General features: G+C 35.4%; 52 protein-coding genes, 2 tRNA genes and 1 pseudogene (1 of these 55 running past the window's edge). 27 read left to right on the top strand and 28 right to left on the bottom strand.

Features of this window, described 5'->3' with window-relative positions; genetic code table 11:
* The 8 genes from B6A10_RS13175 to nirK all read right to left on the bottom strand — a co-directional run.
* Positions 1–1,014, bottom strand: partial view of an MFS transporter gene (locus B6A10_RS13175; protein WP_188221236.1) — the 5' portion only. It extends 36 nt beyond the left edge of the window; 1,014 of the gene's 1,050 nt are visible here — the first part of the coding sequence; it begins with the start codon at positions 1,012–1,014; the stop codon falls past the left edge of the window.
* Between the two features lie 270 nt (positions 1,015–1,284).
* Positions 1,285–2,946 (bottom strand): MFS transporter, encoded by a 1,662-nt coding sequence (locus B6A10_RS13170; RefSeq protein ID WP_238929403.1) that lies wholly within the window; start codon positions 2,944–2,946, stop codon positions 1,285–1,287.
* 26 nt (positions 2,947–2,972) lie between these two features.
* Entirely contained in the window at positions 2,973–4,448 is a 1,476-nt protein-coding gene (locus tag B6A10_RS13165; protein ID WP_188221235.1) for an MFS transporter, read from the bottom strand.
* 193 nt (positions 4,449–4,641) lie between these two features.
* The gene (locus tag B6A10_RS13160; RefSeq protein ID WP_188221234.1) at positions 4,642–5,904 is read right to left on the bottom strand and encodes an alginate export family protein; all 1,263 of its coding nucleotides are present in this window, start codon (positions 5,902–5,904) and stop codon (positions 4,642–4,644) included.
* 2 nt (positions 5,905–5,906) lie between these two features.
* Positions 5,907–6,461 carry an SCO family protein gene (locus B6A10_RS13155; RefSeq protein ID WP_188221249.1) on the bottom strand — a complete coding sequence of 185 codons (555 nt, stop codon included), beginning with the start codon at positions 6,459–6,461 and terminating at the stop codon, positions 5,907–5,909.
* 77 nt (positions 6,462–6,538) lie between these two features.
* Positions 6,539–7,354, bottom strand: a complete 816-nt coding sequence (locus B6A10_RS13150; RefSeq protein WP_188221233.1) for a formylglycine-generating enzyme family protein — start codon at positions 7,352–7,354, stop codon at positions 6,539–6,541.
* Positions 7,355–7,371: 17 nt separating this feature from the next.
* Positions 7,372–7,749, bottom strand: coding sequence for a c-type cytochrome (locus B6A10_RS13145; RefSeq protein ID WP_055094014.1), 378 nt, complete (start codon positions 7,747–7,749; stop codon positions 7,372–7,374).
* 54 nt (positions 7,750–7,803) lie between these two features.
* Entirely contained in the window at positions 7,804–9,270 is a 1,467-nt protein-coding gene (gene nirK / locus B6A10_RS13140) for a copper-containing nitrite reductase (protein WP_394354336.1), read from the bottom strand.
* A 300-nt stretch (positions 9,271–9,570) separates the two neighbouring features.
* Here nirK and ric point away from each other — a divergent pair, with 300 nt between their 5' ends.
* From ric to B6A10_RS13095, 9 genes are all read left to right on the top strand, one after another.
* A complete protein-coding gene (gene ric, locus B6A10_RS13135; RefSeq protein ID WP_188221231.1) occupies positions 9,571–10,299 on the top strand; it encodes an iron-sulfur cluster repair di-iron protein in 729 nt (242 codons plus the stop codon).
* Between the two features lie 22 nt (positions 10,300–10,321).
* The gene (locus tag B6A10_RS13130) at positions 10,322–12,433 is read left to right on the top strand and encodes a ribonucleoside triphosphate reductase (protein ID WP_188221230.1); all 2,112 of its coding nucleotides are present in this window, start codon (positions 10,322–10,324) and stop codon (positions 12,431–12,433) included.
* Between the two features lie 26 nt (positions 12,434–12,459).
* Complete coding sequence (gene nrdD / locus B6A10_RS16405; RefSeq protein ID WP_188221229.1) at positions 12,460–12,624, top strand: anaerobic ribonucleoside-triphosphate reductase; 165 nt, start codon at positions 12,460–12,462, stop codon at positions 12,622–12,624.
* Positions 12,608–13,297 carry an anaerobic ribonucleoside-triphosphate reductase activating protein gene (locus B6A10_RS13120; protein ID WP_188221228.1) on the top strand — a complete coding sequence of 230 codons (690 nt, stop codon included), beginning with the start codon at positions 12,608–12,610 and terminating at the stop codon, positions 13,295–13,297. Before nrdD ends, B6A10_RS13120 begins: the two co-directional genes overlap by 17 nt.
* Positions 13,298–13,353: 56 nt before the next feature.
* Positions 13,354–14,523 (top strand): hypothetical protein, encoded by a 1,170-nt coding sequence (locus B6A10_RS13115; protein WP_238929402.1) that lies wholly within the window; start codon positions 13,354–13,356, stop codon positions 14,521–14,523.
* Positions 14,524–14,566: 43 nt separating this feature from the next.
* On the top strand, positions 14,567–15,001 hold the full coding sequence (locus tag B6A10_RS13110) for an RrF2 family transcriptional regulator (protein WP_026713261.1): 435 nt from the start codon (positions 14,567–14,569) through the stop codon (positions 14,999–15,001).
* Positions 15,002–15,075: 74 nt separating this feature from the next.
* The gene (gene nadA, locus B6A10_RS13105; RefSeq protein WP_188221226.1) at positions 15,076–16,020 is read left to right on the top strand and encodes a quinolinate synthase NadA; all 945 of its coding nucleotides are present in this window, start codon (positions 15,076–15,078) and stop codon (positions 16,018–16,020) included.
* Complete coding sequence (gene nadB, locus B6A10_RS13100) at positions 16,020–17,558, top strand: L-aspartate oxidase (RefSeq protein ID WP_188221225.1); 1,539 nt, start codon at positions 16,020–16,022, stop codon at positions 17,556–17,558. Before nadA ends, nadB begins: the two co-directional genes overlap by 1 nt.
* A 134-nt stretch (positions 17,559–17,692) precedes the next feature.
* A complete protein-coding gene (locus B6A10_RS13095; RefSeq protein ID WP_188221224.1) occupies positions 17,693–18,163 on the top strand; it encodes a Spy/CpxP family protein refolding chaperone in 471 nt (156 codons plus the stop codon).
* A gap of 45 nt (positions 18,164–18,208) precedes the next feature.
* Here the strand turns inward: B6A10_RS13095 and hemL are convergent, their stop codons facing one another.
* The 4 genes from hemL to B6A10_RS13075 form a co-directional block, all read right to left on the bottom strand.
* Entirely contained in the window at positions 18,209–19,495 is a 1,287-nt protein-coding gene (gene hemL / locus B6A10_RS13090; protein ID WP_188221223.1) for a glutamate-1-semialdehyde 2,1-aminomutase, read from the bottom strand.
* Between the two features lie 20 nt (positions 19,496–19,515).
* Entirely contained in the window at positions 19,516–20,349 is an 834-nt protein-coding gene (locus B6A10_RS13085; RefSeq protein ID WP_188221222.1) for a glucosaminidase domain-containing protein, read from the bottom strand.
* A complete protein-coding gene (locus B6A10_RS13080) occupies positions 20,342–21,238 on the bottom strand; it encodes a 1-aminocyclopropane-1-carboxylate deaminase/D-cysteine desulfhydrase (RefSeq protein WP_188221221.1) in 897 nt (298 codons plus the stop codon). The genes B6A10_RS13085 and B6A10_RS13080 overlap by 8 nt, the downstream gene beginning before the upstream one ends.
* Positions 21,239–21,365: 127 nt before the next feature.
* A complete protein-coding gene (locus B6A10_RS13075; RefSeq protein WP_188221220.1) occupies positions 21,366–21,707 on the bottom strand; it encodes a hypothetical protein in 342 nt (113 codons plus the stop codon).
* Positions 21,708–21,748: 41 nt separating this feature from the next.
* Here B6A10_RS13075 and B6A10_RS13070 point away from each other — a divergent pair, with 41 nt between their 5' ends.
* The 4 genes from B6A10_RS13070 (at position 21,749) to B6A10_RS13055 (ending at position 24,414) form a co-directional block, all read left to right on the top strand.
* Positions 21,749–21,925 (top strand): DUF5522 domain-containing protein, encoded by a 177-nt coding sequence (locus tag B6A10_RS13070; protein ID WP_188221219.1) that lies wholly within the window; start codon positions 21,749–21,751, stop codon positions 21,923–21,925.
* A gap of 83 nt (positions 21,926–22,008) precedes the next feature.
* Complete coding sequence (locus B6A10_RS13065) at positions 22,009–22,548, top strand: DUF4136 domain-containing protein (protein ID WP_188221218.1); 540 nt, start codon at positions 22,009–22,011, stop codon at positions 22,546–22,548.
* A 189-nt stretch (positions 22,549–22,737) separates the two neighbouring features.
* Positions 22,738–23,982 carry a threonine ammonia-lyase IlvA gene (gene ilvA, locus B6A10_RS13060; protein WP_188221217.1) on the top strand — a complete coding sequence of 415 codons (1,245 nt, stop codon included), beginning with the start codon at positions 22,738–22,740 and terminating at the stop codon, positions 23,980–23,982.
* A 33-nt stretch (positions 23,983–24,015) separates the two neighbouring features.
* Positions 24,016–24,414 carry a group III truncated hemoglobin gene (locus B6A10_RS13055; protein WP_188221216.1) on the top strand — a complete coding sequence of 133 codons (399 nt, stop codon included), beginning with the start codon at positions 24,016–24,018 and terminating at the stop codon, positions 24,412–24,414.
* A 4-nt stretch (positions 24,415–24,418) separates the two neighbouring features.
* On the opposite strand, the gene B6A10_RS13050 is transcribed toward B6A10_RS13055, so the two are convergent.
* Genes B6A10_RS13050 through B6A10_RS13040 form a run of 3 tightly spaced genes read right to left on the bottom strand, consistent with a single transcriptional unit; the run spans position 24,419 to position 26,795 of the window.
* Entirely contained in the window at positions 24,419–25,039 is a 621-nt protein-coding gene (locus B6A10_RS13050; RefSeq protein ID WP_188221215.1) for a DUF4230 domain-containing protein, read from the bottom strand.
* Entirely contained in the window at positions 25,036–25,992 is a 957-nt protein-coding gene (locus B6A10_RS13045) for a GSCFA domain-containing protein (RefSeq protein WP_188221214.1), read from the bottom strand. Before B6A10_RS13045 ends, B6A10_RS13050 begins: the two co-directional genes overlap by 4 nt.
* Before the next feature lie 32 nt (positions 25,993–26,024).
* Positions 26,025–26,795: a hypothetical protein gene (locus tag B6A10_RS13040; RefSeq protein ID WP_188221213.1), complete on the bottom strand. Its 771-nt coding sequence runs from the start codon at positions 26,793–26,795 to the stop codon at positions 26,025–26,027.
* Between the two features lie 415 nt (positions 26,796–27,210).
* Between B6A10_RS13040 and B6A10_RS13035 the strand changes: the two genes are divergently transcribed.
* On the top strand, positions 27,211–27,600 hold the full coding sequence (locus B6A10_RS13035) for a hypothetical protein (protein WP_188221212.1): 390 nt from the start codon (positions 27,211–27,213) through the stop codon (positions 27,598–27,600).
* A gap of 149 nt (positions 27,601–27,749) precedes the next feature.
* Here the strand turns inward: B6A10_RS13035 and alaS are convergent, their stop codons facing one another.
* The gene (gene alaS / locus B6A10_RS13030; RefSeq protein ID WP_055093977.1) at positions 27,750–30,386 is read right to left on the bottom strand and encodes an alanine--tRNA ligase; all 2,637 of its coding nucleotides are present in this window, start codon (positions 30,384–30,386) and stop codon (positions 27,750–27,752) included.
* Between the two features lie 267 nt (positions 30,387–30,653).
* Between alaS and B6A10_RS13025 the strand changes: the two genes are divergently transcribed.
* From B6A10_RS13025 to B6A10_RS13005, 5 genes are all read left to right on the top strand, one after another.
* Positions 30,654–31,631 (top strand): M23 family metallopeptidase, encoded by a 978-nt coding sequence (locus tag B6A10_RS13025; RefSeq protein ID WP_188221211.1) that lies wholly within the window; start codon positions 30,654–30,656, stop codon positions 31,629–31,631.
* Positions 31,632–31,710: 79 nt separating this feature from the next.
* Positions 31,711–32,043, top strand: a complete 333-nt coding sequence (locus tag B6A10_RS13020; protein ID WP_026713247.1) for a MerR family transcriptional regulator — start codon at positions 31,711–31,713, stop codon at positions 32,041–32,043.
* Positions 32,044–32,112: 69 nt separating this feature from the next.
* Entirely contained in the window at positions 32,113–32,706 is a 594-nt protein-coding gene (locus B6A10_RS13015) for a LemA family protein (RefSeq protein WP_188221210.1), read from the top strand.
* A gap of 122 nt (positions 32,707–32,828) precedes the next feature.
* Positions 32,829–33,266: a TPM domain-containing protein gene (locus tag B6A10_RS13010; RefSeq protein ID WP_026713245.1), complete on the top strand. Its 438-nt coding sequence runs from the start codon at positions 32,829–32,831 to the stop codon at positions 33,264–33,266.
* Positions 33,267–33,270: 4 nt separating this feature from the next.
* Positions 33,271–34,125, top strand: coding sequence for a TPM domain-containing protein (locus B6A10_RS13005; protein ID WP_394354334.1), 855 nt, complete (start codon positions 33,271–33,273; stop codon positions 34,123–34,125).
* Positions 34,126–34,192: 67 nt separating this feature from the next.
* Here the strand turns inward: B6A10_RS13005 and B6A10_RS13000 are convergent, their stop codons facing one another.
* Positions 34,193–36,973, bottom strand: coding sequence for an outer membrane beta-barrel protein (locus tag B6A10_RS13000; RefSeq protein WP_188221209.1), 2,781 nt, complete (start codon positions 36,971–36,973; stop codon positions 34,193–34,195).
* Between the two features lie 260 nt (positions 36,974–37,233).
* On the opposite strand from B6A10_RS13000, the gene B6A10_RS12995 reads away from it, so the two are divergent.
* From B6A10_RS12995 to B6A10_RS12985, 3 genes are all read left to right on the top strand, one after another.
* On the top strand, positions 37,234–37,647 hold the full coding sequence (locus tag B6A10_RS12995) for an RrF2 family transcriptional regulator (protein WP_188221208.1): 414 nt from the start codon (positions 37,234–37,236) through the stop codon (positions 37,645–37,647).
* A 236-nt stretch (positions 37,648–37,883) separates the two neighbouring features.
* Positions 37,884–40,427 (top strand): TonB-dependent receptor, encoded by a 2,544-nt coding sequence (locus B6A10_RS12990; protein WP_188221207.1) that lies wholly within the window; start codon positions 37,884–37,886, stop codon positions 40,425–40,427.
* An 87-nt stretch (positions 40,428–40,514) separates the two neighbouring features.
* Positions 40,515–40,754, top strand: a complete 240-nt coding sequence (locus tag B6A10_RS12985) for a hypothetical protein (RefSeq protein ID WP_188221206.1) — start codon at positions 40,515–40,517, stop codon at positions 40,752–40,754.
* An 81-nt stretch (positions 40,755–40,835) separates the two neighbouring features.
* Here the strand turns inward: B6A10_RS12985 and B6A10_RS12980 are convergent, their stop codons facing one another.
* The 5 genes from B6A10_RS12980 to era all read right to left on the bottom strand — a co-directional run bounded on the left by B6A10_RS12980 (position 40,836) and on the right by era (position 45,839).
* Positions 40,836–41,042, bottom strand: coding sequence for a hypothetical protein (locus B6A10_RS12980; protein ID WP_188221205.1), 207 nt, complete (start codon positions 41,040–41,042; stop codon positions 40,836–40,838).
* A 279-nt stretch (positions 41,043–41,321) separates the two neighbouring features.
* Positions 41,322–42,041 carry an LEM-3-like GIY-YIG domain-containing protein gene (locus tag B6A10_RS12975; RefSeq protein ID WP_188221204.1) on the bottom strand — a complete coding sequence of 240 codons (720 nt, stop codon included), beginning with the start codon at positions 42,039–42,041 and terminating at the stop codon, positions 41,322–41,324.
* A 94-nt stretch (positions 42,042–42,135) separates the two neighbouring features.
* On the bottom strand, positions 42,136–43,059 hold the full coding sequence (locus tag B6A10_RS12970; RefSeq protein WP_188221203.1) for a hypothetical protein: 924 nt from the start codon (positions 43,057–43,059) through the stop codon (positions 42,136–42,138).
* Positions 43,060–43,337: 278 nt separating this feature from the next.
* Entirely contained in the window at positions 43,338–44,648 is a 1,311-nt protein-coding gene (der, locus tag B6A10_RS12965) for a ribosome biogenesis GTPase Der (protein WP_188221202.1), read from the bottom strand.
* Positions 44,649–44,954: 306 nt separating this feature from the next.
* A complete protein-coding gene (gene era / locus B6A10_RS12960) occupies positions 44,955–45,839 on the bottom strand; it encodes a GTPase Era (protein ID WP_188221201.1) in 885 nt (294 codons plus the stop codon).
* A 119-nt stretch (positions 45,840–45,958) separates the two neighbouring features.
* Here era and B6A10_RS12955 point away from each other — a divergent pair.
* Positions 45,959–46,031, top strand: a tRNA-Met gene (locus B6A10_RS12955).
* Between the two features lie 35 nt (positions 46,032–46,066).
* Positions 46,067–46,139 (top strand) — tRNA-Met (locus B6A10_RS12950).
* A gap of 204 nt (positions 46,140–46,343) precedes the next feature.
* Here the strand turns inward: B6A10_RS12950 and B6A10_RS12945 are convergent.
* The 4 genes from B6A10_RS12945 to B6A10_RS12930 form a co-directional block, all read right to left on the bottom strand.
* Positions 46,344–48,248, bottom strand: a complete 1,905-nt coding sequence (locus B6A10_RS12945; protein WP_188221200.1) for a RagB/SusD family nutrient uptake outer membrane protein — start codon at positions 48,246–48,248, stop codon at positions 46,344–46,346.
* Positions 48,249–48,258: 10 nt separating this feature from the next.
* Positions 48,259–51,618, bottom strand: a complete 3,360-nt coding sequence (locus tag B6A10_RS12940; RefSeq protein WP_188221199.1) for a SusC/RagA family TonB-linked outer membrane protein — start codon at positions 51,616–51,618, stop codon at positions 48,259–48,261.
* Between the two features lie 151 nt (positions 51,619–51,769).
* On the bottom strand, positions 51,770–52,921 hold the full coding sequence (locus B6A10_RS12935) for a FecR family protein (RefSeq protein WP_188221198.1): 1,152 nt from the start codon (positions 52,919–52,921) through the stop codon (positions 51,770–51,772).
* 103 nt (positions 52,922–53,024) lie between these two features.
* Positions 53,025–53,609 (bottom strand): RNA polymerase sigma factor, encoded by a 585-nt coding sequence (locus B6A10_RS12930; protein WP_188221197.1) that lies wholly within the window; start codon positions 53,607–53,609, stop codon positions 53,025–53,027.
* A gap of 265 nt (positions 53,610–53,874) precedes the next feature.
* On the opposite strand from B6A10_RS12930, the gene mgrA reads away from it, so the two are divergent.
* Entirely contained in the window at positions 53,875–54,864 is a 990-nt protein-coding gene (gene mgrA / locus B6A10_RS12925; RefSeq protein ID WP_188221196.1) for an L-glyceraldehyde 3-phosphate reductase, read from the top strand.
* A gap of 57 nt (positions 54,865–54,921) precedes the next feature.
* On the opposite strand, the gene B6A10_RS12920 is transcribed toward mgrA, so the two are convergent.
* Positions 54,922–55,167, bottom strand: a complete 246-nt coding sequence (locus B6A10_RS12920) for a hypothetical protein (RefSeq protein WP_188221195.1) — start codon at positions 55,165–55,167, stop codon at positions 54,922–54,924.
* 453 nt (positions 55,168–55,620) lie between these two features.
* Between B6A10_RS12920 and B6A10_RS12915 the strand changes: the two genes are divergently transcribed.
* Entirely contained in the window at positions 55,621–56,613 is a 993-nt protein-coding gene (locus B6A10_RS12915; RefSeq protein ID WP_202986220.1) for a tyrosine-type recombinase/integrase, read from the top strand.
* 234 nt (positions 56,614–56,847) lie between these two features.
* Entirely contained in the window at positions 56,848–57,348 is a 501-nt protein-coding gene (locus B6A10_RS12910) for a hypothetical protein (RefSeq protein ID WP_188221194.1), read from the top strand.
* Positions 57,349–57,436: 88 nt separating this feature from the next.
* On the opposite strand, the pseudogene B6A10_RS12905 reads toward B6A10_RS12910, so the two are convergent.
* A pseudogene (locus tag B6A10_RS12905) lies at positions 57,437–57,671 on the bottom strand (group II intron reverse transcriptase/maturase); the annotation flags it as partial.

Here is a 57,671-nt window from a genome sequence, read left to right as displayed (position 1 = left end):
TAAATGAGCCTGCGCCAATCGGGATCTTTTTCCTTCCGGGCTTAAATCTAAATGTGAAGTTCCGTCTTCTCTGTCAAAGTCAAAACCTAATTTTTTAGTAAGTTTTTTCAAATCTTTAATATGCAAATTTGTTGTAAATTCTTCTCCTGTATGCTCACAAACAGCCATTCCCTGTTGCTTTCCAACTTTATGATAAATATGAGCGGCAATTTGCGCCGGACGCTGGATAATATGAAAAAACTTCCCAAACGGAATCCAAATCAGAAATAAAATAACGGTTACAGCGTGCAAAACGGCCAAAAAGTCGAAAGCCAAACCTTTCATAAATTCATAGGAATACGTTAATCCTAATCCTGTAACCGAAATTGCAATTAATAGAATCAATGGCAATAAATCGCTTTCGAAAGTTTGAGTTGCAATCAAACCCGGATTAGTCAAACGTCTTCTTAAATAATATCCCGCACCAAAAATCACCATGTAAGAAGACCAGTTTAGCGCATGAAAAGTCAGGAATGCCATGATGGAATCCAAATCAAAATCCATGACTTTAAACCCAAAAAAATGCGCTTCATAAACCGAAATCGAATTAGGAGCCATTGTAAAATGTACCCAGCCAAAAGTTAATGGAATCGTGATTAAAAATGCCGATGTACAGCCTACCGCAATCATAAAATGCGCCAGCCAACGGTATTTCCCTCTGGGATATATAAACTTTTGAAAAGCAATATTTTCAACGGATTCTTTGACAGCAAAACAAAAATGAGAAAAGATTTTACCGGTAAATAAAAATCCTACTCCCCGTTTAAAATAAATCCACGTGGGCGGTCTTTGCAACCAAACGGTATAACGATACACAATCCCAAAAAAAGCAAATACCGTCCCAAACAAATACGTCACTAAGGCTGCGTCAAAATTTTGCAATTCTCTCGAACCGTAAAACACTAAAACAACCATTAAAACGGAAAGCAGCGTAGCAATAAGCATCGCTTTTATATTATAGCTTCTGTTTTTCATTTTATTTCCCAATATTACACTTGTGCTTAAAAACTACTTTTTATTTTTCGAAAGTAAAAATAAGTAAAAAATACGTTAAAATACTTAAGTATTGACTCGAAATACAAAAACGACTAAATATGTTATAAAACACGTACAAATCTAATTTACAACAATAAACATCATCGCTTATTATCAAACCCTTATTTTTCACTATTAACCATGAAAACATACTACTTTACAAACCAACAACTTAGATTGTTTTTTTTCTCAAATTAAGTATTTCTTTAACTAACTAGGTCTTTCGCAACCTTTTCTGTTATAAAACCACCAATTAATAACTGTAGCTATTGTCGTAAATACAATAAGACCTGTAAAGAATTGTATCACTGACCCATTTGCTGAAATATTATTCCCAATCAATTTTGAAAAAATGAAAGGACCAAAAGCTGCAATAGCTGCTGTCCAACCAATAACACCTGCCGCCTGTCTTTGATTTTCTGAAAAGATAATTGGAAACTGTCTAAAAGTACCCGCATTTCCAATACCTGTAAAAAAGAACATCGCTAAAATTACTCCAACAAATAACGGAAACTGATCCATACTGCTAGGAGATACTAATCCCTGAGTGATTAAAATAACAGCTCCTGCTAAAATCCCAATACCTGTAATAGTTGTTAATATGGCTCCTCCTACTTTATCTGCAATAAATCCAAAAGCTATTCTGCTGGCAGAACCAATAAGCGGACCATAAAAAGCATACACTAACGGATCCGGAGCATTTGGAAAATCACCATATAAAAATTTTATCATCAAAGGAAAAGCTGCCGATAATCCTGCAAACGTTCCAAAAGTCATTAAATAAGTAATTGTACAATACCAGGTATGTTTGTTTTTAAAAATATCCATCTGCTCTTTTACCGAAGCCTTCATAGGGATACTTTTTAAAAAAAACCAACTCATAAATGCCAAAACCAAGAGAAAACCAATGTACCAAAATGCAGCAGATTGAATATAGATACTCCTTTTATTTACCGCCTCATTTTGAGGGCTTATTTTGTTTAATATTTTTTCAGCTAATTTAGGATTGGCATTAGCTATGGCTTTAGATTTTACTTCCAAAGGCAAAGCTGTAAAAACTACTGTATTATCTGCTGATTTTACGGCAGTTGTTACTGAATCTAAAACTGGTTTCTTTACAGTAGCCAAAATTTTATTTTGCGTTTTGACATCCAAAGCGGCAAAAACTTCTTTTTGCTTTTCAATTGTTGAGTCTGTTAAAACATTTTGTGTTTCTTTGGCATCGATGCTTGTAAATACCGAAGTGGCTCCGTAAATACTAACACTCAAAATAATCGGAGTAATAAACTGAGCTAAAGAAACCCCAAAATTCCCAATACCGGCCTGAATTCCTAAAGCCGTTCCTTTTAATCTTTTTGGAAAAAACAGACTTGTGCTAGGCATAAAGGATGAAAAATCTCCACCACCAAAACCAGTGGTAATAGCCAAAAGAACAAATACCCAAAATGGAGTACTGGTATCCATCACTGCAAACCCGATTCCAATTGCTGGAATTAATTTGAGTAAAGTTGCCACAGTCACTACATGCCTTGTACCGAAAACAGGCAGAATAAACGTATGTATAATTCGTAAAAAACCGGCCGCTAAGCCTGGAATAGCCACTAACCAAAAAAGCTGATCTTTAGAAAATGTAAAACCAAGTCCGGGAAGTTTCACTGCAATAACACTCATCATAAACCAGGAAGCAAATGACAAGATTAAAGAAAGAGTGGTTACTGTTAATGTTTTCCATGCAATTTTACTACCTGTTGCTGCCCAAAATGTTTCATCCTCAGGCTCCCATTTAGTTAACCAAGTATTGGTTTGCTCTTGTTGTGTTTCGTTAGATACATTTTCAGGCTCTGATCCTAATTTTTCTAAGTAAGTATCCATAATGTTATTTTTTAAATTATTATATTTTATTGGTTTCGCTCAATTCCTTTGGTAAATTGAGGCATTTTTTCTCTCATAATGTTAATAATGGTTCGGTGCATCCATAATAAACAACCTACAGAAATCAGGAAAATAAATATCCAGGAACTGGTCCACAAACCGGTTGCATTCAATAAGTAACCAAATAATATTGGCCCTATAAATCCGCCTAAACCACCTATTAATCCTACCATTCCGCCAACAACTCCTACTTCGTTAGGGAAGTATTCCGGAATATGTTTAAAAACAGCTGCCTTCCCAATTCCCCAGGAAATCCCAATCAAAACCACTAATACAAGATAGACCCACATGTTGGCATTAAATTTTATCTGAGTAATTCCTTCAGCCAAAAGTTCTTTCTTTTTGACTTCCTGATTTTGTTTGACTACAATTTCCTGCCATGAATTTCGAACAGGTAAAAAATCGGAATCAGAGGAACTAATTGCTGTTTTCGCATCAACATTATAGGTTCTTTCTCCTACCTTAATTTCAGAAGCGGATATTTGGGTAACCACTCCATTATTAGCCGCTAAAACTCCCGGACCAGATGTGAAAATTTCCATTTTAGGAAACATCAACAAAAAACTAATAACAATTGAAGACCCCAAAACCCAATACATTACTGCTCTGGCACCAAATTTATCCGACAAATAACCTCCAAAAGCCCTGATAATTCCTGATGGCAAACTAAACATCGTGGCAAACATTCCTCCCATAACAAGAGTCGTGTGATACACATTCATAAAATTGGGCAACAACCATTGTGAGTAAGCCACAAAACAGCCAAAGACTAAGAAATAATAAGCTCCAAATCGCCAAACACGTACATTTTTTAAAGGTGCCAATAACTCCGAAGTTGATCGGGCTACTGTTGCTGCTTTTTTATTTTTAGCAAAAAACACAAACAACAACCCAATTGCTACCAACACAATTCCATAAATCACCGGAAGCATTTTCCAGCCATTTTCAGCATCTGTTTCTGATAAAATATTTAATACGGTTGGTGCAAAAAACGTAGTTACAGCAGCACCAGCATTTCCCATTCCGAAAATCCCTAAGGCTCTTCCCTGCCATTCTTTAGGATACCAAACCGAAGTATAGCCTACTCCAACCGCAAAACTGGTTCCTATTAATCCAAAGAAAAAACTCAATACTGCAAATTCCCAAAAAGAACTGGCAAAAGGCAACATAAAAAGCGGAACAGAACAAAGTAATAATAGTGTAGCAAACACTTTTTTTCCACCATATTTATCGGTTAAAATTCCTATTGGTAAACGAAAAATAGCTCCCGATAAAATAGGAAGTCCTAACAACCATCCTACTTCAACAACAGACCAGTTAAAGATTCCCTTATCTACCAAATAAGTAACCAAAACTCCGTTCAAAGTCCAACAGGCAAAACCGATGGTAAATGCCAAAGTATTCAAAAATAAAATGCGATGTGATTGTGATAAATTACTCATACCCCTTGAATTAATAACGATGTAAAGATAAAATAGTCCTTTATCTATAAATATGATAAATGTCAGCCGGCATATAAGATTTATTACATCTCAAACAAACAGAAAAACAAATAGAACTGAAAAGAAAAAACCTCTATTTAAAAACTAAAATCGTTTCTAAACAGAGGCTTTTTAAAGCAGAATTAATACCCTTTTATTTGGATGAGAATATTTTTGGTTGAAACGAAAGCATGATCCAAACCCAATTATTAGTTTCAGAGGGATTGTTTGCATTTTTAATTCTTTCGAGCGTTTGAGTCGCAAACATCTGAGAATATCCGGCCGAAATCGCGATGTCTTTTTGAAGAGTATAATTCAAACTAAAATCAATTTCTGTTCCCAGATAAGCGTCCTTTTCTTCATTAGAAGCATCCAAAACCGTATTGGGAGCGCTAAAAAAATGAGGCGTTACTGTAAATTGCCATTTCTCGAATGCATAATTTAATTTCAAAAAAGCATCCTGCAATCCCACACTATTTTGATGATTTCCCACATAAAAATAATCCATAAAACCATTAAAACCATGATTGGTACCAAAAAGCGGACTAAAAGATTTAACTGTTATACTATTTTCCGTTTGATCTTTTCCGGAAAGAAATTCGTAACCTAAAGTTGCTTTAAATCGATCCGTAAAAGCATAACCCAAATTCGCTCCGGCATACCAGCCGCTCACTTTGGCATTCGCACTTTTTCCGGTTTGCCCGTACAAACCCAGATTGGCGTCCCATTTTTTATTTTTAAAACTCCAATAAGTCCCAAAAGTTTGCTTGTAATCGGCCTCTAAATTTCCAACCGATTTCTCGAATTCATAACCCGTATTCAACAATAAAAAACTGCTGCTTATTTTACCAAATTGCGTATGATACCAGGCATATTGCATCGATTTATAATTAGTGGTATAAGGCGTTTGGGGAGCAACTAAATTTTCGGCATTAGAATTTAAGGCAAATCCTAAATCCAACTGATGCTTATTAGGATGGAAAGAAAATACGGCTGCATCATGACTTTGTCCTTGTTGCGCCCAATCGATTTCTCCTAAAATACGCTGGTTATCATAGGAAATCACCTGACGTCCCAAACGGACTGACCAATCGGAATTGAACTCATATTGTGCCCAGGCTTCAAAAACCGCCACTCCGTTTTTATCAGCTGTGGCAGTGGTAGCAACATCTCCCCAGATTCGGATATTTTGTAAAGCCAATTTCAATTTTAATTTGTCCTGACGAAAATTCAAATTTAAACGGGAACGCTGAGAGACAAACGAAGTTGCTTCTTCTCCCTCTGACAAAGGACTTTTAAAACCATTTCGGTATTCGTAACGTGGCCTTATTTGCAAATTAGCCTCTACTTCCTGTGCGTAAGTTTTCAGACTCAACATTCCCAAAAGAACAAAGCCTGATATTTTTAATATTTTCATTTTTAGTTTATTTTTTGAATTTCTTCAGTGATTTTGGCAATAGTCGGATCGGAATTCACGCCCAAACCTTCCTGCTGATAAACCAATTCTCCATTGGCATTAAAGACGCTTATAATATTTGAATGCGAAAAATCCATTGGGGAAACTTTTTTATAATTAACCGATAAAACGGCTGCAAATTCTCTGGTATTTTCTTCTGTTGAACGCAGAAAAACCCATGGTTCGCTATCCATTTTATTTTCTTTGGCAAATGCTTTAAGTCGCTCCGGAGTGTCCACTTCAGGATCTATACTTACCAAAACCATTTTTACTTTGTCCTTACCTTTTTCAGGTAAACGCTGTTCGATATTTCTCATATCAGCAACCAAACGCGGACAGGCGGCTTTACAGGAAGTATAAATCATTACCATTACCAAGACCTTGCCTTTTAGATCTTTCATTTCGATATTTTGTCCGTTTTGATTCGTCCATTGGGAAGGCAAATTATAAATGGACAAATCTGAAACAACCGTATCTTTTTCACTCGCTTTAGCTTTTTGATTACAGGATTGCATCATTAAAATGCCGCTGAAAACCGCTAAAAAAAACAGTAGTCTTTTTGCAATTTTCACATTACTATTTTTAAATTTTGAGTTCATTTTTTACTTTTTTGAATGGATTTCGCAGGAGTTGCAATATCTCTGGCGCAACGAAATCCAAGGTTAATTGTAGTGTACCTTGCTTTCAAACTTCCTCTGAAAGCATAGCGCATAAAAGCGGCATAATTCATTAAATCGCTGGCGTTAATAGAACCGCTTCCGCAAAATAAATTCTTATCGGTATCCTTATCTTTTCGCGATTCTCCCGAAAGAAAAATACTGTTGAAGTCAGACGTCCATTCCCAAACCAATCCGTGCATATCATAAACGCCCCAGTAATTCCGAAAGGTTTGTCCTATCGGATTGGCATAAGCTTTAGGTTTTTCATACCAGGACAAAATGTATTTGGTATAGTTTTCCTGACTTCGGGCATCAGTTCTTTTTTCATCAGCCATGGCTACATATTCCCATTCGTCCATAGTAGGCAACCTTTTCCCCTGACATTCACAATATTTTTTGGCTGCAAACCAGGAAACATTGGTAACCGGAGCATTCCCTAAATTATTTTTGCCATAATTAAAATCACTTTCCCATTGGGACAAATAACTTTTATCAGCAAAAATTCCTTTTATTTTAGAACGAGCGTAAGCCGGATATTTTTTTAGAAAAACTACAAATTGCGCATTCGTTACCGGATAAACATCCATTTCAAAAGCGGCAACTTTCAGCGGTTTTTTATCAATGGAACCATAAAGAGGGACAAACTTTCCCTTCTTTATGGTAACCATTGGAGTTTGTTGAGCACCAACAGACGTTACTATTCCTAACAGTAAGATGAATACGGTTATTTTTCTCTGTAACAGGGTTCTCATTCTTAATTTTTTAAACTTTATTTTCTTTGTGCTTTAACCATTGCGGGGGTAACTACTGTTTTGTTATTTCCCCAACTGCTGTACACATAAGTAAAAGCGTCAGCCAGTTGTTGATCAGTCAGGGGTTGTGCCGGCATTGCTGAAGTATATTTTTTACCATTTACAACAATTGGTCCGCTCAGTCCTTTTACCACTCCTCTAATGGCACGATTTACATCTTTATTTAAATAATCCGATTTTGCCAACGGAGGAAAAGCTCCGGGGATTCCCAGTCCTGTAGCCTGATGACAGGTGATACAAACTTTATCATACACTCCTTTTCCTTTGACAGCATTTTGACTAAAACCATATAATCCAAATCCCATCATTGCAATTGCAAATACATATTTTTTCATTTTGATTATCTTTTAATTTTTTTAAACTTTTCTCAATTCCGTTTTTCAGAAATCTTAATGTGTTGCTGCTGCTTTTGGAGCTGGTTTTGCTCTAACCGCTTTCACTCTTGCCGGCGTAATTACCGTTTTATTATTACCCCAACTGTTATAAACATAGGTTAATACATCAGCTACTTCTTCATCCGTTAAATTCTGACTGGTCATGACATTGTTGAATTTTTTTCCATTAACTGTAATTTCACCGCTTAATCCATGTAAGACCGCATTAATTGCCCGATCCGGATTAGCATTTAAGAAATCAGATTTTGCCAAAGGAGGAAAGGCATTTGGAATTCCTTGGCCGCTTGGCTGATGACAGGCAAAACAGGTTCTTCCGTACAATTCTCTACCAGACTCAATTTGTTCCGGAAGCGTTTTAGCCGCCACTTTTTTAGCCACACCGTTTTCTCTTGGCATGTTTTGAATGGTTCCGCCTTCCGGCAAATAAATTCCTTCCTGAGTTGTTCCGGAATACACTTTTTTATTCTCATCACCTTCTACTTTTAGCATTCCCAAAGCTCCTTTGTTGAAAGCTCTAAAAATTGAATGATCCACCAAAATGAAAGTTCCCGGAACATCTACCTTAAACTCAACGATAGCAGAACCTCCGGCAGGAATTAAAGTAGTTTGTACATTTTTATTAATTTTATCGCCTCCTTCTATGTGAACTTTATCGAAAATTTCGCCAATAACATGGAAAGAAGAAACCAGATTTGGCCCGCCATTTCCCATGAAAATACGAACCGTTTCACCTACTTTTGCTGTAATAGATTTATCTCCTGTCAACGCGCCAACTTTTCCATTAAACACTACATAATCAGGATCTTCTTTAATAGCTTTATTCATGTCAAAAGGTTGTTTCCCTGATTCTCCGTAACTTCCTTTGGTATAAAAATCGCCCTGCATTACATAATATTCCTTATCAACTGGTGGTAAACCTCCTTCCGGTTCTACCAAAATCAAACCGTACATTCCGTTAGCAATGTGCATCCCAACCGGTGCCGTGGCACAATGGTAAACATACAATCCTGGATTTATGGTTTTAAAATTAAACACCTTCTCGTGTCCCGGTGCTACTAAGGAAGAAGTTGCTCCTCCTCCGGGTCCCGTAACCGCATGCAAATCAATATTATGTGGCATTTTGTTATCCGGATGGTTTTTTAAGTGAAATTCAACCTCATCTCCCACTCGAGTTCTGATGAAACTTCCCGGAACCGAACCTCCAAAAGTCCAATAGGTATATTTTACACCATCAACCATTTCTCCTTCCTGCTCCTTAATTTCCATGTTAACCACTAATTTGGTAGCTGCACGGTCGCCTACCGGTTTTGGCACTAAAGGGGGCGCAGTAAGCTCGGCTTCTTTTTGCCCTTCAATTGCAATGCTCTTATAATATTCAGCATCTTTTTCTTCTTTTTTTGCACAAGAAAACAAGTTTAACAACACTGCTCCCACTACTGCAATTCGCATACTTTGTTTCATTAAAGTTAGTTTGGGTTTCATAATTATTTATTATTAAAATGTATCGTTTTCAATAAATAAAGGATAAATTTATCTTTTATTGTTTTATGACAAAATACGCTCTTAAAAAAAACTTAAAATATGATAAAAATCATGGAATCGATTTTATTTTTTTTCTAAAATCAAGAAGTAAAAAACAAAACATATCACCATGAATTACAAAATATTACAATTAAAATTACAATAAAAGACAAATTTATCTTTTATTTAAAATTAATCATTACATTTGTAGCAGAGATTTAAAAATTAAAAACAATTATTATGGAAATTTTAGAACAAAAAACAATAGGTCAATATGTTGCCGATGACTTTAGAACAGCAGCTGTTTTTTCAAAATACGGTATCGATTTTTGCTGCAAAGGAAACCGAACAATCGAAGAAGCCTGTGAAAAAAAAGGACAGGATTCAGAAACCATTTTAAACGAAATTAATACAGTTTTAAACACCAAAAACGACAACACTATCGATTTTAAATCCTGGCCGTTGGACTTATTAGCCGATTATATCGAAAAAACACATCATCGTTATGTTCAGGACAAAACGCAAATTTTGCTTCCGTTCTTAGACAAACTCTGTAAAGTTCACGGCGCAGCTCATCCGGAACTTTTTGAAATCAACGAACTTTTTAAAGGCTGCGCCGGCGAACTGGCGCAACACATGAAAAAAGAAGAACTGATTTTATTCCCTTTTGTCAAAAAAATGGTCAAAGCAACACTACAGGATGAATTAGTAGAACAACCACATTTTGGAACTGTTGAAAACCCCATTGCTATGATGATGCACGAACACGATGCAGAAGGTGAACGCTTTAGAAAAATTGCTTCTTTAACCCATAATTATACGCCGCCGGCAGATGCCTGCAATACTTACAAAGTAACTTTTGCGATGCTACAGGAATTTGAAGAAGATTTACACAAACACATTCATCTGGAAAACAATATTTTATTTCCAAAAGCAGTCGAATTAGAACAAAAATTCACAGAACTCTAAATACTTCAAATCATCAAATGCTATGGAAAAATATGTTATCAAAAGAAACGGCCAATACAAACCTTTTGAATCTTTCAAAATAAAAGATGCTATCGAAAAAAGCTTTCAGAGTGTTTCCATAGCAATTGATGAAAGTATTTTTGAAAAAGTCATTGAGCAGTTAGAACCTAAAGAAACCTGGTCAGTTGAAGAAATTCAGGACATTATAGAAAAACAGCTTTTTGAAAAAAAGTATTTTAACGTCATGCGTTCGTTTATGCTTTACCGTCATAGCCGTAAATTGCAACGCGAGCATATTAATGGTTTAAACGAGGATACCACTTATGTGGACAGCACGCAAACCATTGAAGAATACATTAAACAAACCGACTGGCGCATTAATGCCAATGCCAATACTTCTTATTCCAATGCCGGTTTGGTCAACAATGTAGCGGGAAAAATTATTGCCAATTATTGGCTGGACAAAGTGTATTCAAAAGAAGAAGGTTACGCGCACCGCAACGGCGATATTCATATCCATGATTTGGATTGCCTGACCGGCTACTGTGCCGGCTGGAGTTTGCGCGTTTTATTGAACGAAGGTTTTAACGGTGTTCGCGGTCGTGTAGAAAGCAAAGCACCGTCACACTTTAGGGAAGCGCTGGGACAAATGGCTAATTTTCTGGGGATTTTGCAAAGCGAATGGGCAGGTGCTCAGGCTTTCAGTTCTTTCGATACTTATTTGGCGCCTTATGTTTTCAAAGACAATCTCTCTTTTGATGATGTACTAAAAGCGGTTCGCAGTTTTGTTTACAATCTGAATGTTCCGGCGCGTTGGGGACAATCGCCTTTTACCAACATTACTTTGGATTGGGTGGTTCCTGAAGATTTGAAAACACAAATTCCGACGAAAAATGATTTACACTTTTTTGAGGGAAATTTCAATTATGATCTTTTGGTCAGAGCCAAAGAAAGAGGCGTAACTAAATTAACCGATTTGCGTTACGAGCATTTTCAAGCCGAAATGAACCTCATTAACAAAGCCTATTACACCGTAATGACCGAAGGCGATGCCAATGGACAGCCTTTTACCTTCCCGATTCCAACGGTAAATATCACCGAAGAATTTGACTGGAACGGCGAAAACACCGATTTACTTTTCCAAAATACAGCTAAAATTGGGTCTTCTTATTTCCAGAATTTCATCGGGAGTCAGTATGTTTTGGATGAAAACGGAAATAAATCCGAAAATCCGAATGCTTATAAACCCAATGCTGTTCGTTCTATGTGTTGCCGTTTGCAATTGGATTTACGCGAATTGTTAAAACGCGGAAACGGTCTTTTTGGAAGTGCCGAAATGACGGGAAGTATTGGTGTGGTAACTATCAACATGGCGCGTTTGGGCTATTTATACAAAGGAAACAAAGCCGAATTATTCGAACAATTAGACCGATTATTATACATTTCAAAATCGACTTTGGAGAAAAAAAGAATCTTTATTCAGGAAATGTACGACCGTGGTTTGTATCCGTACACGAAGCGTTATCTGCAACATTTCAGAAATCATTTTTCTACGATTGGCGTAAACGGAATCAACGAAATGATTGTCAATTTTACCGAAAATCAGGATACGATAACGTCCAACACAGGAATTGCATTGGCTGCTGAAATTCTGGATCATATACGTAACCGAATGAAAGAATTTCAAGAACAAACCGGAAATTTATACAATCTGGAAGCCACACCAGCCGAAGGAACTACCTATCGTTTTGCCAAAGAAGACAAGAAACGCTTTGCCGATATTTATCAGGCGGGACAGGAAGAGAATATTTATTACACGAACAGCTCCCAAATTCCGGTGAACCATACCGAAGATCCTTTCGAAGCTTTGTTTTTACAGGATGAATTGCAATGCAAATACACCGGAGGAACGGTTTTGCATTTGTATATGAGTGAAAAAATCAGTTCGCCCGAAGCCTGTAAACAATTCGTAAAAAAGGTATTGTCTAACTTTAAACTGCCTTACATCACCGTGACACCGGTATTTAGTGTTTGCCCTGTTCATGGTTATTTGAACGGTGAGCATGAATATTGCCCGAAATGTGATGAAATTATTATTGCTGAAGCAACAAAATTAGTTCAACAAAAAGGTTAATTCAAAACAACAAACTATAAATAATCATGAAAACAACCACAAACCCAATTTTAGAAGAAAAACAGCATTTAAGAACCAAATGCTTAGTGTACACCCGAGTAATGGGCTATCATCGTCCGGTAGAAAGCTTCAACATTGGAAAAAAAGGAGAACACAAACAACGCACTCATTTCAATGAAGGAAAATGTTAGTACACCTATTTACAGCATAACGCCTTTTACTTTATTAGATTATGCGCATCAATCAGCCTGTATACTTTGGTTTGCAGGCTGTAATATGCGTTGTTTGTATTGTTACAATCCCGAAATTGTTCTTGGAAAAGGAAGTATTTCTTTTGAAAAAGCGCTTACTTTTCTTCATTCCCGTAAAAATTTACTTGACGCAGTAGTTCTTAGCGGAGGCGAATGTTTATTACACAAAAACATTATCGACCTCATTTTGGAAATTAAAAAAATGGGATTTCTAATCAAAATTGACACTAACGGTTCCAGACCAATGCTCTTAAAAAAACTGATTGAAAAACAATTGATTGATTATGTGTCGCTTGATTTTAAAGCGCTACCGAAACATTTTGAAAAAATAACCCAATCGGTTCTTTTTCTACAATTTGAAAAATCTTTAGATTTACTTTTAGAAAACCAACTTCCATTTGAAGTTCGAACCACTGTTCATTCGGAATTGATTCCTGAAAAAGATATTCAACAGATGATTATATATTTAGAAAGCAAAAAATATTCGGGGAATTACTACCTTCAGTATTTTGTAAACGGCGTAAAAACCTTAGAAAATTTAGGTCACTCACTTAAAATATTAAACGAAGAAAAACTTTCCACTTCAAAAATAAAAGTTTCTATCAGAGGATAATTATGCGAAAACATTGGCTCTTAATCTGTTTTATTAATTTTTTCATTGCAGCCAGCATGGGACTAGTACTTCGGTTTGTTGCAATTTTTCCTGTTCCCAATATCAATTACCAATTTTTATTACACGGACATTCACACGTAGCCATGCTAGGCTGGGTTTATCTGATGATTTACAGCTTAATTGTTCATTTTTTTATTCCAAAAACAGCGCAGCAAAAACCTTTTTACAACCGATTATTCTGGCTAACCGAAATTGCCGTCATCGGAATGATGTTTCGTTTTCCTGTGGAAGGTTACGCTTTATTTTCTATAATTTTTTCTACGCTGCATATTTTTTGCAGTTACTATTTCTGTCGATTAGTTTGGAAAGATGCCAAAACCAATTCGCTACCTGAAAAACAACTTTTAAGAACCGCATTGTTTTTCATGATATTGTCCACTTTAGGCGTTTGGTGTTTGGGCCCGGCAGTTGGACTCTTAGGAAAAGCCAGTGCTTTTTATCAGATAGCCATTCAGTTTTTCCTTCATTTTCAGTTTAACGGCTGGTTTTTATTTGCCATTTTAGCGTTATTTCTCAAACATTTGAATGCAACTATCGACAAAAAAATATTTCAGCGATTTTATAATTTTCAGGTTTCGGCTACGGTTTTAACCTTGGCTTTGCCGGTAAGTTGGTATCTTCCTAATCCTCTTTTCCATTGGATAAACAGTCTGGGAGTACTATTGCAACTGATTTCTTTTATTCTTTTTATCCAAATCATCCGACCTCATTTTGAAACTTTCTTTTCCAATTTAAAAGCTGTTGAAAAACTGGTTTATGGCTTCGCCTTAACTTCATTAGTCCTAAAAGTCGTCATTCAGTTGGTTGTTTTAATTCCTGAATTTGCCCAAATTTCACATCAAATTCGAAATTTTGTCATTGGCTACATACATTTAACAATGCTCGGAATCATTAGTGGTTTTTTATTGGGATTTGTGCTGCAAAATACATTTCTAAACGGACAAAAGAAACGCGTCAAATTAGGAATCTTATTGTTTTTAATAGGTTTTACGGGTACCGAATTACTTTTATTTCTACAAGGCAGCCACTTTTTTTTCAACAAAGGACAGCTTCCCGGATATACAGAAAATCTTTTTACCGCCAGTATTTTTTTACCATTAGGACTATCAACACTAATTTCCGGTATTTTGTTAAATTTCAAAGCAATTCAACCTCAAAAATTATAGTTCAATAATGAACTTATTTCAATAAATTTGTAAAAAATTAAATATGTTCTCTAAAACTTGTGAATACGGAATCAGGGCAACTATTTTCATTGCATCAGAATCTTTTCAAAACAACCGTGTTGGGCTGAAAGACATTGCCAAAAAAATAGATTCCCCGGAAGCTTTTACTGCTAAAATTTTACAAATCCTTTCCAAAAACAACATTATTCATTCGATTAAAGGCGTAGGAGGCGGATTTGAAATTCCAAAAGAAACAATGAGTCAGATAAAATTATCTCAAATTGTGACAGCATTAGAAGGCAATCAGGTTTTTACAGGTTGTGGTCTTGGACTGAGTCATTGTTCGGAAGAACATCCTTGTCCGGTTCACGATAAATTTAAATTCATCCGAAACGAACTGGCTGCTATGTTAGAAAACACTAATTTAGAAGAACTCGCTTCAGGAATTAAATCCGGAGATACTTTTTTAAGATATTAATCAAATTCGTTTTTATAAAAAAACAACACCAATAAAAACAAGAGTATTACTTTCAAATACTTGTAATTAACAAAATGGACACAGAAAAAATAAAAGATTTAAAAGAGCGTATATTAGAATTAAAAAAAGTAAAAAATGCCGTAATTCTGGCACATTATTACCAGGAAAATGACATTCAGGATATCGCTGATTATGTAGGAGACAGCTTGGGATTATCACAGGAAGCCACTAAGGTGGATGCTGATATTATTCTTTTTGCGGGGGTTCATTTTATGGCCGAAACAGCAAAGATTTTAAATCCTTCTAAAAAAGTAATCCTTCCTGATTTGAATGCAGGTTGCTCTTTGGCAGAATCTTGTCCGCCGGACTTATTTAAAAATTTCATCGATCAGCATCCTGATCACACCGTAATTACTTATGTAAACTGCTCTGCCGAAGTAAAAGCACTGACGGATATTGTGGTAACCTCAGCTAATGCTGTAAAAATTGTAGAATCAATTCCAAAAGACAAGCCAATTATTTTTGCTCCGGATAAAAACCTTGGAAAGTATGTCATGAGCAAAACCGGAAGAGAAATGCTTCTTTGGGATGGTTCCTGTGTGGTTCACGAAGCTTTTTCATTAGACAAACTAATTGCCTTATACAAACAACATCCGGATGCTCAAATCATCGCTCACCCGGAATCTGAAACACACATTTTGGAAACCGCCAGTTACATTGGTTCTACTTCCGGAATGATTGAATATGTAAAAACCAATCCGAACAACAAATTTATTGTTGCAACTGAATTTGGTATTTTACACAAAATGCAGGAAGAAGTTCCTAATAAAACATTAATTCCTGCTCCGGCAAAAGAGGATAATACGTGCGCCTGCAGCGAATGTGGCTACATGAAAATGAATACTTTACAAAAAGTCTATGATTGCTTAGCAAACGAAAGCCCGGAAGTGCACGTAGCCGAAGACATTATCCAAAAAGCATTAGTTCCTATCGAAAGAATGCTTGAATTATCTAAATAATGACAAATACCAATTACCTGATAATAGGCTCGGGTGTTGCCGGCTTGACCTTTGCGCTCCGAATTGCGGAACAATTTCCGGACAAAAAAGTTACCATTGTAACTAAAGCTAATGCCGACGAATCCAATACCAAATACGCACAGGGTGGTATTGCTATTGTTACCGACAAAAACGAAGATTCCTACCAAAAACACATCGAAGATACTTTGATTTGTGGCGATGGATTATGCAATGAATCAGTAGTAAGAATGGTGGTAACAGAAGGTCCTCAACGATTAAAAGAATTAATTGAATGGGGAGCCAAATTTGACAAAAATTCAGACGGCAATTTGAATTTAGGAAAAGAAGGCGGGCATTCTGAAAACCGCGTGGTACATCACAAAGACCAGACAGGTCACGAAATTGAACGCGCTATTTTAGGACAGGTTTACCAAAAAAGCAACATCACCGTTTTAGACCATCATTTTGCCACCGATTTAATTACAGCCGAAAATTACTGTTTGGGAGCTTATGTTTTAGATCAAAAAACACAAAAAATAAGCACTTATAAATCAGATATTACTTTACTGGCCACCGGAGGAATTGGAATTCTTTACGGTCACACCACTAATCCCGCTATTGCTACCGGAGACGGGATAGCGATGGCTTATCGTGCCAATGCCAGCATTAAAGAAATGGAATTTATTCAGTTTCACCCGACTGCTTTTTACGAGCCAACCACAGGTTCTAAGTTTTTAATTTCTGAAGCGGTTCGTGGTTTTGGTGCTTATCTACGTACTAAAAATGGTCGCCGTTTTATGATTGATTATGATAGCAGAGAAGAACTGGCTTCGCGTGATATTGTTTCCCAAAGCATTGATTTGGAACTAAAAAAATCAGGAGACGACTGCGTTTATTTAGATTGTTCCCACTTGGACATTGAAGCGTTCAAACAACATTTTCCGATGATTTACAATCATTGTCTTAAAGCAGGAATTGATGTTACCAAAGACTGGATTCCGGTTGTTCCGGCACAACATTATATTTGCGGAGGAATTGTCGTAGATATGGATGGAAAAACTTCGGTAAACAATTTATTTGCCTGCGGAGAATGTTCGCAAACCGGATTGCATGGAGCAAATCGTTTGGCATCTAATTCTTTATTAGAAGCATTAGTTTATTCCAGCAGAATATTTGAATATTTGTCGAATCCTGCTTTAAAAACAGAAGTTCCGAATATTGCAATTCCGGAATACAACAGCATGGAAAAACCAGAAATTGACACTGACTATCTGAATACTTTAAAGGCAAATTTGCAACAACTCATGCGACAAAATGCCGGAATCGTCAGATACGAAACCGATTTGCAAAATGCTAAAATTCAACTTTTAGAATGGAAGGCAGCCATTGAAAAATTAGGCGAAAATCACCAGCTCAATTCGGCTTATTTTGAATTACTGAATATGATTACCATCGGAAGTTTAATCGTTACGCAATCCATTGAACGAAAAGAAAATAAAGGCGGATTTGTAAAATTTGAAGCTCCTTCTTTTAAATAAAAACAGCTATTTAAAAAACCAACGACAAACGATATTCACTATTTTAAAAAAATAAATATTTTTTTTGACAATAATTAAACCTTTCTCTTTATTTATCATCTTATACCCATAACTTTTAACATAAATCAAGAAAAATGAAAAAATTAATTATTGCTGCATTATTAGTTGCTAGTGTATCAACTTTTGCACAAGACAGAAAAGAAAGACCTCAAAGAGGTGAAATGGGAAACATGACTCCTGAACAGCGCGCCGAAAGACGTGTGGAAAGAATGACTAAGGATTTGAACTTAGACGCCAAACAACAGGAGCAACTAAAACAAATGTATGCCGACGAAGCTAAAGAAAGAGAAGCGATGATGGCCGACATGAAAAATAAAAAGGACAAATCCAAAGAAAAAGCAGGCGACCAAAAAAAAGGAATGCAGGATCATATGAAAGCTTCTGAAGAAAAAATGAAAGCTATTTTAACTCCTGAACAATTCACAAAATGGAAAAGCAATCAGGACAAAATGAGAGAAAGAATGCAGCAAAGAATGAGTGAAAGACAAGGTGGTATGGGAATGGATGACAACGGACCAAGAGGCGGCGGTGACATGGATAACTAATAACAAAAAAGCTTCGGAATTCCGAAGCTTTTTTTATGTCCAAAATTATAGCGTTTTAGAAACTTTATCAATCGCGTTGATGGTAAAATCCAAATCTTCATAAGTCAGCGCATCAGTTATAAACCAGGTTTCGTAAGCTGAGGGCGCAATGTAAACACCTTCCTGTAACAAACCGTGGAAAAACTTTTTAAAAGTGGCATTATCACCTTTAGCGGCAGTTTGAAAATCAACAACAGGACTTTCATCAAAATGCACCGAAATCATCGAACCAACTCTGTTAATCGTATAAACAATTTTGTTAGCCTGCAACACACGTTGAATTCCGGCTTCTAAGTAAGCTGTTTTTTGTTCCAATCGTTCAAAAATAGCGGCATCATTATTTAAAGATTCTAACATTGCCAGACCCGCGGCCATCGCCAATGGATTTCCGGACAAAGTTCCTGCCTGATACACAGGCCCAAGTGGCGCTAAATAATTCATAATTTCTTCACGGGCAGCAAAAGCTCCTACCGGTAATCCGCCACCAATTACTTTTCCGAAACAAACAATATCGGCATCAATTTTTAGTAATTCCTGCGCTCCACCTTTTGCCAGACGGAAACCAGTCATTACCTCATCAAAAATCAACAAAATTCCATTCTCCGAACATAACTGACGTAAACCTTCCAAAAATCCTTTTAGCGGAGGTACGCAACCCATATTTCCCGCAACAGGTTCCACAATAATGGCAGCAATTTCATTAGGATTCGCCTCAATTAAACCCTTTACATTTTCTAAATCATTGTATCTAGCTAACAATGTATCTTTAGCCGTTCCGGCTGTTACACCAGGACTGTTAGGCGTTCCAAAAGTCATCGCGCCACTTCCCGCCTGAATCAGAAAAGAATCCGAATGGCCATGATAACAGCCTGAAAATTTAATTATTTTATCTCTTTTTGTAAATCCGCGTGCTAATCGCACTGCACTCATACAGGCTTCTGTTCCGGAATTTACAAAACGAATTTTATCAATATTGGGGACCATCGAAACCGCTAACTTAGCGATTTGGGTTTCCAACTCAGTTGGCATTCCAAAAGAAGTTCCCTTTTGAGCTCTTGCTGTCACTGCCTGAACTACCGGCTCATAAGCATGCCCTAAAATCATTGGCCCCCAGGAATTGATATAATCGATTAATCGGTTTCCATCTTCATCATACAAATAAGCTCCTTTGGCTTCTTTTACAAAAATTGGGGTTCCTCCAACTGATTTGAAGGCTCGTACCGGCGAATTTACTCCTCCGGGAATTACTTTTTCTGCTTCAGCAAATAGCTGACTACTTCTTTGGTATAACATTTTTATTTTACAACTTGTAGTTAATTTACTTTTAATTTTTGACCGATATAAAGGGTATTGTCTGTCAATTTATTTTTGCGTTTCAAATCGTCCACCATCATATTGTATTTTTTCGAAATAGAATATAAGGTATCGCCTTTTTGAACCTCATAATAGGATTCATTTCGGGAACTCACTGCAATTGACCTTGTATTTTGATTTTCTATCGGTCGGTATTTAATTCCTAAAACCTGCGCATCATATTGTGCCAGATTATACCTTTCGATATAAGAAATTAATTTTTCAGGATATTTGGGATCCGTAGCATAACCCGCTTTACGCAAGCCTTTTGCCCAAGCCTGATAATCATCTTTATCCAATTCAAACAAACTGGAATACCTTCCTTTTCCGGTCAAAAACAAGGCGTGATCGCGGAAAGATTCGGCTACTTTATCATATTTTCTAAAACACTCCTGTCTGGCATCGTCATCGTGTCGTACAGAATCTCCCGTCCAGTCGGAATGGCATTTGATACCAAAATGATTATTAGCACTAACAGCCAAATCACCTCTTCCCGCTCCCGATTCTAGAATTCCCTGTGCCAGAATAATACTCGCCGGAATCCCATAAGTTTTCATATTACTCATCGCAATATCTTTGTATTCTAACACATAATTGCTCACAATATCATTGGTAACCACCGTTCGGGAAGTAGATTCAATGACTTCGTTACGACTTTTGCTGTTTTTTTTAGTTCTTGAAGAATAGGCATTGTTTTTAGAAGCTGCTTTTTTAGTCGTTACAATTGGGGATTTTGTAGCGTGACAACTCACTAAAGTGATGATAATAAATAATAGTAGGCTTTTTTTAAACATCGATTGTTATTGTTGGTAATTGTTTGTTTTTTAAACGTTCATTCATTCCAAAGATTCCCTGTAATCCACCGGTATGAATAAGCAAAATATTGGAATGCGCCGGAAAAAAATCTTTTTGAATTAAATCCAAAACACCAAAAACCATTTTCCCTGTATAAACCGGATCTAACGGAATTTTAGTATCCTTATAAAACTGATTGATAAAACGAACCAATTCTTCATTAATCTTAGCATATCCGCCAAAATGATAATCATTAATTAATTCCCAGTTGTCATTCTCTGCAAAAATACGGATTTCATCCTGTAAAAAATTGCCTTTCAAGGCCGGAAATCCCAAAACTTTTTGATGAGACAAAGCACTGTTAATAATTCCCGAAATCGTTCCGCCGGTTCCAACCGCACAACAAATATAATCAAACTTCGCGTCTTCTTCCGTTAAAATCTCCTGACAGCCTTTTATTGCCAATGCATTAGTCCCTCCTTCGGGAACGAGATAAAAATCACCAAATTTTGCTTTTAATTCTTCCAAAAAAACCGCTTCTGTTTTATGGCGATAAGCTTCGCGTGACACAAATTCAAATTGCATTCCGCATTCCTTAGCGAATTGCAAGGTTGGATTACTATCTGTCTTTTCGTTTAATTCATCTCCGCGAACAACACCAACAGACCGAAAACCCTGCTCCTGAGCTGCATAAGCTACCGCTGCAATATGATTAGAAAAAGCCCCTCCAAAAGTGAGGAGCGTTTCTTTATTCTCGGCTTTTGCCTGAAGTAAATTGTATTTTAATTTTCGAAATTTATTTCCGGAAACTACCGGGTGCAACAAATCCTCTCTTTTAATTGTAACCGAGATAGATTTAGGAAATAATATTTGTAATTCCTGATTCAAAACTTTTTTTTACAAAGGTAAAACTTCTAAAATTTCTCCATTATTTTCCACCGCAAATTCGCAAATTATTTTCTTTCTAAACTTTCAAAACTCTGTGAAAGCCTTAACTGTCTCTGCGGTTAAAACTTTAAACTTTATTTAAAAATAAATACTTCCAAAAACCAAAAAGCTTTCTTTTTTTAAGATATTCTAAATCTGCTTCATTGTTGTAAGCTTCTCTTTCAAAAGAAATATTTCGATAGGCATGATTTTTGTTGTTGTATTTCAGAAGATTAAAGAGGTATTCTAAAAAATACCAAACAAAAAAAGGCAGAATTAACAACTCTGTTTGTTGTCGCAAATGAATACGCTCGTGATTGACAAAAACAACATTGTCTTTATCAACACGAAATTTCAAAAACACAAAAGGAAAAACCGTCAAACCACGGAATCCTTTAGGTATTAAATACTTGTTAACAACAAAAAACATTGGTCTTTTAATTTATAAATTTGTATAAATAACGCTATTGAATGACAGGACAAAGTAATGAAAATAAATTAACTGAAGGCGAAGATTTCTATTACACCGCCGAAGGTTACAAATGTTTTACCGAAAAATACCATTTAAAAAGAGGCTATTGCTGTAAAAGTGGCTGCCGACATTGTCCTTATGGATATGATAAAAAAACAGGAAGTATACGAAAATAGCTTTATTTCAAACTTTTTCCTTTTTAAAAGTTCTAATCAAAACCGGATTTTTAATTATACATTAGTAATCAAATAATTGCATTATGAAAACAATCAAAATAATACCCTTATTATTTCTTTTTCTGCTAAGTGCCTGTAGCTCGATAAGAGTCAACTCTGATTACGACAGCCACGTGGATTTTAGCCAATACAAAACCTATGCTTTCCACAAAAAAGGAATTGACCGTGTTCAGATTTCGGAATTGGACAAAAAAAGAATTTTACATGCCATCGACAATGCGTTAATGCAGAAAGGGATGAGCAAAAGTGAAAATCCCGACTTATTAGTCAATATTTTCACTAAAGAAAGAGAACAAATTGACGTGAACCAATTCAACATGGGTTGGGGATACGGCTGGGGATGGGGCTGGAATCCTTTTTTATGGGGCGGCAATACTTATGTTTCCTCGTCAACTCAAGGCACACTTTACATTGATTTAATTGATGCTAAAAAGAAAGAATTGATTTGGCAAGGAGAAGGAATAGGAACCCTTACTGAAAACCGAAAAGAGAAAGAAAAACAAATCAACGAATTTGTTTCTAAAATTCTGGCTCAGTTTCCTCCTGCTCCCGAAACAAAATAAACAACTCCTGAATTCTAAAAGCAAAAATTTATATATTTGTTAAACAATTCAAAAACATGAAAAATTTGATTAACATACGTATCGCGATTAACATTATTATTCCCTAATAATGACGGAGAGTTATGTAAATCAGTACCAAAAATACAATTTATCAAACCTCCGTTAAGGAGGTTTTTTTATACCGGAATTATGAGTTTATTTCAACAAATAATAGAAGCCAAAAAACAATTACAGGATGTTGTAATGGCAACACCTTTATCCAAAAATTTAAATCTTTCAAACGAATTTAATGCTACAATTTTATTAAAAAGAGAAGATTTACAAACCGTTCGTTCTTATAAAATCAGAGGTGCTTACAACAAAATAAGCACCCTTACTGCTGAAGAACAGGAACAGGGTGTTATTTGCGCCAGCGCCGGAAATCACGCTCAGGGTGTGGCTTATTCCTGCAAATTGCTTCAGATAAAAGGCAAAATTTACATGCCTAAAACCACTCCGAAACAAAAAATAAAACAAGTAAAACTTTTTGGAGAGAATTATGTAGAAATCATCCTTACGGGCGATACTTTTGATGATGCTTATACGGCCGCAATAGCAGAATCCACTAAAAACAAGATGGCTTTTATTCATCCTTTTGATGATGAAAAAGTAATTGCCGGTCAGGGAACTGTAGGACTCGAAATCTTAGAAAGCTATAAAAAACCTATTGATTATGTTTTTGTTCCAATAGGTGGCGGCGGACTAGCCTCCGGGCTTTCAGAAGTTTTTAAACATTTAAGTCCGCAAACTAAAATCATTGGTGTAGAACCTGAAGGCGCACCTTCGATGCAAACTTCCATCGCCAATAACAAAGTAACCGTTTTAGACAATATCGATAAATTTGTTGACGGAGCAGCCGTAAAACAAGTGGGCAAACTCACTTTTGACATTTGTAAAAAAAGCCTAAGCGACATTATTCTGGTTCCGGAAGGCAAAGTTTGTACCAGCATTTTACGTTTATACAACGAAGAAGCCATGGTAGTTGAACCAGCAGGAGCTTTAGCCATAGCCGCCTTGGATTTTTACAAAGAAAAAATAAAAGGTAAAACCGTCGTTTGTATCGTCAGCGGAAGCAACAACGATATTGAACGCACCGCCGAAATAAAAGAACGTTCCTTGCTTTATGAAGGACTGATGCATTATTTTATGATTCAGTTTCCGCAACGTCCTGGCGCTTTAAAAGAATTTGTCAACGACATTTTAGGCCCGGACGACGATATTACCTATTTCCAGTTTACCAAGAAAAACAATCGCGAAACAGGCCCGGCCGTTGTTGGGCTTGAACTTAAAAACAAAAATGATATTGAAGCTATTAAAACCAAGATGAATAACAAGGGTTTTGAATACAAATATCTCAATGACAAACTTGATTTATTCAACCAGCTAATTGGCTAAAAAATATTTCCGTAATCCATTATTCGATCAAAAATGCCTTATTTAAACGATATACAAAATCTTGATGATATTAAACTATTGGTAGATACTTTTTATTCTAAAGTTCAAAAAGACCCGCTGATTGGTCCAATTTTCAATGAAAAAATTGGTAATAACTGGTCGGCACATTTAGAACGTATGTATCGTTTTTGGCAAACTATTTTACTGGAAGAACACACTTATTCCGGAAGCCCGTTTCCGCCACACAAACATTTACCGGTAGAAAAAGCACATTTTAATCGTTGGATGGAAATTTTTACCGAAACCATTGATAAACTTTATACCGGAGAGTTAGCCGAAGAAGCCAAACTCCGTGCTAAAAACATGGCTGAAATGTTTTTTTATAAAATAGAGTATTTTAGAACCGGGGGAAGAGATTTTTTTGGAAATTAAAAACTCACAACTTGATTTTTTGAGTTAAATCGGTTTCACTCTCAATAATATTTCCCTCAAATTTTAAAGTCCAGCCTAAGTTTTTAGTCAGAATAAAAAGTTGTGACAACTCACTAATCAAGCGATTTTTAGCATTTTTCTTCAAAGACGAATTGGCTATTTTCTTAGCTAAATTAGCCCGTACCTGCTTATTGATTTTATTATAATCCTCTCCGGTAAACGGATTTAATTTACTTTGTTCCACATCATAAAACTGAATATCGGGACTAATTTTGATTTCTTCTTTGGGAATGTTTAAAATAGTGATAGTTTTATTTTTTTCGTCAATATCGTATTTCATTTGATGCAAATCATAGGCTACTGTTACATCGACATTGACAACCAAGAGCGCTTTCTTTTCAAAAGAAAGCATATTCATCAGGTATTTTTGTTGGTTTTTATAGGTAATCACCTCGGCAAAATGTCCTTCGGTCACAACTAATTTGCCTACATTCAAAATTTGTTGCTGAATTAAATTGGTGTTGTAACTAAGTTCTTCCGGATTGTCTTTTTTGAACTCACAATATTTAAACGACAACGCAACCACAACAACTGCAATTACACTAATGAGTATTTTTCTAATCATAATTCAAATTTCATAAAAGGATAACGAATACAGATGTCGGTGATTTTTTTCTGAAGTTTTACCAAAAACTTTTGATGACTTTCGGATTCCGGATTAAAAGGACGATGATTCAAGCTACTTTGAATACTTCCTATTTCTTCCAAAACCGGCAAAGCTGATTTTGAAATTGCTGTTTCTTTAAATCGCTGCCAGATATAATCTATCGCGAGCTGATTAGGATGCAACATATCCTCGGCATAAAAACGATAATCCCGCAATTCGTCCATCATGATTTCATAACTGGGAAAATAGTTATGAGCTGTGAGTTGTGAGTTATCAGTTGAATGAATTGCTGCAATCAAATGCGCTTTACTCCATTGATTTTCGACAAAACCATCTTTAATGTGACGCACGGGAGAAATGGTAAGTATAAATTTTGCCTCCGGATTTACCGTTTGAATAAGCTGAATGGTATTTTGAAGAGCCGTTTGAATCCTTTCAACCGAAAGTAATTCTTTGGTAAATTGCTTTTGAGGCACTTTATGACAATTGGCTACAATCTGATTACTTTCTTTATTTCGATATACCCAAGCCGTTCCATAGGTAATTAAAAAATGTGTCGATTCGCTGATTTGTTGATTGGTTAAATCGAATAAATCATTCAATGAATCTAAAAAAATTGCTTTATCCGGATTAGAAAGTTCCGAATGCACTTCGAAACAATGCCATAAATCATTGTGATAAAAAATATCTTCTTCGGTAAAAAAACGCTTATGAACGGCTCGCTGAACTAATTTTTCAATGGAAACTGGATTGAAGATAATCCCAAAAGGATTGCAGCTGTTTTGAAATTTAAAATACTCCAATTTCTCAGCCATATTCACCGCAAAACAGGAACCCAGACTTAAAATTTTGGAATGATAATCAATAGGAAACTGAATTTCAGTGATTGGTATTGGGGTACGAAATTGCATTGCCGTTTTTTTCCAAAAATAAGTATTATAATTTAATACAAATACTGAATTTTAGAATAATTAGGATTCGTCAAACTGGCTTCCGAAACCTGCTCCACCGGGTAATTATCGGCATCATACTTATAAGTTGTTTTATAAATATTAGCAGAAGAAATAGTTCCTTCTCCTTCAGTAACAGTCGTCTCGGAAACTGCCTGTACCATATTATTTTTGGATACCAAAGCGCCCTGATTTAGCAACTTATCGTAACCTAAAATACTATAATAAGGGTTATTAAACGTATCATAGTCATAACTAATTTTCAAACTAACGGTTTGATTTTCATCTAAAACATCAAACAAACGCTCGTCTTTAATCAGATTTTTATTTTTAAAAGACAACGTTCCGTGATAGACTTTTTGGGCTTCGTTTTTAGTTGTCCCGTTGAATTTCTCATAAGAAACCGTTCCGTCTGAATTATAACTGTAATAAATCGAATAATTTTCGGAAGAAGTAAGCTGAACTAATTTTTCATTTTCGTAACTGAATTCTAAAACCACACTTGATTTCGAATCTTTATCATAAGTTACAATTCTGGAAATAAGTCCGTTTGCATAAGTATAATCGATTCTTTGCTTTGAATTTTCGGCGCTGATAATTTGATTTTCTTGATATTTGAAAATAGAATTCTCAACAACATCATTCTCAGTAGTTTCAATTATTTTTACAAAAACTTTCCCCTTATCATCTTTATCGTTCGAACAGGAAGTAAGAACCAAAGCAATAACAGAAATCAGAAAAAATATTTTGGTCAAATTTTTCATGCGATATAGGTTAATTGAACTGGATATTTTTGGGACTCCAAAACTAAATATTTAATACAGCCAAGCCAACAAAACAGGTTTAACGACCTAAAAACTCGTTCAAAGGGCACTTTTAAAAACAAAAATCAGCCTGCTTTAAAGACAGCCTTTCCTTTTACCAATATCATCTTTTAGGTTTGCCAATAAACTTCCAAATTCAAAGTAAAGCAATCCACTGATTTACAAACACAAAACCACTGATTAAACCCAACCAAAACACCTTAAACCCGGAAAAACACAGTCTTTTAACATTTCATTTTTATCGATAAAAAGCAAGGCACTCGCGGTTTAAAGAGTTTTTTTTCCTTTTAACGATTTTAAGTTGTTTACTAATTTTTTGCTTCTACATTTGACAAGGATACCAGCAAAACACACTATGAAAAATATATTCAACCCTATTTACAGACAGGATTTTTTCGAAGGCTATTCAGCGGGGCAAAATCCTTATTCTGAAGTAAAAAACAAAACTTCCAATTCGGCATTTAATGATGGTTTTAATTCCGGCCGACTGGATTATGAAAGTTTAAATGGAAGTATCCACGAAGGAATTCCGAAAAAAATTATTACCGAAAAAATTCTGGATGAATTTTTATTAGCCGGCTTATTAGGAATTAATGTTGACACCGACGGTTATACGCATTTCCAAATAGCCATTCTGTTAAAATGGTATCAAAGCGGTATTGAACAATACGACCCAAAAGAGAACAGTTACTTACTGGATATTCTGGAAGAAAACGGAATTGAAGTAAGTTACTCAGAAAAATAAAATTAAGTTTATAAATTCTTTTTAAGAGATTAAAAGAATAGCATTTCGTCTTCTTTTTTGTCCCAAAGATCCAAACTTAAACCAGAAAACCCTTTTAATTTGTCTTCACAAACTAAAAGGGTTTTTCTTATTTTATATATCACGAAAGATTATTTTACAAACTCAACAGCTTTTGCTAAAGCTTCCGGAATTCCTGCTGCATTCTTTCCTCCTGCTGTAGCAAAGAACGGCTGACCTCCTCCGCCTCCCTGGATAAATTTCCCTAATTCACGAACTACCTGTCCGGCATTTAGGTTTTTCTCAGCCACTAATTCTTTAGAAATATAACAAGTTAACATCGGTTTGTCTTCGTTTACAGTTGCTAATACCACAAATAAATTTTCCTTATTACTTCCTAATTCGTGAACCAAATCTTTAGCTCCTGAAGGATCCAAATCTACTTGCTTCGCTAAGAATTGTACTCCGTTTACTTCCTGTAATTCCTGAGCCAATTCGCCTTTCATATTTTTAGCTTTCTCTTTCAGTAAAGCTTCTACTTGTTTTTTCAACTTAGCATTTTCATCCTGTAATGAAACCACAGCTTTTACCGTGTCTTGTGGATTTTTCAATACCGATTTAATTTCGCCCAATAATTCTTCCTGAGAAGCAAAAAACTGTCTTACTCCTTCTCCGGTTATCGCTTCAACACGACGAATTCCGGCAGCAACCGCTCCTTCCGAAACAATTTTGAAAGACCAAATATCAGCCGTATTATTCACGTGGATTCCTCCACATAATTCCATACTGTCGCCAAATTTAATCGCACGCACATTATCGCCGTATTTCTCTCCAAACAAAGCCATTGCGCCTTCTTCTAAAGCCTGTTGAATTGGAATACTTCTTCTTTCAATTAATGGCAATTGCTCTTGAATTCTCGCATTTACAAAATCCTCTACCTGTTGTAATTCTTCGTCCGTTACTTTTGAAAAATGCGAAAAGTCGAAACGTAAATTTTTTGGATTTACCAATGAACCTTTTTGCTCGACATGCGTTCCTAAAACACTTCGCAACGCCTGATGCATTAAGTGTGTCGCCGAGTGATTTTTAGAAGTCGCGGTTCTTAAATCGGTATTTACTTTCGCTACAAAAGAGGCCGAAATATTTTCTGGTAATTTTTTAGCAAAGTGTAAAATCAGGTTATTCTCTTTCTTGGTATCGATAATTTCGATGGTTTCGTTTGCAGAAACCAAGACTCCTTTATCACCAACCTGTCCTCCACCTTCCGGATAGAATGGTGTAGCATCTAATACAATTTGGTACAAAACACCGTCCTTCTTAGAATCTACTTTACGGATACGGGTAATTTTTACTTCATTTTCTGTTTGGTCATAACCCACAAAAGATTCTACATTTCCTTCAACCAGAATTTTCCAGTCATCCGTAGAAACTTCCGAAGCAGCACGAGAACGTGATTTTTGTTCCTGCATCGAAGCTTCAAATTCAGCTTCGTTAAACGACATTCCTTTTTCTTTTAAGATTAAGGCCGTCAAATCTTTTGGAAAACCAAAAGTATCATATAATTCAAAAGCTTTCACTCCGGAAACTTCCGTTCCTTTAGTTTCAGCCACTACATTTTCTAACAACTGTAATCCTTGTTCCAAAGTTCTTAAGAAAGAAGCCTCTTCTTCACGAATCACATTGGTAACTAATGTTTGTTGCTTTTTAATTTCAGGGAAAAACTCACCCATTTGATTCGCCAAAACTTCAACCAATTGATAAATAAAAGGCTCTTTGGTATTCAAGAAAGTAAATCCGTAACGAATGGCACGACGTAAAATACGACGAATTACATAACCCGCTCCGTTATTGGAAGGCAACTGCCCATCAGCAATAGCAAAAGCAACTGCACGTACGTGATCTACAATTACACGAATCGCAATATTGATTTTGTTTTGCTCTTCACTTATATTTTTAACTTCGTTAGAAGTGTATTTCAATCCGGTAATTTGCTCCACTTTTTCAATAAGCGGTGTAAACACATCGGTATCGTAATTAGAAGTTACGTTTTGCATTGCCATACACAAACGCTCAAATCCCATTCCGGTATCTACGTGTTGAGCCGGTAATTTTTCTAAGGAACCATCGGCTTTACGGTTGAATTCCATAAATACATTGTTCCAAATTTCCACTACCTGCGGATGATCGGCATTTACTAAACTAAAACCGGAAACAGCCGCTCTTTCAGCATCCGGACGCAAATCGATATGAATTTCCGAACAAGGTCCGCAAGGTCCCTGATCTCCCATTTCCCAGAAATTATCTTTTTTGTTTCCAAGTATAATGCGGTCTTCAGAAACAAATTGCTTCCAAATATCAAAAGCATCCTGATCAAAAGGCACATTCTCGGCTTCGTTTCCTTCAAAAACAGAAACATACAAACGGTCTTTATCTAGTTTTAAAACTTCTGTCAAAAATTCCCAAGCCCACGGAATAGCTTCTTTTTTGAAATAATCTCCAAAAGACCAGTTTCCAAGCATTTCGAACATGGTGTGGTGATAGGTATCAAAACCAACATCTTCCAAATCGTTATGCTTTCCGGAAACACGAAGACATTTTTGAGTATCCGCAATACGATTACTTTTCGGAGTGGCGTTTCCTAAAAAATATTCTTTAAACTGTGCCATCCCGGAATTGTTAAACATCAGGGTTGGATCGTCTTTTAAAACAATAGGTGCCGAAGGAACAATTAAATGTTCTTTGCTTTCAAAAAATTGTAAATACGCTTTGCGAATGTCTTGTGATTTCATTTTTATAATTTAATGATTCAAAGATTGAAAAATTTAAAGATTAATTCTTAAACCAAAGGAAACTTAACTCATTAAATTCCAATTTCATAAACCTTAATCTTTTGCTAAATTCATAAATTCAGCCAGCTTTAAGCTGCTAAATTTTTAAATCTTTCAATCAATTTTATATTATATTTAATACTAAAAAAAGGGCTGCACAAATAAAACATTTATTAAATTTGTTGCAATCCGCTTTTTTGAAGCTGCAAAAATAGGGTATTTTAAAATATGGCGAAAGTAAAATATTATTACGATTCTGAAAATCTGGCATATCGCAAAATCAAAGTCAAAAAAAGAAAGAAATTTGGCTTTGTCGCCCTGTTTTTACTGGCTGCCGCATTGTTTGGTTTTCTGAGTTTTGTAATTCTGCTGAACACCCCTTATTTTGACACTCCCAAAGACCGACTTTTACTTCGGGAAATTGAAAATTTGAAACTGAATTATGCGGTTTTGGACAAAAAAATGGATCAGATAGATAATGTTGTTGAAGCCATCGAAGAGCGAGACAACAATTTGTATCGAACTTATTTCAACACCGCTCCTATTCCTGAAGCAGAAAGAAAAGCCGGTTTTACCGATGTAAACCGATACAAAGCTTTAGAAGGTTATGACAATACCCAACTGGTTTTGCAAACCACTAAAAGAGTTGATGTTTTAACCAAAGAGCTGGCCATTCAGTCCAAATCATTGGATTATATTTTAAAATTAGCCAAAGAAAAAAACAAATTACTGGCTGCGATTCCGGCGATTCAGCCTGTCAGAAACGAGAATCTGAAAAGAATGGCTTCCGGATTTGGATACCGAACGGATCCTTTTACCAAGGTTAGAAAAATGCATGAAGGAATGGATTTTACCGCTAAAAAAGGAACACCGGTTTTTGCCACCGGAGACGGTGTAGTCAAACAGGCTGACAACAGAGCGTCGGGATACGGAAATCATATTGTTATCAGACATGGTTATGGTTATGAAACCTTATATGCTCATTTAAGCAAATACAACTGCAAAGCCGGGCAGCGCATTAAACGTGGTGACATCATTGGATTTGTAGGCAGCACGGGACGTTCGGAAGCACCTCATTTGCATTACGAAGTTCACAAAGACGGTCGAGTAGTGAATCCGCTTAATTTTTATTACGGCAATATTTCGGCAGTCGAATACGTTGCCATTTCAAAATTGGCTAATCAGGAAAATCAGTCATTGGATTAACGATTTTTGACTGTTAATTGCTGATTTTAGAATTAAAACATTGGTTTTTGGAATTTATTAATTTGGAATTTAAAAAATTATGCACATAGAGTTACAACCCGGCAAAAGATATTACAGCATAGGCGAAGTAGCCAAAGCATTTGATGTAAATGCTTCGCTCATTCGTTTTTGGGACAGTGAATTTGACATTCTTAAACCTAAAAAAAACGCCAAAGGAAACCGAATGTTCACTCCGGAAGACATCAAAAACCTGCAATTGATTTACCATCTGGTAAAAGAAAGAGGTTTTACGCTCGAAGGAGCCAAAACGCATTTGAAAGAAGGACAAAAGAAAACGCTGGACAAATTTGAAATCATCAGCAAACTGGAAGCCATCAAAGTGCAGTTGACCAATATTAAAAATGAACTATAGATTTAAGATTAACGATTTTTGATTTTAGATTACAAACAATAAATAATAAACTTTAAATTAAACAGAAACATGGATTTTAAGAAATTTTTACCTTGGATTATTGGTGCAGTTATTCTTTTTGGAATTTACGGTTGGGTAAAAGGAATCAACAACACTGCGGTAACTTTGAATCAGGATATTGAAGAATCCTGGGGAAATGTTCAAACGGCTTATCAAAGAAGAAATGATTTGATTCCAAATATAGTAAACACCGTAAAAGGATATGCTGAACACGAAAAAAGCACTTTAACAGCAGTTATTGAAGCCCGTGCCAAAGCGACTCAAACTACGGTTGACCCAACTAACATCACACCGGAACAATTAGAAGCTTTCAACAAAGCACAAAGCGGTGTAAGCAGCTCTTTATCACGTTTATTGCTTACTGTAGAACAATATCCAAACCTTAAAGCCGACCAGAATTTCCTGAAATTACAGGACGAATTGGCCAGTACCGAAAACCAAATTTTAACAGCTCGTACGCGTTTTAACGAAGCCGTTAAACCATACAACAACCATATTAAAACCTTCCCAAACTCATTATTTGCAGGCGTATTTGGCTTCAAAGAAAAAGCGTATTTCAACGCTGTAGAAGGTGCTGATAAAGCTCCGGAAGTGAAATTCTAAACCTTTTAAACCATTAAGAAATTAAGCAGATTAAGCAAAACTTAAATAACTTAATTTCTTAATGGTAAAATCTAACCGTTCTGGAAGCAAAAACAAAGATTTCAAAACTTAATTTTTCTCACATGTCAAACGTTGAAGATTTTTTAACTCCGGAAGAAGAACAGGAGATAGTTGAAGCCATTCGCATTGCCGAAAAAAACACTTCAGGTGAAATTAGAGTTCACATTGAAAAGACAACTTCTATAGATGCTTTTGACCGCGCCAAAGAGGTTTTTCACCAACTAAAAATGGATGAAACCCAATTAAAAAACGGGGTTTTAATTTATCTGGCCGTTGACGATCATAATTTTGTTATTTGCGGAGACAAAGGAATCAACGATGTTGTGGAAGATAATTTTTGGAACTGTACCCGCGATGCCATGATCACTCAATTCAAACAAAGAAAATTCAAACAAGGGCTTGTTGACGGGATTTTAAGAGCCGGAGAACAACTCAAAAAATATTTTCCGTGGCAGGAAGGCGACACCAACGAATTATCGAACGAAATCTCAAAAGGATAATACAATGCAAAAATCAGAAGGCAGAATGCAGCCATCAGTATTCAAAAAACATTTAAGCGATAAACTAGGCTATCTGTTTTTAGCTTTTATATTCTTACTGAACTGCAATTTATTAGTTGCCCAATTTAAAATCCCCGAAAAACCTTCGTTTCAAACTTCCGTTTACGATTATGCTAATCTTTTTAATTCGAACGAGAAAGCACAATTGGAGGAAAAACTCATTCGATATTCTGACTCCACAACCACTCAAATTGTAGTCATTACGATTGAAAGTTTAAAAGGAGAAGATGTCAGTTTGCTGGCAACAAAATGGGCTCAAACTTGGGGAATTGGAGGCACGGCTAAAGATGACAACGGAGTTATTATCTTAATTTCTAAAAACGATCGAAAAATTGCCATCAATCCGGGTTACGGACTGGAAGACCGATTGACAGCCGGAATTGGCGGAGAAATTATTCGAAATATTATTATTCCCGAATTCAAAGCAGGAAGTTTTTATAACGGAGTCGATAAAGGTATTGACGCTTTAATTGATGTTTTTAAAGGCAAATACAAAGGCAGCCGAAAACAAAATCAACAACAGGATTTCCCTATTCTTCCTTTCATTATCATTATCGTTCTGATTTTCATTTTAGCTTCCCGAAACAAAAGAGGAGGCGGTGGAAATTCAGGAAACAATGGCGGTGGCGGACCAAGTTTACTGGATATGATTATCTTAAGTAATTTAGGTCGAAACAGTGGCGGTTTTGGAGGAGGAGGATTCGGTGGTTCCTCCGGTGGTGGATTTGGAGGCGGCGGTTTCGGTGGCGGCTTTGGAGGAGGAGGATTCTCCGGCGGTGGTTCCAGCGGAAGTTGGTAAAAAAACATATTAAAACAAAAAAACCACTTCCATTGGAAGTGGTTTTTTGTTTTAAAAGTAAATCTTCTTAAAACCTTCTTTCATTATATTTCTTTTCTTTTCCGCCAAATTTACTAATCTTATAAGTTAACGAAAACATGAGATAACGTTTTAAAACCGTGTTTTCCGAATCATAAATATTGGTTGGCGAAATATATCTGGTAGCATTTTGATTCTGATTCAAAATATCATACACTTTCACTTTAGCCGTTAATTGATCTTTGAAAAATGTATAGCCTAAACTGGTGTTCCATAAATAAAAATCTTTCTTGTAACCATCCGAAATATTCGAATTATAGGAATAGGAAAAATCATTGGCAAAAATCCATTTTTTTCCAAAATAATTAGTCGTTTGCAGTTCTGCCCTATGATTAAAATTAGATGTTGAGCTAATAGTGTAATTCGTGTATTTTGAATCATTAAACACCGGATTATAATTAGCCGTTAAACTAAAAAGCTTATCAATTTCATAAGTAAAATTGATTCTTGGATATACTGAAAAAGTATTCGCTTCATAAATTTCTCCATCAACAAATCCTTTGTCAAAACTGTATCCCCCGTAAGTTCCTACACTAAACTTATAAATATTAGCTTCTTTTTTTAAAGTTTTATTCCAGGAACCTCCCAGACTAACGGAATAATTTCCGGAAATATTCTCATAAGTACTGGTCGTTTTTAGATTCTCTTTGTCATAAATCATCGAAGAAACCACTCTGTTTTCATAATAATTAGCATACATATACACATAAAAACCCGAACGTGTTGCATAATCGTAATTATTATAACTAATATTCCCGGAATGGGTTTTATTTGGATTCAAATCAGGATTTCCTTTATAAATACCTATAGGATTTGACAAATCTTCAACCGGCAAAAGTTGGTAAGCCGAGGGCAAATCGACTCTGTAATCATAATAAATTCCTACGGATTTAGACTTTGAAATTGTATATCTTGAATTCATATTAAAATAAGGCAACACATAGTTTTTTCTTAAACCCATATCCTGTCCCATATAATTAGAAAAAGTATTTTGTCTAATAATCATGGGACCTGCTTCTAAATTGAAATTAATTTTTTTCTTTGTAATTTTAAAAGCCGTTTGTGGTCGAATAAATATATTTTCGGTCGTAAAATAATTGGATTGTGCCGCATTAAAATCATTGTATTCCTGACTCGAATCATTAAAATCAAAGGTTTTTCTTTCCGTTGAATTCGAATTAATTCTAAAATCACCACCAATTTCTACACTTAAAGAATCGGTTATTTTATTAGAAAACTCCACATTAAGATGGTAATTATCGGTTATATTTTTGTTCCTAATATTTTGATTTCTATCAACATCTATTTCTGCCGGATTCTGAAAATCTACTTTATTCACACTCATCCCGTTAGATTCGTCTTTTGAATTTTCATTATCAAAATTAACGGCTAAAAATTGCTTATTGCCTTTAAAACGTTTGTTAAAAAAAATCGAATTATTAAACTTGTCATTATTTGAATCACTGGAATAATTGTTGGTACTTTCGTTAGCCAAATCACCGTTGGTATTATAGGATTCTCCCGAAGATTCATTCCGATTATTAGACTGGCTTTTGTTGAACTTAGGTGCAACCACAATCGTTGCCGTAGAATCTATTTTGTATTCAAATTCAAAATTCAGATTGTGTCCGTTAGTTTCATTATTCGATGTTCCTCTGGATTCAGAATACAAATTTCCGGTTGGTAAAAAAGTAGTCACTTTGCTCGAAGTCTTATTTTCAGTATTGGCATTGGTAAAGAAATAACTTCCGGTGGCATCAAAATGTTTAGCCAGTTCGTCGGTATAATTCACTCCAATCATATTCGACCTGGTAATTCCATTACCTCCGCCAAAACGGATTCCGTTTACGGCAAAAGAATTTTGTCCGTAATAATAACCACTTCGACTTCGCCCACCTCCCATATTGTCAAAAATTTCATTCATCGAAAAGCCTGGCGAATTGATATTATTGAACGAAGTCAGCACACTTATTTTTCTTTTATTTTTAAAATAATTGATTAATCCGTTGCTTTCATACCTGTTATCCGTTCCGGCACCCGCCATAATTTTACCAAAAAGTCCTTTGTTTTTATCCTTATCAATCGTCAGATTAATGCTGGCATTATTAGACGAAGCCGCCTGCTTATTGAGTTCTTCTTTTTTAGTTTTGGTATCGCTCACCTGAATTTTATTAATCAAATCGGCAGGTAAACTTTGCAACGCAATTTTTCCGTCTTTATCAAAAAATGGTTTTCCATTTACTAAAATCTGGTTGACTTCCTTGCCGTTTACAGTAATTTTCCCTTCCTCATCAATAACAACTCCGGGCAATTGTTTTAACAAAGTTTCCACATTGGCATCCGGTCTCACTTTAAAAGAAGAAGCATTAAATTCCAGAGTATCTTTTTTTATGCGAATAGGCGGCGCCTCACTTTTTATCACCACTTCATTCAATACATTTTCATTTTCTATCAAAAATAAATTACCAAAATCTTTACTTTCGGTTAACGCATCCATCTCTTTCTTTAATGATTGGTACCCCATATAAGAAATTTTTAAAAAGAACGGCTGAGTAATTTTTTTAGTTTCTAATTTGAAATTGCCGTTTTTATCCGAAATCGTATAATCGATTACTGTGGAATCTTTGGCTGACGACAAATATACAGTCGCTGCCTCAATAGGAAATTGATTCTTTTTATCTAACAATTTCCCCTTAACTTCAATAGCATTTTGAGCCTGAAAGGAAATACAATAAAACAATGAAAAAAGAATTGGTAAGAGTCTTTTCATACACGAATAGCTTTGGTTAGTCATAAAATAGCTACGCAAGCTAAGCCTTTTTGATGAATCAAAGTTATTTCTTACGTAAAAATTAACATATTATTTTTCTTAACAAAAAGAAAACCGCGGTATTTCCAGACTTCTAAAAAATCATTCTTCTCGAAAACTTTAACAATTTTAATCAGTTGCATAAAAATCAGTTGTAACATTTATAAAATTATTTATCTTTATCCTGATTTAAATTAAACTTAGCCGCGAACGAATAACAGATGCTTTCACAAAAAACCAAATACGCCCTTAAAGCCCTACTCTATTTGGCGCAACAGGATATCAATCATATCTCTAAAACGACCGATATTGCCGAATCGGCTAATATTCCTAAAAAGTTTTTAGAACAGATATTACTGGATTTAAAGCGCGGACATTTAGTAGGCAGCAAACAGGGAAAACTAGGCGGCTATTACCTTTTAAAATCCGGAAATGAAATTACTTTAGCCGATATTCATCGTTTATTTGACGGCGCTATCGCTTTACTACCTTGTGCTTCACTAAATTTTTACGAGCGTTGTTCGGATTGTAAAGACGAGTCGGAATGCCTGCTACGACACGGTTTAATGACAATCAGAGACGAAACTTTGAAAGCCATGCAGGGGATTACAATAGCTTCATTAGTAAAAAAATAAAAAAATATTTATTTAATTCTACTATTTTTATAGAATTTATATATATTTGCATCGATTTACAATTATCACTATAATTATTAAACGATGAAAACAATTCAAAAACGCTTTTTCAAAAAAAGCCCAAAAACGGTTATTACTTTAAATTCAAATAAAATAATTCATTATTGTATGATGTATATGTGCTCTTAAAAAAATTTAATTTAAAACTCTACTAATCATATATAATTAATAAAATAATGAAAACAATTATAAAAAAAATATTCACAACTATCTTATTATTAAGTATTTCAAACAGCATTGCACAAACCATAAAAGGCCGTGTGACTACCAAGGAAACCAATGCCCTACCGTCGGCAAATGTTGTCATTAACGGAACCACATTCGGAACTACTACCGATGTAAACGGAGATTTCAGCATTGAATCACAAGGAAAATTGCCAATTACACTTTTAATCCAATATGCAGGATACAAAGCAGAAAAAGTATTTCTCTCAACCATACCTGCGACTCCTTTAAACATTATTTTGACAGAAGATAATCAGCTGGCCGAAGTAGTAATTTCATCCCGAAGAAGAATTGAGAAAGCTCAAAATGTACCCATTCCAATTTCGGTTGTAAGCGGAAAACAAGCCGAACAAGCTGGTGCTTTCAATGTAAACCGAATTAAAGAATTAATTCCTTCGGTACAATTATATTCATCAAACCCTAGAAACACTGGAATTAATATTCGAAGTTTAGGTTCTCCTTTCGGTTTAACGAATGACGGTATTGATCCCGGAGTTGGTTTTTATGTTGACGGTGTGTATTATGCACGTCCTGCTGCGACTACTTTAGATTTTGTCGATATCAGTCAGATTGAAGTGTTGCGTGGACCACAGGGAACTTTATTTGGAAAAAACACCACTGCCGGAGCTTTTAACATCACCACCAGAAAACCAAGTTTTACACCTAGCGCCAATTTTGAAGTGAGTTATGGTAACTATTCATTTCTGCAAGCCAAAGCTTCTGTAACCGGTGGTTTAACTAAAAAAATTGCCGGACGCCTTTCTTTTTCGGGAACACAAAGAGACGGTTTAATCGAAAATGTAGCTACCGGAAAATCGACTAATACTTTGAACAATCAGGGAATCAAAGGGCAACTATTGTATACCCCGTCAGCCAATACCAATATTCTACTTTCAGCAGATATTACAACTCAACGTCCTGACGGTTATGCGCAGGTTATTGCCGGAGTTGCTCCTACTCAGAGAGCTGCTTACCGACAATTCAATCAAATTATTGCCGATTTGGGTTACCAATTACCAAGCACAAATGCTTTTGACCGAAAAATAGATCAGGATACGCCTTGGCGTTCCAATCAGGATTTAGGGGGTGCTTCTTTAAATGTAGATACAAAAATTGGTAGCGGAACGCTAACTTCAACAACTGCCTGGCGTTTTTGGAATTGGGATCCGTCCAATGACAGAGACTTTACAGGATTACAGGTATTAGCTAAATCGCAAAATCCAACCAGACAAACACAATTTACTCAGGAAATACGCTATGCCGGACAAGTTTCCTCTAAAATCAGTGCTGTGGGAGGTATCTTTTTTATCGACCAAAATTCACATACAACCGGAACAGAAGAATCAGGAAGTGCGCAATGGCGTTTTGCTCAAAGTACTAGCAGTACCAAATGGTCAACTCCTGGTTTATTTGAAGGTTACGGAATTAACACAGACGCAAGTATTCATGCAACATCTGCGGCTGTATTTGGTCAGTTAGACTGGACGATTACTGAAAAATTACATATTTTACCTGGTTTACGTTATAACTACGACAGAAAAGATGCCGATTACAACCGTACTACTTACGGAGGCTTGCAAACAACAGATCCGGAATTAATTGCTTTGAAAAAATTAGTATATAGTGATCAAAGTTTTGCAAAAAACACGGATGCTACCGACTTTTCCGGAAATCTTACGTTATCCTATAAACCTACTGACCGAGTAAATACTTATGCAACCTATGCAAAAAGTTACAAACCTGTGGGTGTAAACGTAGCGGGACTACCAACGCTTAACGGAGCTCCAATATTGGATTTGGCTGTAATCAAACCGGAAAGTGTCAATCATTATGAAATAGGAGCTAAAACAACACCATTTAACAATACCATATTTAATATTACATTCTTTAATACCGATATTACTGATTATCAAACCAATGTTCAGGCGGCTGAACTAGGTGTTAACCGTGGCTATTTAGCCAATGCAGACAAAGTACGCGTAAGAGGAGCAGAAGTTGATTTTAGTGTATCTATTAACAGTCACTTCAATATAAACGGAGCTGCTACTTATACAGATGGAAAGTATATCAAGTTTACCAATGCACCGCTTCCGTTGGAAGAAACAGGAGCTGCCGTTTCTTATAAAGATGTTTCAGGTTCCAGCTTACCGGGAGTTTCCAAATGGGCCGGAAGCTTAGGGGGAGAATATACTACAGATGCTAAATTCTTTGGAAATCTGGGTAAATTCTTCATCGCATTGGATTCTTACAGCCGTTCGGAATTTTCATCAAGTCCGTCAGCTTCTAAATATTTAATCGTTCCCGGTTATGCTATTTTCAACGGGCGTTTAGGTTTCCGAGTTGCAGAAGGTTTGTCGGCACATATTTGGGGACGAAATCTTTTCAATAAAGATCATTACGAACAACTATTACCGGCAGGTGGAAATGCCGGACAATATGCCGGAGTTTTGGGAGACCAAAGAACCTATGGAATCACTTTGAAATATTCATTATAAAAACCCCAAAAATCATAACCAATTAATTATGAGATATTTAACCTAAACACAAGATTAAAGTGAGTAACTTTAAGAGAAAATGCCGTTATGAAAAATTTCACTATGAAACTGGTATGGATGACAACAGTATATGTTTTCGTATTTGCGGCTTTGAACCAAACCAATGTCAATATCCGAATACTGTTGTTGATGCACAGTATAGGTTTTATTTTAATACCCTTTATGACTTATACTGTTTTGACTGATAATTACACCACCAATAAAACTTTTAAAGATTGGTATGAGGATCATCCTGTAGAAACTCTGGATGAAGACGAAGACAATTAAATTTTTAAGCCATTAAATCAAAAATCCCTTTACAGACTCTAGGCTTGTAAAGGGATTTATTCAATAGTCAGTTATATCTCATTATTGCCAACTTTCAATCATTTTTTGAACCTCAGCTTGACTGTGAATTCTTCCTGATTTTATATCATTCTCTGATTCAGCAATCATTTTGTCTTTTTTTAGTTGGACACTATATGCTTTTGCCATTTCATAGAACATCTTGATGAATTTTTCATCGCCTTCATTAATAAACTGATGCAGCTCTTGTTTTAATTCCAATGTACTCATGGCAATAGTTTTTTTATAGTCTTACAAATTTACAAATTCTATTTCAAAATTTTATATGCTACTGAATGAAAGTTAATTGTAGCTATTTGCAGAATTTTGAAATACCATTATTTATAACAACAAAAAGCTATAACTTTCATTGTTGTAGCTTATTAAAATTGTATTACTTTCTCTCCTTTGCGGCACAGATTACTTCGTCAATTCGTTATCGCTCGTGTGCAAATCTAATCTATCCGTTGAACGAGATATTTTATTATATACGAGCGATCAGGGGTTATTTTAAAGCCTATATTTTATTGGATTTGCAGCTCCTTTCTTTTTCGTATGTGCTAACGATTTATTTATGTATTTATCTCTAATTTCAGAAGATGCAATTCTACCGTTAAATCCCCATCGACTTTTTCTATTTTCAGGCATAGGAATTTCATACCATTCTAGAATTTCAAAAACTTCTATTACAATTCCAGTAAATTCTGAAAGTGCATATTTTGTCATTTTTCTTTGGTTTTCACTAATTACCCAAGCTTGTTTTGTTGATTCATAGATCTCTTGACTTGAGTTGCCTCTCGCATATTTTTTATTAATATTAATAATAATTACGGGATCTGTTAACTCAGTTAATGGTTGGGCATTATGAATTCTTATTATTTCATCTGAAGTCATTAACCCTTTTACATTTGAATGATGCCCCAAAACAATATTTGAAAACTCAAACCCAAATTTGTTTCCAAAATCAATCAAAGAAGCTTCAACTTCAAATGCCTCTTTCTCTGTTAAACCATGTCTAATAATGATATGTTCAACTTTCTGTCCGTTTTCGAAAATTTCTCTGATTATGTCCAATTTTAAATTTGAATAATCATCTTTAATCGCACAGTTTTGATGATTAAACACTCTATTCCCGATTCCTTTACCGATGTAGAAAGGTCTATTATCATTTGGATTAATTAACGTATAAACGTAATACCCAAGTTTATCACTTGTTATTTGGTCAAACATATATTTCTCAATAAAAAACTTAAAATATGCACATTATCTTGGTAATATAAACCTATTACCAAAATCCGTTGTAGTAGCTGTTAGTAATAGATCTTTATTCAGATGCTGATGATTCTAGTAATGTTAATCTAGCTTTTTCTCTTTTATTCCAATCAATTTTCATAAATGATCCGTAAGGACAAATTACCCCTTGCGCCGAAGTATCAAAATATAAATTTGAAATTTCGTTTAAACAATCAACAAATTCTTTTATATGTTTTGATTTACACCAACTTTTTCCTGCTACTTGAAATATAAAATCGATTACTTCTGCTGTATTGTTTAGTTGATCAAGACCAATCCAATATTCCTCATCTTCGCCACTATAAAATAAGATTGCTTCACTTTCTTTATCAAATATTACTTTGTCGTGGCGGTCAAATTCAAAATCAGTATTAGAAAAAACAGTATGTCTAAAATGCATGTTACGTAAAATCCGAAGAGATTCCTCAATGAGTTCTCTTTCAGGGCGAAGTTCTTCTTTAGTCTTAACTTTTTTAGAGTCGAGAATTTTAGTGAATTCCGTTTCTAAATCTGGCCACATTTTTTCAAAAACACGAATAAGAACTTCTTTCGATATTTTATTTTCAGCAAGTGTTTCGTTAATATCTTCTAATAATTTTAGAATATCTTTTTTTGTAGATTTTGTGTTTTGAAAAGAAGAAAGTGGACCAACTACATCCGTATCTTTTATATCAAAAAGTAAAGTACAAACTCGACCTGTTTCAATGTTTTTTGCTAAAGCTCCTGCTTCAAACATAATCCAAGGTGCAGTTCTATTTTCTTCTGTTAATATTATTATTCCAAATTCTGTATCGTTGAGAGATTTTGATAATTCACCATCCCAACGTTTTCCTTTTTTAATATCTGTCGACGAATAAAAAGGTTTTAATGATTGTATCACGGATGGAAGCCATACTTTAAGAATTTCGGCGACTTTTTTACTTTGATCTCCTGACCAACTTAAAAAAATATTCATAATTATCTTTTCTTTTAATTTTACTACTAACTATTTATTGTATATGTGTTATAAAATCATTCCAATCTACTCAATTAGAATTGGCTTTATGTGATTGCATTAACACTTATTTCTCCAAACATAATCATACTATTTTTCCTAAACAAAAAAAATACTATAAAAAACCAACAAATCCGTTAACAGACAACAAATACTACAAAAAAAGCCCAAGAATCTAATCTTGAGCTTTTAGCATCTATTCTAACAAAAAAACCACTCAATTTGAGTGGTTTTCCTTTTTATTTTTCTCTAATATAAATATCAATTGGCACTCCTTCAAAGTCCCAATTCTCTCTGATTTTATTTTCTAAATAACGTTTGTAGGGCTCTTTAACATACTGTGGCAAGTTGGCAAAAAACACAAACTGAGGCGTTGGCGATGGCAATTGCATGCAATATTTAATTTTCACATACTTTCCTTTAGTTGCCGGCGGCGGATAAGCTTCAATCACTTTCAACATAAATTCGTTGAATTTTGAAGTTGGAATTCTTTGGGTTCTGTTTTCAAACACCTGAACAGAAGCTTCCAACGCTTTCAACAAACGTTGTTTGGTCAAAGCGGAAACGAACAAAATAGGCACATCAGTAAACGGCAACAATTCTTTCTTGATTTTCTCAGCATAATCCCGGGTTGACATCGTATCTTTTTCAATCAAATCCCATTTGTTTACCAAAATCACCACTCCTTTTCGGTTTTTAACAGCCAACCAAAAAATATTCTGATCCTGACTTTCAAATCCACGCGTTGCATCAATCACCAAGATACAAATATCAGCATGTTCAATGGCACGTACCGAACGCATTACCGAATAAAATTCTAAATCTTCCTTAACCTTTGCTTTACGACGAATTCCGGCAGTATCTACTAAGTTGAATTCGAAACCAAAACGGTCAAATTTTGTATCAATCGCATCGCGGGTAGTTCCGGCAATGTCCGTTACCATAAATCGGTCTTTACCAATTAAGGCATTGATAAAACTTGATTTCCCGGCATTAGGTCGTCCCACAACAGCAAAACGAGGCAAAGCTTTTTCTTCTATAACCACTTCCGGTTTATCTGGAAATGCTTCAATCAAAGCATCCAATAAATCTCCGGTTCCACTTCCTGAAATACTCGCAAAAGTGTAATAATCACCTAAACCAAGGTTGTAAAATTCTACAGCGTCTTTTTCACGCATCGCGTTATCTACCTTGTTTACGGCTAATAAAACCGGCTTAGTTACTTTACGCAACAACTTCGCTACCGTTTCATCCATTGGTGTAATCCCTTCTTCAACATCCACCACAAAAATGATTACATCAGCTTCGTCGATAGCTAACTCAACCTGTTTACGAATTTCTCCTTCAAAAACGTCTTCCGAACCACGTACATAACCTCCCGTATCAATCACCGAAAATTCTTTTCCGTTCCACTCACTTTTTCCGTAGTTTCTGTCGCGGGTAACCCCCGAAACCGAATCTACAATTGCTTCTCTTCTTTGTATTAATCGGTTAAAAAGGGTCGATTTCCCTACGTTTGGTCTTCCTACAATGGCAACAATGTTGTTCATTTCTTTATTTTTTAGTCCCGATAACTATCGGGATCAGATTTTAGATTTCGCTTCTTGACTAAATAACAATACATTATCAATCAAAAATGCATTTTTTAAATTTTTCGCAAAGGTAGTCAAAAAAGTGGCTAAGTCACTAAGATACTAAGTTGCAAAGTTTTTATTATTTTCAGGAGCTATTTCCAGCTGTCCACTCTATCTTTTATGTTTTAAAGAAAAACATAAAAGGATGCCGTTCCCATCTGGGCTAGAGATTTCTACATTAAAGATCATTCGATTAAACAAATCACCAAATAACCCAATCAACTATTTTTGATTGTACCCAAAGCGTTTCAGCATATTAGCGTTACTTCTCCAATTTTTATTTACCTTCACATACATCTCTATATGAATTTGTTTACCAAAGAATTTCTCTAAATCTTCACGCGCTTCGACTCCTACTTTTTTAAGAGCTGCTCCTTTGTGTCCAATGATAATTCCTTTTTGTGTATCGCGTTCCACCATAATTACCGAACGGATTCGGATAATATTGTCGGTTTCAATAAATTCTTCCGTTACAATTTCAACCGCATACGGAATCTCCTTGCTGTAATTCAATAAGATTTTTTCACGAATGATTTCATTCACAAAGAAACGCTCCGGTTTATCCGTCAATTGGTCTTTAGGATAATAAGGCGGAGAATCCGGTAACAATGAAATAATTCTTTGAAAAACTTCCGGTACATTGAAATTCTGCAAAGCCGAAATTGGATAAATCTCCGCATTAGGTACTTTTTCTTTCCAAAAAGCCATTTGCTCTTCTAATTGTTCCTGATTCGAATTGTCAATTTTGTTCAACAACAACAAAACCGGAATTTTCGAATGAATGATTTTGTTAAAGAAAGCTTCGTCTTTTAATTCCTGCTCCCCTATTTCGACCATATAAATCAACACATCGGCATCTTCAAAAGCCGATTTTACAAAATCCATCATCGATTCCTGCATTTCATATGCCGGTTTGATAATTCCGGGAGTATCCGAAAGCACCATTTGAAAATCCTCTCCATTGACAATCCCCAAAATTCTATGACGGGTAGTTTGCGCTTTAGAAGTAATAATAGACAATCGTTCTCCCACAAATGCATTCATCAAAGTTGATTTCCCAACGTTTGGATTCCCTATAATATTTACAAAACCTGCTTTGTGTGTCATTTTCATTATTTTTTATGCTGCAAAGGTAGTCATATCAAGCCAATAGTTGAAATAAAAACATTTTTTAAAATTACTCATTGGATATGTCGAATTTATTTGTATCTTTGCACCCGAAACATCGCGGGATAGAGCAGTAGGCAGCTCGTCGGGCTCATAACCCGAAGGTCACAGGTTCGAGTCCTGTTCCCGCTACTAAGGTAGCCTTATTGAGATTACAAAACGCACATCGCGGGATAGAGCAGTAGGCAGCTCGTCGGGCTCATAACCCGAAGGTCACAGGTTCGAGTCCTGTTCCCGCTACTGAGAAAAGCTTCACAGCAATGTGAGGCTTTTTTTTGTTACTACACTTTTCTTTTTTTAAAACAAAGTTTTTCAACAATTTAAAAAACTCAAATACCAAAAGAATACCCCTTTATTTAAAAAAAGAAAAATTACCTCACCAAAAGTATAGATACCTTGGTGGGTAATTTTTCAAAAACCAAACTAATTTGAACACACTAATTTTTAATATCCATTTGAGCCAAACTCTTGTGCATTACCAATTGCATCTAAGAATGCCTGAGGAATAGGCCTCACTATATTTTTACCATCAACAAATCCGGTGATGTCAGGGTTGGTAACATTTAAATAAGCATTATTTAATTTACCAAAACGTTTCAAATCTTCCCAACGCACTTGTTCTCCAGCTAATTCACGAGCTCTTTCTTTTAAAATAAAATCTAAAGTAACTGCACTTGGAGCAACCACCATTTCATTTTCACGGCTTGTAACTGCCGCACGCTTACGAAGCGTATTTAAATAAGTCGCTGCAGTCGTTTGGTCATTATTTTCACGAAGCGCTGCCTCAGCCGCAATTAAATAAACATCTCCTAAACGAAGAATTGGCACATCCCCTAACCATCTTTGATTGTTATAAATCCATTGAATAGAAGAGAATTTTCTAAAAGAAGGATAACAATCTTTATAAGCACTTCCTAAAGTTCCACTTGCAGCTGTAACCCATTTATTATTCGTTTCAAATTGCTCTTTTGGCGTTACAACCAAAAATGGCAAATCCTTTTTCTCAGCATCCGTCATTTCATAATTTGGAGTAAATACTGAAATTCCATCCAGATAACCATCCATATCATTATCCACCATATTTACATTTCCAGATGCATTTACACCATAAAAGTTTGTTCTTCCATCATAAAACACCTGACCCGCAGTATAAGTTCCAGCCGTATTTTTAATTACATGCCCCACCAAAGACTGGTTTTTACCATATTTAGTAACCATATTTTGTGTAATGGTATAATCAGCCCATCTGGAATTATAATATTCTGTGAAGAACGTTTCTTCAAAACGGGTATCGGCAGGATTTTTTACCGGTTCAAAAACTTCAGTTAAAAGATATTTTGTCGGTTTCAAACCTCTGTCATTTGCTCTACCGTACCAGGCACAGTTTTTTTCCGTAGTTCCCCATTCGGCACCGATGGTTTTTAAATCCATTAAATAATATTGACGGGTACGACCACGGTTACTTGATTCCGGATTTAAGAAGTTAACCTCATCATTAGATTCTAAAAACAAAAACTCTTTATTGTTTTTATTATTTGATCCATCCCATAATTGTTTGTAGCCAGACTCAGTTGCTGTACTAGTCCAAAGTCCACATCCATAAGAAGACTGATTATCAATCAATTCCTTAGCTGTCGCTAAAGCTTTTCCAGCATACAAAGCCTCATCTCCTAAACGGGTTCTTTGCAAATAAGCTTTAGCTAACATTCCCAACGCTGCTTTTTTAGAAGCCCGCCCTTTTTCCGCACCCTGACTAACCGGAAGATGAGCGGCTGCAAATTCCAAATCACTCAAAATCAATTCATAGATTTTTTCTTCACTACTACGAACCGGGAAATTCTCCGCTTCGGTATTTACTGTAGAAGGCAAAGTACGCAATACAACTGCTCCATATTGTTCAACCAATTGCAAATAACTCCAACCTCTTAAAAAATGAGCCTCTGCTACTTTAGCTTCTCTTTCCGCCTGAGTATAACCCACAACTTTGTCAACATAATAAATAGCTAAATTAGCATAATTAATTGTCGCATAGAATCCTTGCCAAAACACCTGATTTTGCCCTTGCGTTGTTGACAAATCACTTCCGTATTTAACAAAACCAGCCAAATACGATTCTGCCCACCATAAATCGGTTCCCATTTCCTGAGGACCAATTCCGTCTAATTTCCCATAGAAATAATACAAAGCATCATATCCATAATTAACTAAACTTTCAAAACCTTCCGGCGACTGATATGCAATTTCAGTATCGGCTGTTGAATAATTGGTTTCATCCAAATTACAAGCTACCGCAAAAAACACTAAAACAATGGCTAGTGCTGTATTTTTTATATTCAATATTTTTTTCATCTGTAAAAATTTAAAATGATAGATTTAAACCAAAAACCAACTGTTTGTACAATGGGAAAGAATCCGAAGCCTGAGTTTCAGGATCAATTCCTTTAAGCAAATGACTTTTGGCAAAAACAAACGAATTATAAACCGTCCCATAAACTCTAAAGTTTGTCGCACCAATAGCTTTAGTAACACTTTCCGGCATTCTGTATCCTAATGTGATATTTTTAATCTTAACAAAAGATCCATCTACATAATTAAGCCCTGCTACAGAAGGAGAAGTTGTAGTTCGAGCAGCTGCGTATGGTCTTGGAAAATCATTCGTAGGATTAGTTGGTGTCCAATAATTATAATTATCCAAAATATTTACTCTACCATAACCAAAATAACCTAACAACTGACCATCAATCATTTGTCCCCAACGTGCTGTAGCAAATACACTTAAATCGAAATTTTTATATTTAAATGTATTTAACAAACCTCCGGTCCAGGAAGGTGCAGCATGTCCTAAAATTTTTCTATCCTTAGCCAGACTAATTGCATATTTATTAGTCGCAGTATACTCTACTTCATTACCGGAACTATCTAATCCTACCCAAACACCATCAGCTTTTTTAGTCAAATCGGTTTGAATTTTCACATCTCCCGGTTGCAAACCAAAAACAGCGGCATCAGCCTCTTCTCCTAACTGCCAAATTCCAACTTTCTTATAATCATAAAAAACATCTTTAGGAGAACCAACAAATAATCCTAATGAAATCAAATCATCCAAATTCACATTTGGCCCTAAATTAACTGCTTTAACCTGTTCTTTATTTCTGGCAAAAGTTAAAGTGGAACTCCACTGAAAATCTCCTTTTTTAACATTTACTGTATTCAAAGTTAACTCCACCCCTTTATTATTCATCTTGGCAATATTACCATTTTGCACATATAATTGTTTTGGACTAAAACTTCCAAGAGTTGAAGGCAGAGATCTCGAATAAATAACATCTTTTGTATCTGTATTATAAAACTCTAAAGATCCGTTAATGCGATTATTCATGAATCCAAAATCCAATCCTATATTAGCATTGTATGATTTTTCCCAACCCAAAAGATCATTCCCCACTACTCGTGTAGGTACTGAAGTCAACACTTGTCCTCCTCCCAGGTTCAAAACATCATTTCCATTAGTTGTCTCTGATTTAGTAGCATACGCATTTATATTTGAGTTACCCGAAACCCCATAACCTACACGTAATTTCAACTCATTTAACCAATTAACATTAGTCATAAAATTTTCATCCGAAATTCTCCAGGCAAAAGCTCCGGCAGGAAATACATCCCACTTTTGAGCCAATTGCGATACTCCGTCATATCTAACAGATCCCGTTAAAAAATACCTGTCTTTAAAACTATAATTTAGTCTTCCTGCAAAAGACAAACGCTTAAGCTCACTAAAATCACTACTCACCTGTTTATTAACTCCGGCATCTAAATTATAAAACGAAAAACCGTCATAAAGAAAGCCCTCACTATAAGCAAACGAAGATTCACTTTGACTATTAAAATAAGAAGTAATCAAAGTAGTTTCTAACTTATGATCTTCACCAATATGTAACTTATGATTCAAAATATTTTCCCAATAATAGGTGTAATTCAAAGAAGTATTATACTGCGCATTTCTAATGGCATTTTCACTACCGGTTAACATTAAATAAGTATGGTCACTATTAAAAATTCCGTTACGACTATTGGAAACAGAAATTCCTAAAATTGATTTAAAGCTTAAATCTTTAGCTAAATTAAATTCAGCATAAGGGTTAGCTGTTACATTAATTGACTTTGTATTATTAGACAAAGTTCCCGGAATATTATTAGCAAGTACACTTACAATTCCCGGCTCTCCTTCAACAGGAAATTGATTAATGTTCCCATTTTCATCATACACATCTCCAAGCGGAACCATTCCAAATGCTTTGTTTACACGGCTTCTGTTATTATTTTGATCTCTAAAAATAATCCCTGAAGTCAATCCAAATTTAGCCCATTTAGCCGCCTGAATACTCAAGTCGCTTCGCATTGTGTAAACGTTTACATTGTCGCCCTGATAAACACCTTCCGTTCTATTACGCCCTAAAGACAAGCTCGCTTTGACTTTTTCATTTCCACCACGAATAGACAAAGTATTATTTGTCTGAATTCCTGTTTGAAAGGTTTTATCTACCCAATTCACATATTTACCATTATCTAAATAAGGATTCAAACGTGTGGTTGATAAATTCCATCCTCCTAACAAAGCATCTCTGTTAGCTGAAGGAGTTCCATAGGTAGCCTGATAACCTTCTTCCAAATACTTTAACCATGAATCTCCTTGTAAAGCACTAGGAAAAGACGGATTACTATTAACACTTACATAAGAATCAAAATCTATTTGAACTCTACCTTCTTTGGCCGTTTTTGTGGTAATAATAATAACCCCATTGGCACCTGCCGAACCATAAATAGCAGTTGAGGAAGCATCTTTCAAGACATCAATAGAAGCAATATCATTTGGATTCAAATTATTAATATTTCCCTGAATTCCGTCAATAATATAAATCGGTTCGCTACTAGCCGTCAAAGAACGATTTCCTCTTAATAAGATATTAACTTTTCCACTGGTATTTCCGGCATTACGGGAAATATCCAATCCTGCTACACGTCCCTGAATGGCCTCTATAGGACTTGTAACTGGTGCCATTTTAATATCATCTCCTTTTACTGAAGAAACAGCTCCGGTTAAATCGCGTTTTTTAACAGTACCATACCCAATTACCACTACATCTTCTAATTGAGATATATTTTCTTTCAAAATAATGTTAATAGTAGTCGATTTTACCACTGTAACTTCCTGAGGAACATAGCCTACAAAAGAGAAAACTAAAACATTATTTCCTTTTAGTGTAATAGTGTAATTCCCGTCAAAATCGGTTTGAGTATAGGTATTCGTCCCTTTTATCATAACATTTACACCCGGAATAGGCATATTGTTAGCGTCTTTTACAACTCCATTTATTTGGATTTCCTGTTGTATGAATTTATTATTTGTAGATATTTCATTCCTTTTGATAACAATAGTATTATTATCAGACAGCTCAAAATCAAGGTTATTCAACGCCAGACTCTGATTTAATAGATTGCTGAGATCAATTTCTCCTTTTAATAATTGAATTTTCGGAGCTCCAACAAAAATATCTGCCGGATACAAAAAGTGGTAATGCGTTTGGTTTTTAATAATCTTAAAAACCTCATCTACAGTTACTTTTTTATTTGCCTCTATAACTATCTTTTCCTGCGAAAAAGTAGTAATGGGCGAAAATCCAAATGCCGTCGAGCACAATAATAGGATAAATGTTCTCATAATGATTTTTAAAAATCGTCTCCTGTGATGGAAAGCGGGGTTAGTAAACTTAATTTCCATAAATTTGCAATGTGTTGGTTATTTATTAATTAATACTCTGGTAGAGAGGACGAAGTATGAGACGGCCAAATTTCAAAACTTCGTTCCTCTTTTACTTTAAAACAATGGTTTTATCTTTTATTTCATAATCTTTTATATTTCCAAATTCCTTAAGTGTATTTAAAATCTCTTCGATTTTTTGATTTCTCCCTAAAACCCCCACAAATTCCTTTTTCTCTATTTCGGGTTTGGTAAAAATTACCTTAAAATCATACCAGCGGGACAAAACAGTCATAATCTCTTTCAAAGACTTTCTCTCAAAACTAAAGACACCTCTTTTCCATGAAACCTCATTGCTCACATCAGTTTGATGAAAAGTCAAAGCCTGCGACTTAACATCACAAATTAATTGCTGACCCGGCACCATTTTTTCAACATTCCCAGCCGAAGTCACCATCACTTTTCCTTCTACCAATGTGGTGTAAATAGCCGTTTCGTCTTTATATGCTTTGATATTAAACTGGGTTCCTAAAACTTCAACAACTTGTTTTTTAGTAAAAACTTTAAAATGAGAACCGTTGTTTTGAGTACTTGGCGACACATCAAAATAAGCTTCACCATAAACTAATTCAACTACTCTGGTTTTACCTTCTATAAAACTTGTTGGAAATTTCAATTGTGATTCGGAATTTAACCAAACCTGAGTTCCGTCGGATAATTTAAGATAATACTGCCCTCCTCTGGGCACAGTTAAATAGTTATAAGTTACTTTACCCAAAGCAACTCCTGATTCTTTGTATAACAATTCCTTACCTGTACTGTTTAGGTTTCTATCCTCATAGGTTTTTCCATTTCCCAAAATAACATTGGTACCATCTTCTAACGTCAAAGTAGCTTTATCCGTTCCTATTTCAATTTTATGGGAATTTGCTACAGGAAGCACATCCTGTTTTTGCAATTTAAAAATTGTCGTAAAAGTGACAAACAATACCAGAGATGCAGCCACAGCATATTTAAAGAAAGGTTTACTGTAAAATGGAATAACTTTAACCGGCTTTTGATTTTCAAAATGCAATCCTAATCGGATTTTTTCATGGATTCGTTCTTTCACTTCTTCTTTTGAACCCAAATAATCCGGCCAGTTTTCAATTTCCTGATTATTTAAAAAGAAGCGCAATAGCTTATCAAACTCATTTTTGGTTATCGAACCATCCAAAAGTTTCGCTACTAATTCCGAAATATATTGTTGTGGATTTACCTTCATGGATCCGTTTTTTTATGTGCCTATATAACTAAGTCTCCAAAAAAACGTTTCACACCTGCTCAATTAGTAAAAAAATTTACTTTTTTTTCACATATCCTTTTTTTTATCTTAAAAAAAAGTAAATAAACTCAATACTGACCGCTACTCCGAGGGATTCTTTTAAAATTTTTAGTGCTTTAGAAATATGCCCTTCAACGGTGCGTTGCGAAATATTTAACTGCTCAGCAATTTCTTTATTAGTTAACATGTTTTCTCTACTGAGCTTATAAACTTCTTTGCATTTATCCGGCAAAGTTTCAATAACAGCATCTAAATGACCTATTAATTCCTGATGCATTAATCGGGTTTCCGGATTAGAAGTTTCAATTTTATTCTCAAAATCATCAAACAACTCATCCGTTGCCATTTTCTTATTTTTATTAAAATGGTCATACACCTTATACACCGTACTGGTATATAAATAACTTTTTAAGGACGCTTTTATCTGCAACTTTTCCCTTCTTTGCCATAAGGAAATAAAGACTTCCTGAACAATATCCTCGCATACCGACTGGTCTTTAACAAGATTGTAGGCTGCCAAATACATCACCTCCCAATACTTATTATAGATTTTTGTCAAAGCCTCTTCTTCACTATTCTTAAGTCTCTCAACAAGCTCCCAATCAATATATTCCTTTTCTGAAGTCATTAAAATACACTTAGTGTTATGTGGTTCGTTGGTTTCAATCAAAAATAAATAATTGATTTTAGAATATCTTAAAATTTTAACAGAATTATTTATTATCTAAAAAATACATTCCTTAACCAAAAACCAAAAATATGATTTCTAAAAAAATCCGCTGTCAACCAAGCTATTTTTTCTTTGTACTCAATCCTATCAAAGCGTAGAAATTCTTGTCATTAGTAACAAATAATACACTATTTTCGTAATCACTTTATAAAACCAATAAAAAATGACCTATATCCCGGCAGCCAACCGATACGAAAACATGAAATACCGCCGTTGCGGCAACTCAGGACTGAAACTTTCTGCTTTTTCTTTGGGGCTTTGGCACAACTTCGGCTACAACAGTAATTTTGAAAACAGCCGCAATTTAATCAAAACCGCTTTTGATAACGGCATCACCCATTTTGATTTGGCCAACAATTATGGACCGCCTCCGGGGTCAGCGGAAGAATGCATGGGAAGAATTTTAAAATTAGATTTTAAAAACTACCGAGACGAAATGATTATTTCCTCCAAAGCGGGTTACACCATGTGGGACGGACCTTATGGCGATTGGGGTTCTAAGAAATACTTGGTTTCCAGTCTGGATCAAAGTTTGAAAAGAATGGATTTAGACTACGTGGATATTTTTTACCACCACCGTCCGGATCCGGAAACTCCATTAGAAGAAACTATGGCTGCATTGAATTTAATTGTGCAGCAAGGAAAAGCTTTGTATGTAGGAATTTCCAATTACCGTCCGGCAGAAGCCGCAAAAGCCATTCAATTATTAAAAGAAATGGGAACGCCGTGCCTGATTCACCAACCAAAATATTCGATGTTTGAGCGTTGGGTTGAAGACGGACTTTTGGATTTGCTAGGCAAAGAACAAGTGGGTTGTATTCCGTTTTCGCCTTTGGCACAGGGATTATTAACCGACAAATATTTGAACGGCATTCCCGCCGATTCCAGAGTAGCCACCAGCGGACAATTCCTGAAAGCCGACCATATTACCCCTGAACGAATTGAAAAAATTGTTGCCCTCAATAAAATTGCACAGCAAAGAGGACAAAAATTAGCTCAAATGGCACTCGCCTGGCTCTTGCGCGACGAGCGAATCACCTCTGTCTTAATTGGTTCCAGCAAACCGGAACAAATTACCGATTCTATCAAAGCCCTGGATAACATTATTTTCAGCAAAGAAGAACTGGATACCATCAATCAAATTTTAAAATAAAAAAACGAGCCATAAACAATCTTTATGGCTCGTTTTCTTTTTGTAGCTGCAAAAAAACTAGTATTTATCCAGTTCATTTTCGATAATATCATAAAACCGATGTGTCCTTTCTAAGGTTGGTACACCACTGGCTAATACAATTTCATCAAAAATCCGCAATCCCGACTCTTCTTCAATGAACAGCTCAAAGTGGCTTTCCATATCTTCCCAACCAAAACTAAATTTTTTCTCGCTTGCAATTTTACACAAATAGGAAGAGCGTGTTTGCAAGTCTTCTTCTGTTATAGTAACTGACTCATCCATAGTGATTTATTTTTTTTAAAGCATTTCAAATATATGAAATTTTACAACAAAATAAAACACAAAGAAACTCATTTTCAATAAGTTAAAAACACTTTCTAAGTAAACTGATAGTTGCCGGATTATGACAGCCTAAATCTTCTAAAAAAACAGCTTCGCTAAGGAAATTATTAGACCATAATCAAGGCATGGACTATCTACGGGGTATGTATGGGATATGTACGGGATATGTACGGGATATCCCCTAGTGAAAAAATGGCTCAAAACGAGCAAAAAAAACAAGAAACTTCATACAGTATATTTTTAATTCCTTTTTTGTTTTTAAAGACTTTTATGAACTGAGTGTAGAGGGTATGAATACGAAGGAGACTTCACATAGCCGTCCTATTTAAAATTATCCTTTTTTTCTTATTGAAATTGAAATCCCTTATCTTTAAATCATTAAATCAATTCATTATGAAATGGTCCGCCAAAATTATCAAACACAATAGAGAAAATAGAATTGCAGTTTATTTTCAAAAGAATACTGATTTAATTGCACGCATTAAAAAAATTGACGGTGCCAGATGGAGTCAGACACTTATGGCCTGGCATATTCCGGATACCGAAGAAAACAGAATCCGTTTTAAAATAATACCATTATCACATACCATTCCTTCGGAAGAAGCAATAGTACAAATAGAAAAATTCCAACAATGGATGCGTTCCAAACGTTATAGCGAAAGCACTATTACTACCTATTGCGAGGCTTTAAAATCATTTTTAGTATTTTATAGAGAAAAACCAATTTCTGAAATTACAAACGAAGATGTGATTATCTATAATAACGATTATATTTTGAAAAATAATCTTTCAGCTTCCTATCAAAATCAAATAACTAATGCAATCAAACTTTATTTTAAAACTATTCAAGATACGAAAATTGAAGTTGATAAAATACACCGACCAAAACGAGCTAAAGTTTTACCAAACGTTCTGAGCAAAGAAGAAATAAAATTGATTTTGAATGCCCACAGCAACATCAAACACAAAACGATGCTTTCGCTGATTTATAGTTGCGGTTTGCGCTGCGGCGAATTATTGGCACTCGAACCCGTTCATATCGACTCCAAAAGAAACCTAGTTTTACTCAAAAACGCCAAAGGAAAAAAAGACCGCATTGCTCCATTATCGCCAAAAATTTTAGAAATGTTACGAGAATACTATAAAGTACACCAACCTACAACATACTTATTTGAAGGACAAATAAAGGGACAACCTTATGACGCCAGAAGTTTGCAACTCATATTGAAACAAGCCTTACAAAAAACAGGAATTACAAAACCTGCGACATTGCATTGGTTGCGACACAGTTTTGCGACACATTTATTAGAAAGTGGAACCGATTTGAGATACATTCAAGAATTATTAGGACATAATAGCAGCAAAACCACTGAAACCGAAGTATGAGGTTCATGAACACCTATAAAAAACCATTAAAAAGTGAATAAATATACACACACGTAAGTACCAAAAGCATTCAGCAAATAAAAAGTCCTTTTGATGATTTGTAAGAAAAAATTAATACATTTGAAAAACAAAAAAGCGAAACAAACCTTCGCATATACACCCAAAATTGGGTAGATTGGCGAAGGTTTGTTTCGCCTATATACAAGTTATAGGGCATTTTAAAAAGACGACAACGTGACAAGGACAACCAAAATATTAAATATTATTTACGGCTTGACAGTTGTGTTATTCCTATTTGACAGCTTGACAAGTTTCGACATTAAGAGTCAAGGTTTAAAGTCTTTCGTTTACATTGGACTTTTAATAGGAACTCCTTTGACTTTGATTTGGAACGCTGTTACAATTAAGCCAAGAAATCGAAAAATCAATTGGACTATTTTACCAACAGCAATTCTGATATTTATTTTAATTGTCGGACCTATGAAGCTTTACTTTTCAACGGGGGCTTGGCGGACACAGACAATTTTATATCAAAATGGACACTTATCTTTTAAGACTATTGAGTTTCAAATGCAAGATGTTGGAGCTTTCGGTTATAACAAGCGGACAGTTGAAGTTTTCTATTTGACACCGCTTTTTATGATTACAAGCGAAGTTCCGACCGACATTGAAAAAAAAGTAGAATGGATTAAAGTTGACAAAGAAGTAAACGAACTTGGGCTTAAATTTCCATAGACAATGAAAAGAAAAACGCCCTATAATCGAGTAGACGGCTCTGCCAGTAACTGACAGAGTGCGCCTCTCACACCACCGTACGTACGGGTCACGTATACGGCGGTTCGTAAAATGATGGATTAAGTTCGATATAAACATCCGTTAAGGATTGATAACCACGTTGTTTCAGGCGTTTCAAAGTAATGGTAGTACTCAAAATGGGACTTTGTGCAATTGCCCAACCACCTTTACGGGTGCGACTAAATGCGTAGGCATGGTCTGGGTCTACTCCCAATCGAATCAGGTTTTTCCTTTTCCGTTCGGGTTTTTTCCAATCATGCCAA

It is taken from the genome of Flavobacterium pokkalii, from assembly GCF_014596575.1.
GTDB classification, from domain to species: domain Bacteria; phylum Bacteroidota; class Bacteroidia; order Flavobacteriales; family Flavobacteriaceae; genus Flavobacterium; species Flavobacterium pokkalii.
This window is presented reverse-complemented; position numbering and strand designations above follow the sequence as displayed.

Coding starts and splice junctions, on each gene's coding strand:
- B6A10_RS13040 (WP_188221213.1), bottom strand. CDS start 26,795: ATGAAAAATTTGACCAAAATATTTTTTCTGATTTCTGTTATTGCTTTG.
- B6A10_RS12930 (WP_188221197.1), bottom strand. CDS start 53,609: ATGACTTCAGAAAAGGAATATATTGATTGGGAGCTTGTTGAGAGACTT.
- B6A10_RS13035 (WP_188221212.1), top strand. CDS start 27,211: ATGAAAAATATATTCAACCCTATTTACAGACAGGATTTTTTCGAAGGC.
- nadA (WP_188221226.1), top strand. CDS start 15,076: ATGGACACAGAAAAAATAAAAGATTTAAAAGAGCGTATATTAGAATTA.
- B6A10_RS12945 (WP_188221200.1), bottom strand. CDS start 48,248: ATGAAAAAAATATTGAATATAAAAAATACAGCACTAGCCATTGTTTTA.
- B6A10_RS13010 (WP_026713245.1), top strand. CDS start 32,829: ATGTCAAACGTTGAAGATTTTTTAACTCCGGAAGAAGAACAGGAGATA.
- B6A10_RS13110 (WP_026713261.1), top strand. CDS start 14,567: ATGTTCTCTAAAACTTGTGAATACGGAATCAGGGCAACTATTTTCATT.
- B6A10_RS13070 (WP_188221219.1), top strand. CDS start 21,749: ATGACAGGACAAAGTAATGAAAATAAATTAACTGAAGGCGAAGATTTC.
- B6A10_RS13050 (WP_188221215.1), bottom strand. CDS start 25,039: ATGATTAGAAAAATACTCATTAGTGTAATTGCAGTTGTTGTGGTTGCG.
- B6A10_RS12920 (WP_188221195.1), bottom strand. CDS start 55,167: ATGGATGAGTCAGTTACTATAACAGAAGAAGACTTGCAAACACGCTCT.
- B6A10_RS13170 (WP_238929403.1), bottom strand. CDS start 2,946: ATGGATACTTACTTAGAAAAATTAGGATCAGAGCCTGAAAATGTATCT.
- B6A10_RS13115 (WP_238929402.1), top strand. CDS start 13,354: ATGGGACTAGTACTTCGGTTTGTTGCAATTTTTCCTGTTCCCAATATC.
- B6A10_RS12940 (WP_188221199.1), bottom strand. CDS start 51,618: ATGAGAACATTTATCCTATTATTGTGCTCGACGGCATTTGGATTTTCG.
- nirK (WP_394354336.1), bottom strand. CDS start 9,270: ATGAAACAAAGTATGCGAATTGCAGTAGTGGGAGCAGTGTTGTTAAAC.
- B6A10_RS12935 (WP_188221198.1), bottom strand. CDS start 52,921: ATGAAGGTAAATCCACAACAATATATTTCGGAATTAGTAGCGAAACTT.
- nadB (WP_188221225.1), top strand. CDS start 16,020: ATGACAAATACCAATTACCTGATAATAGGCTCGGGTGTTGCCGGCTTG.
- B6A10_RS13055 (WP_188221216.1), top strand. CDS start 24,016: ATGCCTTATTTAAACGATATACAAAATCTTGATGATATTAAACTATTG.
- B6A10_RS13150 (WP_188221233.1), bottom strand. CDS start 7,354: ATGAGAACCCTGTTACAGAGAAAAATAACCGTATTCATCTTACTGTTA.
- B6A10_RS13065 (WP_188221218.1), top strand. CDS start 22,009: ATGAAAACAATCAAAATAATACCCTTATTATTTCTTTTTCTGCTAAGT.
- B6A10_RS12990 (WP_188221207.1), top strand. CDS start 37,884: ATGAAAACAATTATAAAAAAAATATTCACAACTATCTTATTATTAAGT.
- mgrA (WP_188221196.1), top strand. CDS start 53,875: ATGACCTATATCCCGGCAGCCAACCGATACGAAAACATGAAATACCGC.
- B6A10_RS13045 (WP_188221214.1), bottom strand. CDS start 25,992: ATGCAATTTCGTACCCCAATACCAATCACTGAAATTCAGTTTCCTATT.
- ilvA (WP_188221217.1), top strand. CDS start 22,738: ATGAGTTTATTTCAACAAATAATAGAAGCCAAAAAACAATTACAGGAT.
- B6A10_RS13130 (WP_188221230.1), top strand. CDS start 10,322: ATGGAAAAATATGTTATCAAAAGAAACGGCCAATACAAACCTTTTGAA.
- era (WP_188221201.1), bottom strand. CDS start 45,839: ATGACACACAAAGCAGGTTTTGTAAATATTATAGGGAATCCAAACGTT.
- B6A10_RS12980 (WP_188221205.1), bottom strand. CDS start 41,042: ATGAGTACATTGGAATTAAAACAAGAGCTGCATCAGTTTATTAATGAA.
- nrdD (WP_188221229.1), top strand. CDS start 12,460: ATGAAAACAACCACAAACCCAATTTTAGAAGAAAAACAGCATTTAAGA.
- der (WP_188221202.1), bottom strand. CDS start 44,648: ATGAACAACATTGTTGCCATTGTAGGAAGACCAAACGTAGGGAAATCG.
- B6A10_RS13000 (WP_188221209.1), bottom strand. CDS start 36,973: ATGAAAAGACTCTTACCAATTCTTTTTTCATTGTTTTATTGTATTTCC.
- B6A10_RS13085 (WP_188221222.1), bottom strand. CDS start 20,349: ATGTTTAAAAAAAGCCTACTATTATTTATTATCATCACTTTAGTGAGT.
- B6A10_RS13165 (WP_188221235.1), bottom strand. CDS start 4,448: ATGAGTAATTTATCACAATCACATCGCATTTTATTTTTGAATACTTTG.
- B6A10_RS13005 (WP_394354334.1), top strand. CDS start 33,271: ATGCAAAAATCAGAAGGCAGAATGCAGCCATCAGTATTCAAAAAACAT.
- alaS (WP_055093977.1), bottom strand. CDS start 30,386: ATGAAATCACAAGACATTCGCAAAGCGTATTTACAATTTTTTGAAAGC.
- B6A10_RS13015 (WP_188221210.1), top strand. CDS start 32,113: ATGGATTTTAAGAAATTTTTACCTTGGATTATTGGTGCAGTTATTCTT.
- hemL (WP_188221223.1), bottom strand. CDS start 19,495: ATGTTATACCAAAGAAGTAGTCAGCTATTTGCTGAAGCAGAAAAAGTA.
- B6A10_RS13025 (WP_188221211.1), top strand. CDS start 30,654: ATGGCGAAAGTAAAATATTATTACGATTCTGAAAATCTGGCATATCGC.
- B6A10_RS13075 (WP_188221220.1), bottom strand. CDS start 21,707: ATGTTTTTTGTTGTTAACAAGTATTTAATACCTAAAGGATTCCGTGGT.
- B6A10_RS12970 (WP_188221203.1), bottom strand. CDS start 43,059: ATGAATATTTTTTTAAGTTGGTCAGGAGATCAAAGTAAAAAAGTCGCC.
- B6A10_RS12995 (WP_188221208.1), top strand. CDS start 37,234: ATGCTTTCACAAAAAACCAAATACGCCCTTAAAGCCCTACTCTATTTG.
- B6A10_RS13020 (WP_026713247.1), top strand. CDS start 31,711: ATGCACATAGAGTTACAACCCGGCAAAAGATATTACAGCATAGGCGAA.
- B6A10_RS12975 (WP_188221204.1), bottom strand. CDS start 42,041: ATGTTTGACCAAATAACAAGTGATAAACTTGGGTATTACGTTTATACG.
- B6A10_RS13155 (WP_188221249.1), bottom strand. CDS start 6,461: ATGATGCAATCCTGTAATCAAAAAGCTAAAGCGAGTGAAAAAGATACG.
- B6A10_RS13145 (WP_055094014.1), bottom strand. CDS start 7,749: ATGAAAAAATATGTATTTGCAATTGCAATGATGGGATTTGGATTATAT.
- B6A10_RS12985 (WP_188221206.1), top strand. CDS start 40,515: ATGAAAAATTTCACTATGAAACTGGTATGGATGACAACAGTATATGTT.
- B6A10_RS13095 (WP_188221224.1), top strand. CDS start 17,693: ATGAAAAAATTAATTATTGCTGCATTATTAGTTGCTAGTGTATCAACT.
- B6A10_RS13160 (WP_188221234.1), bottom strand. CDS start 5,904: ATGAAAATATTAAAAATATCAGGCTTTGTTCTTTTGGGAATGTTGAGT.
- B6A10_RS13120 (WP_188221228.1), top strand. CDS start 12,608: ATGAAGGAAAATGTTAGTACACCTATTTACAGCATAACGCCTTTTACT.
- B6A10_RS12915 (WP_202986220.1), top strand. CDS start 55,621: ATGAAATGGTCCGCCAAAATTATCAAACACAATAGAGAAAATAGAATT.
- ric (WP_188221231.1), top strand. CDS start 9,571: ATGGAAATTTTAGAACAAAAAACAATAGGTCAATATGTTGCCGATGAC.